The 45,954-nt window shown below is 72.4% G+C and carries 41 protein-coding genes, 3 tRNA genes and 1 pseudogene; 21 read left to right on the top strand and 24 right to left on the bottom strand.

Annotation, left to right across the window (positions count from 1 at the left end; translation table 11 throughout):
- Positions 1-521: 521 nt before the first annotated feature.
- The 3 genes from ETD83_RS10065 to ETD83_RS10055 all read right to left on the bottom strand — a co-directional run bounded on the left by ETD83_RS10065 (position 522) and on the right by ETD83_RS10055 (position 1,542).
- On the bottom strand, positions 522-845 hold the full coding sequence (locus ETD83_RS10065) for a hypothetical protein (RefSeq protein WP_138644794.1): 324 nt from the start codon (positions 843-845) through the stop codon (positions 522-524).
- Complete coding sequence (locus ETD83_RS10060; RefSeq protein WP_138644793.1) at positions 842-1,114, bottom strand: hypothetical protein; 273 nt, start codon at positions 1,112-1,114, stop codon at positions 842-844. Before ETD83_RS10060 ends, ETD83_RS10065 begins: the two co-directional genes overlap by 4 nt.
- Before the next feature lie 62 nt (positions 1,115-1,176).
- Positions 1,177-1,542 (bottom strand): hypothetical protein, encoded by a 366-nt coding sequence (locus tag ETD83_RS10055; protein ID WP_138644792.1) that lies wholly within the window; start codon positions 1,540-1,542, stop codon positions 1,177-1,179.
- Between the two features lie 314 nt (positions 1,543-1,856).
- Between ETD83_RS10055 and ETD83_RS10050 the strand changes: the two genes are divergently transcribed.
- The 6 genes from ETD83_RS10050 to ETD83_RS10025 all read left to right on the top strand — a co-directional run bounded on the left by ETD83_RS10050 (position 1,857) and on the right by ETD83_RS10025 (position 9,604).
- Positions 1,857-2,744 (top strand): helix-turn-helix domain-containing protein, encoded by an 888-nt coding sequence (locus ETD83_RS10050; protein WP_138644791.1) that lies wholly within the window; start codon positions 1,857-1,859, stop codon positions 2,742-2,744.
- On the top strand, positions 2,741-3,004 hold the full coding sequence (locus ETD83_RS10045) for a DUF397 domain-containing protein (RefSeq protein WP_138644790.1): 264 nt from the start codon (positions 2,741-2,743) through the stop codon (positions 3,002-3,004). The genes ETD83_RS10050 and ETD83_RS10045 overlap by 4 nt, the downstream gene beginning before the upstream one ends.
- A gap of 109 nt (positions 3,005-3,113) precedes the next feature.
- On the top strand, positions 3,114-4,829 hold the full coding sequence (locus ETD83_RS10040) for an acyclic terpene utilization AtuA family protein (protein ID WP_138644789.1): 1,716 nt from the start codon (positions 3,114-3,116) through the stop codon (positions 4,827-4,829).
- Positions 4,826-6,424, top strand: coding sequence for an acyl-CoA carboxylase subunit beta (locus ETD83_RS10035; protein WP_171064115.1), 1,599 nt, complete (start codon positions 4,826-4,828; stop codon positions 6,422-6,424). Before ETD83_RS10040 ends, ETD83_RS10035 begins: the two co-directional genes overlap by 4 nt.
- A 25-nt stretch (positions 6,425-6,449) precedes the next feature.
- On the top strand, positions 6,450-8,453 hold the full coding sequence (locus ETD83_RS10030; RefSeq protein ID WP_138644788.1) for an ATP-binding protein: 2,004 nt from the start codon (positions 6,450-6,452) through the stop codon (positions 8,451-8,453).
- Complete coding sequence (locus ETD83_RS10025; protein ID WP_138644787.1) at positions 8,450-9,604, top strand: acyl-CoA dehydrogenase family protein; 1,155 nt, start codon at positions 8,450-8,452, stop codon at positions 9,602-9,604. The genes ETD83_RS10030 and ETD83_RS10025 overlap by 4 nt, the downstream gene beginning before the upstream one ends.
- A 60-nt stretch (positions 9,605-9,664) precedes the next feature.
- Here the strand turns inward: ETD83_RS10025 and ETD83_RS10020 are convergent, their stop codons facing one another.
- The 6 genes from ETD83_RS10020 to ETD83_RS09995 form a co-directional block, all read right to left on the bottom strand.
- Positions 9,665-10,231: an AAA family ATPase gene (locus tag ETD83_RS10020; RefSeq protein ID WP_138644786.1), complete on the bottom strand. Its 567-nt coding sequence runs from the start codon at positions 10,229-10,231 to the stop codon at positions 9,665-9,667.
- On the bottom strand, positions 10,228-11,298 hold the full coding sequence (locus tag ETD83_RS10015) for an enolase C-terminal domain-like protein (protein WP_138644785.1): 1,071 nt from the start codon (positions 11,296-11,298) through the stop codon (positions 10,228-10,230). The genes ETD83_RS10020 and ETD83_RS10015 overlap by 4 nt, the downstream gene beginning before the upstream one ends.
- 30 nt (positions 11,299-11,328) lie before the next feature.
- Positions 11,329-11,769 (bottom strand): hypothetical protein, encoded by a 441-nt coding sequence (locus tag ETD83_RS10010; protein ID WP_230420804.1) that lies wholly within the window; start codon positions 11,767-11,769, stop codon positions 11,329-11,331.
- 76 nt (positions 11,770-11,845) lie between these two features.
- Complete coding sequence (locus ETD83_RS10005) at positions 11,846-13,288, bottom strand: LCP family protein (RefSeq protein ID WP_230420803.1); 1,443 nt, start codon at positions 13,286-13,288, stop codon at positions 11,846-11,848.
- A 147-nt stretch (positions 13,289-13,435) separates the two neighbouring features.
- Positions 13,436-14,965: an LCP family protein gene (locus ETD83_RS10000; protein ID WP_138644782.1), complete on the bottom strand. Its 1,530-nt coding sequence runs from the start codon at positions 14,963-14,965 to the stop codon at positions 13,436-13,438.
- 130 nt (positions 14,966-15,095) lie between these two features.
- On the bottom strand, positions 15,096-16,532 hold the full coding sequence (locus ETD83_RS09995; RefSeq protein WP_138644781.1) for a GuaB1 family IMP dehydrogenase-related protein: 1,437 nt from the start codon (positions 16,530-16,532) through the stop codon (positions 15,096-15,098).
- Between the two features lie 634 nt (positions 16,533-17,166).
- Here ETD83_RS09995 and ETD83_RS09990 point away from each other — a divergent pair.
- Positions 17,167-18,081, top strand: coding sequence for an Lrp/AsnC family transcriptional regulator (locus ETD83_RS09990; protein ID WP_138644780.1), 915 nt, complete (start codon positions 17,167-17,169; stop codon positions 18,079-18,081).
- 81 nt (positions 18,082-18,162) lie between these two features.
- On the opposite strand, the gene ETD83_RS09985 is transcribed toward ETD83_RS09990, so the two are convergent.
- The 5 genes from ETD83_RS09985 to ETD83_RS09965 form a co-directional block, all read right to left on the bottom strand.
- Positions 18,163-19,758, bottom strand: coding sequence for a Na+/H+ antiporter (locus tag ETD83_RS09985; RefSeq protein WP_138644779.1), 1,596 nt, complete (start codon positions 19,756-19,758; stop codon positions 18,163-18,165).
- Between the two features lie 79 nt (positions 19,759-19,837).
- Positions 19,838-20,710: a LysR family transcriptional regulator gene (locus ETD83_RS09980; protein WP_138644778.1), complete on the bottom strand. Its 873-nt coding sequence runs from the start codon at positions 20,708-20,710 to the stop codon at positions 19,838-19,840.
- Between the two features lie 83 nt (positions 20,711-20,793).
- Complete coding sequence (locus tag ETD83_RS09975; protein WP_138644777.1) at positions 20,794-22,350, bottom strand: MFS transporter; 1,557 nt, start codon at positions 22,348-22,350, stop codon at positions 20,794-20,796.
- Entirely contained in the window at positions 22,350-22,613 is a 264-nt protein-coding gene (locus ETD83_RS09970) for a ubiquitin carboxyl-terminal hydrolase 14 (RefSeq protein WP_138644776.1), read from the bottom strand. Before ETD83_RS09970 ends, ETD83_RS09975 begins: the two co-directional genes overlap by 1 nt.
- A gap of 32 nt (positions 22,614-22,645) precedes the next feature.
- On the bottom strand, positions 22,646-23,680 hold the full coding sequence (locus tag ETD83_RS09965) for a GDP-mannose 4,6-dehydratase (protein WP_138644801.1): 1,035 nt from the start codon (positions 23,678-23,680) through the stop codon (positions 22,646-22,648).
- Positions 23,681-23,900: 220 nt separating this feature from the next.
- Between ETD83_RS09965 and folP the strand changes: the two genes are divergently transcribed.
- The gene (folP, locus tag ETD83_RS09960) at positions 23,901-24,737 is read left to right on the top strand and encodes a dihydropteroate synthase (protein WP_138644775.1); all 837 of its coding nucleotides are present in this window, start codon (positions 23,901-23,903) and stop codon (positions 24,735-24,737) included.
- Positions 24,738-24,940: 203 nt separating this feature from the next.
- On the opposite strand, the gene ETD83_RS09955 is transcribed toward folP, so the two are convergent.
- Both ETD83_RS09955 and ETD83_RS09950 read right to left on the bottom strand, forming a co-directional pair.
- The gene (locus ETD83_RS09955; RefSeq protein WP_138644774.1) at positions 24,941-25,498 is read right to left on the bottom strand and encodes a CGNR zinc finger domain-containing protein; all 558 of its coding nucleotides are present in this window, start codon (positions 25,496-25,498) and stop codon (positions 24,941-24,943) included.
- A gap of 264 nt (positions 25,499-25,762) precedes the next feature.
- Positions 25,763-26,335, bottom strand: coding sequence for a hypothetical protein (locus tag ETD83_RS09950; RefSeq protein WP_138644773.1), 573 nt, complete (start codon positions 26,333-26,335; stop codon positions 25,763-25,765).
- Positions 26,336-26,633: 298 nt separating this feature from the next.
- Between ETD83_RS09950 and ETD83_RS42345 the strand changes: the two genes are divergently transcribed.
- From ETD83_RS42345 to ETD83_RS09940, 3 genes are all read left to right on the top strand, one after another.
- Positions 26,634-26,705 (top strand) — tRNA-Trp (locus ETD83_RS42345).
- 15 nt (positions 26,706-26,720) lie between these two features.
- Positions 26,721-26,791 (top strand) — tRNA-Ala (locus ETD83_RS09945).
- Between the two features lie 57 nt (positions 26,792-26,848).
- A tRNA-Ser gene (locus ETD83_RS09940) sits at positions 26,849-26,933 on the top strand.
- Positions 26,934-26,954: 21 nt separating this feature from the next.
- On the opposite strand, the gene ETD83_RS09935 is transcribed toward ETD83_RS09940, so the two are convergent.
- The gene (locus tag ETD83_RS09935) at positions 26,955-28,292 is read right to left on the bottom strand and encodes a pyridoxal phosphate-dependent aminotransferase (protein ID WP_138644772.1); all 1,338 of its coding nucleotides are present in this window, start codon (positions 28,290-28,292) and stop codon (positions 26,955-26,957) included.
- Between the two features lie 139 nt (positions 28,293-28,431).
- Here ETD83_RS09935 and ETD83_RS09930 point away from each other — a divergent pair, with 139 nt between their 5' ends.
- The 5 genes from ETD83_RS09930 to ETD83_RS09910 all read left to right on the top strand — a co-directional run bounded on the left by ETD83_RS09930 (position 28,432) and on the right by ETD83_RS09910 (position 34,528).
- Entirely contained in the window at positions 28,432-29,361 is a 930-nt protein-coding gene (locus tag ETD83_RS09930; RefSeq protein ID WP_138644771.1) for a LysR family transcriptional regulator, read from the top strand.
- A gap of 232 nt (positions 29,362-29,593) precedes the next feature.
- Complete coding sequence (locus ETD83_RS09925) at positions 29,594-30,352, top strand: VC0807 family protein (RefSeq protein ID WP_230420801.1); 759 nt, start codon at positions 29,594-29,596, stop codon at positions 30,350-30,352.
- A 168-nt stretch (positions 30,353-30,520) separates the two neighbouring features.
- A complete protein-coding gene (locus ETD83_RS09920; RefSeq protein WP_230420800.1) occupies positions 30,521-31,693 on the top strand; it encodes a L,D-transpeptidase in 1,173 nt (390 codons plus the stop codon).
- A gap of 217 nt (positions 31,694-31,910) precedes the next feature.
- Entirely contained in the window at positions 31,911-33,104 is a 1,194-nt protein-coding gene (locus tag ETD83_RS09915) for a L,D-transpeptidase (protein WP_138644770.1), read from the top strand.
- 62 nt (positions 33,105-33,166) lie between these two features.
- Positions 33,167-34,528 (top strand): glycosyltransferase family 4 protein, encoded by a 1,362-nt coding sequence (locus tag ETD83_RS09910; protein WP_230420799.1) that lies wholly within the window; start codon positions 33,167-33,169, stop codon positions 34,526-34,528.
- 12 nt (positions 34,529-34,540) lie between these two features.
- Here the strand turns inward: ETD83_RS09910 and ETD83_RS09905 are convergent, their stop codons facing one another.
- From ETD83_RS09905 to ETD83_RS09895, 3 genes are read right to left on the bottom strand one after another with little or no spacing between them, the layout of a single operon-like run.
- On the bottom strand, positions 34,541-35,050 hold the full coding sequence (locus ETD83_RS09905) for a mycothiol transferase (protein ID WP_138644769.1): 510 nt from the start codon (positions 35,048-35,050) through the stop codon (positions 34,541-34,543).
- Between the two features lie 10 nt (positions 35,051-35,060).
- The gene (locus ETD83_RS09900) at positions 35,061-36,374 is read right to left on the bottom strand and encodes a sensor histidine kinase (RefSeq protein ID WP_230420798.1); all 1,314 of its coding nucleotides are present in this window, start codon (positions 36,372-36,374) and stop codon (positions 35,061-35,063) included.
- On the bottom strand, positions 36,371-37,027 hold the full coding sequence (locus tag ETD83_RS09895; RefSeq protein WP_171064114.1) for a response regulator transcription factor: 657 nt from the start codon (positions 37,025-37,027) through the stop codon (positions 36,371-36,373). The genes ETD83_RS09900 and ETD83_RS09895 overlap by 4 nt, the downstream gene beginning before the upstream one ends.
- Before the next feature lie 178 nt (positions 37,028-37,205).
- Between ETD83_RS09895 and ETD83_RS09890 the strand changes: the two genes are divergently transcribed.
- From ETD83_RS09890 to ETD83_RS09875, 4 genes are read left to right on the top strand one after another with little or no spacing between them, the layout of a single operon-like run.
- Complete coding sequence (locus ETD83_RS09890; RefSeq protein WP_138644768.1) at positions 37,206-37,754, top strand: hypothetical protein; 549 nt, start codon at positions 37,206-37,208, stop codon at positions 37,752-37,754.
- Positions 37,754-38,800 (top strand): peptidoglycan-binding protein, encoded by a 1,047-nt coding sequence (locus ETD83_RS09885; protein WP_138644767.1) that lies wholly within the window; start codon positions 37,754-37,756, stop codon positions 38,798-38,800. Before ETD83_RS09890 ends, ETD83_RS09885 begins: the two co-directional genes overlap by 1 nt.
- Positions 38,797-39,537 (top strand): ABC transporter ATP-binding protein, encoded by a 741-nt coding sequence (locus ETD83_RS09880; RefSeq protein WP_138644766.1) that lies wholly within the window; start codon positions 38,797-38,799, stop codon positions 39,535-39,537. Before ETD83_RS09885 ends, ETD83_RS09880 begins: the two co-directional genes overlap by 4 nt.
- Positions 39,534-40,766: an ABC transporter permease gene (locus ETD83_RS09875; protein ID WP_138644765.1), complete on the top strand. Its 1,233-nt coding sequence runs from the start codon at positions 39,534-39,536 to the stop codon at positions 40,764-40,766. The genes ETD83_RS09880 and ETD83_RS09875 overlap by 4 nt, the downstream gene beginning before the upstream one ends.
- On the opposite strand, the pseudogene ETD83_RS09870 reads toward ETD83_RS09875, so the two are convergent.
- A pseudogene (locus tag ETD83_RS09870) lies at positions 40,720-41,603 on the bottom strand (hypothetical protein). The gene ETD83_RS09875 and the pseudogene ETD83_RS09870 overlap by 47 nt on opposite strands.
- Positions 41,600-42,205 (bottom strand): FGGY-family carbohydrate kinase, encoded by a 606-nt coding sequence (locus ETD83_RS09865; protein WP_230420797.1) that lies wholly within the window; start codon positions 42,203-42,205, stop codon positions 41,600-41,602. Before ETD83_RS09865 ends, ETD83_RS09870 begins: the two are co-directional and overlap by 4 nt.
- 75 nt (positions 42,206-42,280) lie before the next feature.
- Between ETD83_RS09865 and dinB the strand changes: the two genes are divergently transcribed.
- Positions 42,281-43,456 carry a DNA polymerase IV gene (gene dinB, locus ETD83_RS09860; protein WP_230420796.1) on the top strand — a complete coding sequence of 392 codons (1,176 nt, stop codon included), beginning with the start codon at positions 42,281-42,283 and terminating at the stop codon, positions 43,454-43,456.
- 18 nt (positions 43,457-43,474) lie between these two features.
- On the opposite strand, the gene hpaD is transcribed toward dinB, so the two are convergent.
- Positions 43,475-44,491 (bottom strand): 3,4-dihydroxyphenylacetate 2,3-dioxygenase, encoded by a 1,017-nt coding sequence (gene hpaD, locus ETD83_RS09855; RefSeq protein ID WP_138644762.1) that lies wholly within the window; start codon positions 44,489-44,491, stop codon positions 43,475-43,477.
- Positions 44,488-45,954, bottom strand: a 1,467-nt coding sequence (hpaE, locus tag ETD83_RS09850; protein ID WP_230420795.1) for a 5-carboxymethyl-2-hydroxymuconate semialdehyde dehydrogenase, incomplete at its 5' end; no start/stop codon positions are given. The genes hpaE and hpaD, both read right to left, overlap by 4 nt.

The raw sequence follows: 45,954 nt of genomic DNA, 5'->3' as shown, positions 1-45,954 counted from the left end.
GTGGGGGACCGAGGGGGTGGTGGGTCTGGATGTCGATAGAGGTCCGGAGGCGGAGGGTTCGAGGTCTTCTTCTTGATGGGCGACGTGGACGGGCTGGGCTCGCTTGGGGCAGTCGTTGGTGTCGGCGGCACCGAAGGGGTGCGGGAGGGCTCTGGAGGTTGGTCGGACGGTATGAACCTGGCGCCCGCGACAATGATGGCCGCGACGATACCGGCGATGGCGGTGATGACGGCTGCCCGGATTTGGGTATCGTCCCGGTTTCTGCGCCGACCTAAAGGCCGGGAGAAACTTTGCTTGGGTTCGCCTGCGCGTCCGGTGTGCTTTCTTCTATGAACAGCCACGCCTCGACAGTGTAGTAAGGCGATCTCGAGCGGCGCCGGGTTTCTTTGAAAATACCTATTGCCGTGCGGTGTCCCCTTGGTGAGTCCGATCCAACAATTGACCGTAATCGTCTTAACCGGTCAATTGATGTAAATGGTTGGCCATGAGCTGCTTCGTCCGCTGAACGGTGGTGGGTGCGGCTACCGGACGATCCGCTGCAGCGCCGACTTCATCCGCATCAAGGCGTAGCCGGGCGCCCGGCTCTCCTGCGACAGCGGTTGCGTGCGGATCTCCCTGCCCGCGCCGGGGAGGTCGTGGCATGGCCGGAGCGGGTCGCCGGTAGACGTGATGAACCACGGCACGCCGCCCACTCCGTCCTTGATCCGGACGGTCGTCCCGGGCCGCGCCGAGTCCGGCGGGACCGCATGCAACAGGTCCGGGTCCTCAAGGCGGGCCGACCAGCCGGTGGCGGCGAGTTCGGAGGCAAGGGCGTGGAGGGCGTCGAGGCGCTGGGCGGGGTTCACGCGTCCCGCCACACGACGGCGCCGGTGGCCTCGTCCAGCCACGCCTCGGCGACGACGTTCAGCCGGACGTACCGGACGCGCCCGAGCGGGTCGAGCGCGACCCGCCGGATCGTCCCGCGCCCGCCGGGGCCGCTGCCGCGAAGCACCTGGTGCACGTGCCGCATCGCGGTGTTGCGGTCGTCCGTGACTCCGCTCCATCCCCGGTCCCCGGCCCGGGCGTCCCACGTGAACATCCTGCGGGCCGCCGGGCGCCGGGCCTGCCCGCTCATGACCCAGCTGACTCCACGGTGGGCGGCAACGCCTCCCAGCGGGCCCGCGATCATCGGCTCCGTCATATCGCCGCCCTCTCCATGGTCATCTTGATCTGGCGTGCGGCCGCGTCCAGCTCGTTCGCGGGGCAGATCGGCGCGCCGGTGCGGACGTTGTAGAACCACCATTGCCCGTCGCGGTAGTGGCACCCGACCGTGGCCGCCCGGCCGGAGGTCCGGTGCGGGATCACGTTGAGGACCGGGTAGCCGTCGATCGAGGTGAAGGCCGTCAGCAGGCCCGTGACCGGGACCAACCTCTCGGAGAGTCGGACCAGGAAGGTGATCCGCTCCCGCTGCGGCATCGGCGTCCCCGGACGGCGTGCGACATCCGGTTCCGGCGGGGGCGGCGGCAGGACGCGGCCCCCGGACCGCCGCTCGTGCGCTCCCATCGATCACGCTCCGAAGGTCCGGCGGGTGGAATGGGCGGCGATTCTCATGATCCTCCTCCGACGTTTGTATTCGGACATTTTTCATCTCTGGGGCTAATTGGGCAGCGGAAGATGATCGAATTCTTTGTTCGAGGGACAAATGTTCGAAGTCATCCCCGCGGCGAGGTCGAGTAGAGCATCATGGGGAAGAGATCTGCAAGGCTTCAGCCGGATTATCCACTGAAATCTTCGCAGGTCAGAGCACCATTGCAGATCGAAGTGCCCGATCCTTTCACTTCGAGTGAAAGACAGCCCCGGATTGAGGTGGTGACGAAATGCCGGCGACCCCGACCGGCTCGACCGTTCCGCGCAGGCAACTCGGCAGACATTTGCGCCGACTGCGGACAGATGCGCGCATGACGGTGATAGGGGCCGCGAAAGCGCTCGAATGGTCTGAGACGAAGGTGTGGCGCATCGAGACCGGGCAGACGTCGCTGCGGTCCCACGACGTGGAGCTCATGTGCCACGTGTACGGAGCGCCCCGCGACCTGAAGGTGGCCCTGATGGGCCTCGCCAAGGAGACCAAGCAGAAGGGATGGTGGCACGCCTACGGTGACGTGATCCCGGATACCTTCGACCTCTTCATCGGTCTGGAGGAGGCGGCCGAGACGCTAGAGGAGTACTCGCCCGAACTGGTTCCGGGCCTGCTCCAGACGCCGGACTACTACCGCGCCCTGCTCGACAGGAACAGGCCGGGACTCCAGGACGAGGAGGTCGAACTCAAGGCCCAGCTACGAGTCAAGCGCCAGATTCTTATCACCCGAACCGTCGCGCCACCTACGCTGCGGGCCGTCCTCAACGAAGCCGTCGTCCGCCGCGTGGTGGGCGGAGCGGAGGTCATGGTGCCGCAGTTGCACCGGCTGGCCGAACTCAACGAGCTCCCCCATGTCGCCCTCCGCGTCCTGCCCTTCTCCGCCGGAGCGCACCAGGGATTCGACACCGGACCGTTCATCCTGATGCGGTTCCTGACGACCGGGGACGGGCGCGGCCACGAGCCGCCCACGGTGTACGTGCAGGGGTTCACCGGGGCGCTGTACCTTGACAAAGCCAACGAAATCGACCGCTACGCCGACGCGTTCGCAGCGGTCTGGGACGACGCTCTGCCGGAGGACGAGAGCTCGTCGCTGTTCCGGCGGGCAGCGAGGGAGATGGACGGACGATGAGCGCTGGATTCACGGCTGCGACCTGGCGCAAGAGCAGCCGCAGCAACTCCGACCAGGCATGCGTGGAGGTCGCGCAGGGCGTGGTCTGGCGCAAGAGCAGCCGTAGCAATTCCGATCGGGACTGTGTGGAGGTCGCGCAGGTGTCGGTCGCCGTCGGCATCCGGGACAGCAAGGCCCCGGAGAGCGGCCACCTCACCCTCGACCGCGCCGCCTTCGGTGCCCTGCTGGCCGAGGCCAAGGCGGGCGCCCTCGATCTCTGACCCCCATCGACGACCCCGGCGGTCTTCCGCCGGGGTCGTCCTGCGTCTGCGACCCAAGAACAATCATGCGTGATTGATTTTCTGATTCCGGGCTGGCAAGGTTCGGGCCATGAGCCAACCGCTGCGGGTCGGCAACGCCTCGGGCTTCTATGGCGACCGCTTCTCCGCGATGCGGGAGATGCTGGAGGGCGGTCCGCTGGACGTCCTCACCGGCGACTATCTCGCCGAGCTGACGATGCTGATCCTGGGGCGCGGCAAGCTGAAGGATCCGGAGGCCGGGTACGCGACGACATTCCTGCGGCAGATGGAGGAGTGCCTCGGGCTCGCCGTGGACCGGGGCGTCCGCATCGTCGCCAATGCCGGAGGGCTCAACCCGCGCGGGCTCGCCGAACAGCTGCGCGCCCTTGCGGAACGGCTCGGCCTTGAGGTACGGGTCGCTCACGTGGAAGGCGATGACCTGCTGCCGCGGGCTGAGGAACTGGGCTTCCGGCATGAGCGATATGGAGCGCCGCTGACCGCGAACGCTTACCTGGGCGCCTGGGGGATAGCCGAGTGTCTGCGGGACGGTGCCAATGTGGTGGTGACCGGGCGCGTCACGGACGCCTCGCTGGTAGTGGGGCCGGCGGCCGCGCACTTCGGGTGGGCGCGGGATGCATGGGACGCGCTGGCCGGTGCGACCGTCGCCGGGCACGTCCTCGAATGCGGGGCGCAGGCCACGGGCGGCAACTACGCCTTCTTTGAAGAGATCTACAACGTAAAGGCGCCGGGCTATCCGGTCACCGAGATCCACGCTGACGGCTCCAGCGTCGTCACCAAGCACGAGGGCACAGGCGGTGCGGTGACCGTCGACACCGTCACGGCTCAACTGCTGTACGAGATCGGGGGGCCGTCCTATGCCGGGCCGGACGTGACGACGCGCTTCGACACGATCGAGCTGGCACAGGACGGGCCTGACCGGGTGCGGATCAGCGGCGTCCGGGGGCTTGCGCCGCCGCCGTCCACCAAGGTGTGCCTCAACCACCTCGGCGGACACCGCAACGAGATGACGTTCGTCCTCACCGGTCTAGGCATCGAGGCGAAGGCGGAACTCGTCAAGGCGCAGATGGAGGCCGCGTTCGATGGCACCCCGCCCGCGCGCGTCGAGTGGACGCTCATCGGGACCGCCAAGCCTGATCCCGCGACGCAGGGGGCGGCGACCGCGCTGCTCCGGTGCGCGGTCCTTGACCGTGACCCGGAGAAGGTCGGCCGGGCGTTCAGCAGTGCGGCGGTGGAACTGGCCCTCGCGGGCTACCCCGGCTTCACGATGACGTCCCCGCCTGACAAGGCGAGCCCTTACGGCGTCTACACGCCGGCGTTCGTTCCGAACGAGGCAGTCGAACATGTCGCCGTGACCCACGACGGCCGCCGCATCCCCATCCCACCTCCACCGACAACGATGGATTCCTCGACCGGGGACGGCGTGGCCGGGACGAGTGAACAAGTGGATAACACGCCCACGATTCGTGTTCCGTTGGGGCGCGTGGCTGGGGCGCGGAGTGGGGACAAAGGTGGGGACGCCAATGTCGGTGTGTGGGCTCGGACGGACGAACAATGGCGCTGGCTGGAGTCCTTTCTCAGCGTTGAAAGGTTCCGGGAACTGCTTCCTGAAACACGGGAGCATGTCGTTCGGCGGTATGTGCTGCCCAATCTGCGTGCGGTGAATTTCGTTGTTGAGGGGCTGCTGCAGGAAGGTGTGTCCGCCTCGACTCGGTTCGATCCGCAGGGGAAGGCATTGGGGGAGTGGCTGCGGTCACGTCTCGTCGACATTCCGGAGGCTGTCCTTTGACGCTGAAGAGCACCCTTGACACGCGCGGGCCGGAATACCGGGAACGGCGCCGCGCCATGCTGGAAAAGCTGGCTGCCCTCGATGCCGAGCACGCGAAAGCGTTGGAGGGAGGGGGCGAGAAGTACGTCGCGCGGCACCGCAGGCGCGGGAAGATGCTTGCGCGGGAGCGCATCGAGCTGCTGCTCGACCCCGACTCGCCGTTCCTGGAGTTGAGCCCGCTCGCCGCGTGGGGCAGCGACTTTCCCGTCGGCGCGAGCGTCGTCACCGGGATCGGCGTGGTCGAGGGTGTCGAGTGCATGATCGTGGCTAACGATCCGACGGTGCGGGGCGGGTCGAGCAACCCGTGGACGGTGAAGAAGAGCTTCCGGGCGTCCGACATAGCGCTGGAGAACCGGCTGCCCGTCCTCAACCTCGTGGAGTCGGGCGGTGCCGATCTGCCTACCCAGAAGGAGATCTTCATTCCGGGCGGGCGGATGTTCCGCGACCTCACGCGATTGTCGGCGGCCGGAATCCCGACGATCGCGCTGGTGTTCGGGAATTCCACGGCGGGCGGCGCGTACGTTCCGGGAATGTGCGACTACGTCGTCATGGTCAAGGAGCGCGCGAAAGTGTTTCTGGGCGGCCCGCCGCTGGTGAAGATGGCTACCGGAGAGGAGGCCGATGACGAGGAACTCGGGGGCGCGGAAATGCATGCGCGGACGTCCGGCCTCGCCGATTACATGGCCGTGGACGAGGCCGACGCGCTCCGGCTGGGACGGCACATCGTCAAGAACCTCAACCATCGCAAACTCGGCCCGCCGCCCGGACCCGGCCCGGTCGAGGAGCCGCTGTACGACGCGGACGAGCTCGCCGGGATCGTCCCCGAAGACCTGAAGGTGCCGTTCGACCCGCGCGAGGTCATCGCCCGGATCGCGGACGGGTCCCGGTTCGACGAGTTCAAGCCGCTGTACGGGACGAGCCTCGTCACCGGCTGGACGCGCGTCCACGGCTACCCGATCGGGGTCCTGGCCAACGCGCAGGGTGTGCTGTTCAGCGAGGAGGCGCAGAAGGCGGCGCAGTTCATCCAGCTCGCCAACCAGCGCGACACGCCGCTGCTGTTCCTGCACAACACCACCGGATACATGGTCGGCAAGGAGTACGAGCAGGCCGGGATCATCAAGCACGGCGCGCTGATGATCAACGCGGTGGCGAACAGCACCGTCCCGCACATCTCGATCGTGATGGGAGCGTCGTACGGGGCGGGCAACTACGGGATGTGCGGCCGGGCGTACGACCCCCGGTTCCTGTTCACGTGGCCGTCGGCGAAGTCGGCGGTGATGGGGCCGCAGCAGCTCGCGGGAGTTCTGTCGATCGTGGCGCGGCAGGCCGCCGAAGCGCGCGGGCATGCCTACGACGACGAGCAGGACCGCGCGATGCGGGAGATGGTCGAGGCGCAGATCGAGGCGGAGTCGCTGCCGTTCTTCCTGTCGGGACGGCTGTATGACGACGGCGTCATCGACCCGCGCGACACCCGCACCGTGCTCGGGCTGTGCCTGTCGGCCGTCCACAACGCGCCCGTGCGCGGGGCCGACGGCTTCGGCGTCTTCCGGATGTGAGCGACGTGAGCGATGTGAGCGAGAAATGATCAAGAGTGTGCTGGTCGCGAACCGGGGCGAGATCGCGCGCCGCGTCCTGCGGGCCTGCCGGAGCCTCGGCATCGGGACGGTCGCCGTCCACTCCGACCCGGACGCGGGCGCGCCGCACGTCCGGGAGGCGGACGTGGCGGGACGGCTCCCCGGCGCGTCCCCGGCGGAGACGTACCTGTCGTCCGAGCGGCTCCTGGCCGTGGCGAAGAGCGCCGGGGCCGACGCCGTCCACCCGGGCTACGGGTTCCTGTCGGAGAACGCCGACTTCGCGCGGGCGGTCGGCGACGCGGGCCTGACCTGGATCGGTCCGCCTCCGGCGGCGATCGCCGCGATGGGCTCCAAGATCGAGGCGAAGAAGCTGATGGCCGCCGCGGACGTTCCCGTCCTGCCGCAGCTCGATCCGGCCGAGGTGGGCGACGCCGACTTCCCGCTGCTCGTGAAGGCGTCGGCGGGCGGGGGTGGGCGCGGCATGCGGATCGTGCGCGCGCCCGGTGAGCTGGACGATGCCGTCGCCGGGGCGCGCCGCGAGGCGGAGTCGGCGTTCGGCGACCCGACCGTGTTCTGCGAGCCGCTGCTGGAGGGTGCCCGGCACATCGAGGTGCAGATCCTCGCCGACGCCCACGGGACGGTCTGGGCGCTCGGCGAACGCGAATGCTCGATCCAGCGCCGCCACCAGAAGATCGTCGAGGAGGCGCCGTCCCCGGCGGTCGGGCCCGGGCTGCGCGCCGAACTGTGCGATGCGGCGGCGAACGCGGCCCGCGCGATCGGGTACGTCGGCGCGGGCACGGTCGAGTTCATGCTTGCGCGCGACAGCCGGTTCTTCTTCCTGGAGGTCAACACGCGCCTGCAGGTCGAGCATCCGGTCACCGAATGCGTGTACGGGGTGGACCTCGTCCGGCTGCAGATAGAGATCGCCGAAGGCGCCCGACTCCCCGAAGGCGCGCCGGAGCCGCGCGGGCACGCCATCGAGGTGCGCCTCTACGCCGAAGATCCGGCGCGCGGCTGGCGTCCGGCCGGCGGCACCCTGCACACCTTCGAGGTGCCGGACGTGGACGTCGAGTTCGCCGTCCCCGCGTTCCCCGGACCGGGGCTGCGGCTCGACAGCGGCGTGGAGAGCGGCGGCGAGGTCGGCGTCCACTACGACCCGATGCTCGCCAAGGTGATCGCGTGGGCGCCGACCCGCTCCGCCGCGGCCCGGCGGCTGGCGGCTGGGCTGCGCGGCGCCCGCTTCCACGGCCTGACGACCAACCGCGACCTGCTCGTCCGGATTCTGGAGGAACCCGGATTCTTGGACGGCGACACCGACACCGGCTACCTCGACCGCATCGGCCTGGACCGCCTTGCCGCGCCGCTCGCCGGAGAGGCCGCCGTCCGGATGTCCGCGCTGGCCGCCGCGCTCGCGCAGGCCGCAGGGAGCCGGTCCACGGCCGGGGTCCTCGGCGGGCTGCCGTCCGGGTGGCGCAACCTCCGGTCGCAGCCCCAGCGCAGGACGTTCGAGGGCCCCTCCGGACCGGTCGTCGTCGACTACTACCTGCACAGGAACGGGCTGGTCTCCGAACTGTGCCCCGGCACGTCGCTGGTGAGCGCCACGCCGGGGACGGTCGTGCTGGAGCACGACGGCCTGCGCGAGACGTTCGCGGTGACCATCACGGGGGACGCGGTGCACGTCGACTCCCGCCTCGGCGCGGTGGCGCTCCGCCCGGTCCCGCGCTTCGCCGACCCGAGCGGCCGGCTCGCCCCCGGCTCCCTTCTCGCCCCCATGCCCGGGACGGTCGTCCGCGTCGAGACCGAACCCGGCGCGGACGTCGCGGACGGGCAGACCCTCGTCGTCCTGGAGGCGATGAAGATGGAGCACCGCATCGCCGCACCGTCCGCCGGGACGGTCGCGGAACTCAACGTCGCGGCGGGACAGCAGGTCGAATCCGGCGCCGTCCTCGCCGTCATCGAGCCCGCGACCGAGGCCGTAGGCCAGGGCGCTACCGAAGGGAACGCGGAATGAGCTTCGTTGAGAGCGAGGAGCGGCGGGCGCTGCGGGCGGCCGTCGCCGAACTGGGCGCGAAGTACGGCCCGTCGTACTACGTGGAGAAGGCCAAGACCGGCCAGAAGACCGAGGAGCTGTGGGCCGAGGCCGGGCGGCTCGGCTACCTCGGCGTGAACGTCCCGGAGGAGTACGGCGGCGGAGGCGGCGGCATCGGCGACCTCGCCGCCGTGTGCGAGGAGCTGTCCGCCGCGGGCTGCCCGCTGCTGCTCATGGTCGTGTCCCCGGCGATCTGCGCCACGATCATCGCGCGCTCCGGCACCGCCGACCAGAAGAAGCAATGGCTCCCGAGGTTCGCGGACGGCTCCGTCACCATGGCGTTCGCGATCACCGAGCCCGACGCCGGATCCAACTCCCACCGCATCACGACCACCGCCCGCCGCGACGGCGACGGATGGGTGCTGAGCGGGCAGAAGACGTTCATCTCCGGGGTGGACGAGGCGGACGCCGTCCTGTTCGTCGCCCGCACGCACGACCAGAAGGGGAACCTGCGGCCGTCGCTGTTCATCGTCCCCACCGACGCGCCGGGCTTCACCTGGACGCCGATCGGCATGGAGATCGTGTCGCCGGAGAAGCAGTTCATCTGCCACCTCGACGACGTCCGGCTGCCCTACGAGGCGCTCGTCGGCGACGAGGACGGCGGGCTCCTGCAGCTGTTCGCCGGGCTGAACCCCGAGCGGATCATGGCCGCCGCCATGGGCGCCGGGATCGGCCGCCTCGCCCTCGGCAAGGCCGTCGCCTACGCCAACCAGCGGCAGGTCTTCCGGACGCCGATCGGTGCGCACCAGGGCCTCGCGCACCCGCTCGCCGCCGCCAAGATCGAGCTGGAGCTGGCGCGGCTGATGGCGCAGAAGGCCGCCTGGCTCTACGACGCGGGCGACGACGCGGGCGCGGGCGAGGCCGCGAACATGGCGAAGTACGCCACCGCGGAGGCCGCGGTCCACTGCGTCGACCAGGCCATCCAGACCCACGGCGGCAACGGCCTCACGACGGAGTACGGCGTCGGGATGCTGGCCGGTGTCGTCCGGCTGATGCGGATCGCGCCGGTCAGCCGCGAGATGATCCTCAACTTCGTCGCGCAGCACTCCCTGGGGCTCCCCAAGTCCTATTGATCGGCGGGCGGCGGGCGTCTCAGTCTCCTGCCCGTCCGGCGGGAGCGGCGGGTGAGCGGGTCAGGCGAGGAGATCGTCCAGCTGGGCGGCCAGTGACCTTGCGGCCGTCAGGCGGTTGTCCACGGCGGCGTGCGGGACGGGAGGCGGCTCGTCCGGGCGCATCCGGGCGGTGAACGCGTCGAACGCGGCCAGCTTGCCGGCGTCGCGGGGCGAGCCGCGCCGCTCCAGCCGGTGGCGCAGCGTCGCGGCGTCCGTCCTGACCCAGACGAGGTGCACGGGCGGGCCGCCGAGGGCGCGGGTCCACTCCGCCCAGCGGGACGGCGAGCGGATCTGGCCGGTGAACGGGCCGCTCAGCAGCACCGGGCAGCCGTGCGCGCGGACCTCCCGGGCCGCCGCCGTCATCCCCGCGTACTCGTGCCGCTTGACGTGCTCGTCGTACCAGGGGCCCTCGCGCTCGCCCGGGTCACGGCCGGACGCCGCGAGCACCGCCTCGACGAACGGCCCGTAGAGCGTGTCCTTGTCCAGCAGCGCGGGGACGGGACGCAGCCGCGCGAGCAGCAGTTCCGCCACGGTCGTCTTCCCGCAGCCGGGCGGGCCCGCCACCACCCACACCGGGGCGGGCGTCACGCCGACAGGCGCATCCGGCGGGTCGCCAGCCGCTCGATGCGCTCCTCGTCGAGGTCGTGGCCGAGGCCCGGCTGGGTGAGCGGCACGCCGACGACGCCGCCGGACGAGCGGACGGGCGGCGTCACGAACACCGGCCCGCCCGCCGGGTCGGACACGTCGCTCGGCAACGTGCAGCCCGGCAGCGAGGCGAGCGCGACGGCCGCCGCCTGGCCGATGCCGAACGCGCCCGACCCGCTGCACCACACGTCCCACCCGGCCGCGTACGCCAGGTCGTGGGCGCTGCGGGCGGCGGTCAGCCCGCCGAGCCGGTCGAGGCGCAGGTGCAGCGCGCGGCCCGCGTCCAGCGACAGCGCCGCGTCGAGGGTCTCCAGGTCGCCCACGGCGGGCGCGACGGCGGTGCCGACGCGGAGCTGGAGCCGGGCGTGGGCGGCCAGGTCCCCGGCGGCGAACGGACGCTCCACCGCCGCCAGGCCGTAGGAGTCCAGACCTTCCAGGACCTCCAGGTGCTCGGGCGACTCGGTGTAGGCGTGGCCCGCGTCGGCGACGAGCGCGAGCGCCGGGTACGCCTGCCGGATCGTCCGGACGGGCTCGATGTCCCAGCCGGGACGGATGTCCAGCGTGACGCGGGTATGGCCCGCTCCAACGGCCTGGTTGACGCGGCCCGCGATCGTGTCCAGGGTCGCCTCCGGGGAGATCCGCGCGCCGGTCACGATGGACGTGCGGGTGCCGCCGAGCGCGTGCGCGAGCGGCAGGCCCCGCGTCCGGCACCACAGGTCCCAGCAGGCGGTGTCGATCGCGGCGGCCGCCTCGCGGGCGCCGAGGTCGGCGGCGGCGGAGACGTCCTCCGGACGCTCCCAGTCGAGCCCGATGAGAGCCGGGCCCATGCGCTCCTCGATGTCGGCCCAGGCGCCGCCCGGGCCGCCGCCCGGCGACTCCGGCCCGGCCGGGACGGCCATCTCGCCCCACCCGACCGCGTCACCGCAGGTCAGGCGGACGAGGATGCTCTCAGGCCGCCGTCCGCGCGGCATCGCCACGCGGAAGGCGTCGCAGCCATGGATCTGGGGCACCCGCACCCGCCTTTCGAGGAGTCGTCCTCCTCAATTCTCCCCCCGCCGCCGACCGCGCAGGTACGGGCGCAGCGGGCGCCGATCGTAGCCGCCGTCCTCCAGGCCCGCGAGGCGCTCGAAGGGGTTGTAGGACGCCCAGTCCCCGCACAGCAGCATCGAAACGCCCGCGCACACCCCGTACAGCGGGATCATGACGAGGCCCAGGCACCAGGCGTACTGCGTCGAATGGCGTCCCTCGTGCCACAGCAGCCGTTCCCCGCCCGCCGGGCCGGACGCGCCCTCCAGGCGGGACACGTCGCCGCGCACGAGGACGACGTTGCCGACCGTGAACGCGCGCGCGATCGGGAAAGGCGGCCGGTACCCGCCCACCAGCAGAAGCCCGTCCGGGCCCCGGCGGACGCGGGGGGACCCGCGCGCGGCGGTCGCGGCCAGCAGCAGCCCGAGACCCGTCGAGAGGTTGACCGCGTTCACGACCTGACGAACCCTGTGCGCCCTTTTCACCTCCCCAGTGTCCACCGCCGGCGCAGGGACCCGGCGGGGAGAGGAGTCACGAAGGGCAGCTGGAATCGAGGGACACCGGCTTGCTGGGGACCTTCGGCGTCCCGTTGCCGCCGTCCTGCGGGTCGTCCGTCTCGGACGGCGACACGCCCGGCGACGCGCTCGCGGACGTCGTCGGATGGCTGCTCACCTGGCGCGGGTCGCTGTTGATGGCCTCGGACGTCAGCTTGCGGATCCGGTCGAAGTCGGGGCTTCCCGTGTAGATCAGCGGCGGCACGAACTGCAGGCTGTTGATCTTCGCGCCGTTCTTGACCTTGTTGGAGAGCTTCATCAGGGCGGGCAGCAGCTCCTGCGGGATGTCGGTCGACAGGGTCCGCTTGGCGGCGGCGGCGAGCTTGTCGAAGCTGGTCAGGACGGTGTGCGGATCGGCCTGCTCGGCGATCGCGCGCATCAGGCACTTCTGCCTGCCCATCCGCACGTAGTCGCTGCTGTTGGTGCGGGACCGTCCGTACCAGAGGGCCTCCTTGCCCGACAGCGTGCGGTAGCCGGGCTCCAGGACGGCGCCCTCCAGCCCGTAAGGGATCGGCTGGTCGACCTTCATCCTGACGCCGCCCATCGCGTCGACGATGTCGGCGAAGCCGAACATGTCGACGAGGATGTAGTAGTCGACGCGGAGGCCGAGGACACCGGCGATCGTCGCCTTCAGCAGCTCCGGGCCGCGGTGGTTCTTGGCGACGCCGGGCACCAGGTCCGGGTGCTCCTCGGCGTACTGGTACACCTCGTTCAGCAGGCCCGGCGTCCCCCCGCCGTCACCGGTGAAGCCGTACGGGAAGCGGTCGCGGGCCGGGCCCGGCGGGAACGGGACGTTCTCCAGGTTCCGGGGCAGGCTCAGCAGGACCGTGTCGCCGGTCTTGGTGTTCACGCTGGCCACCGTCATGCTGTCGGTGCGCACGCCGGTGCGGTTCTCGGCGGCGTCGCCGCCGATCAGCAGGATGTTGACGCGCGGCTGCCCGTCGAAGGGGTCGTCGGCGTCGACGTGCCTGCCGTTCTCGCTGCCGGTGCGGAAGATGCTGGTCAGCGCGTCCCTGGCGACATAGCTCTTGTGCGCCGACCAGGCCGCCGGGACGGCGACGGCGAGGCACATCACGGCCACCGCGCCCGCGCCCAGCGAACGGGCGCCGCCCGTCATGCTGACGGGCCGCAGCACCAGGTAGGACCAGACCACCACGAACATCCACAGCAGGCCGAGCGCGACGAGCGCGGCGGTCAGCCGCTGCAGCATGTCCGGCTGGACGGCGAGCGTCGGCAGATCGGAGCGGTAGACCGTGGCGGCGCCCGCGAAGGCGCCGGCGACCGCGAGGTACAGGGCCAGCAGCACGCCGCCGGCGACGCGTCGTCCCGCGACGAAGTGGGCCACGCCCCAGACCAGGGCGGACGCGAGCGTCAACGCCAGCGCGCGCGGAAGCCCCTCGCCGCCGGACGTATGGTCCACGTCCCCCGCCGAGGCACGCCGACTCGCCGATTGCCCCATGTACGCTCCGATTCCCACCCACGCTGGAATAAGCCCTAGCTCACATTAAGGACGCTCGGAACCGGGCAAAGGTTGCGTAGGAGACGGCCTCGGACGCGTGATGGGGCGTCAGGCGCAGCTGTTGCTCAGAATGTGCAGCCCGTCCGCGCTCCGGGCGCCGGAGGAGGAGTCCCGGACGGCACGCGCCGCCATCCTCCTGATCTCGGCATAGTCCGGACGCCAGGTCGAGACGACCGGCGGGACGAACTGCAGGCTGGTGATCTCGGCGTTCCTGATCTTGGCGGCGAGGCCGACGAGCTGCGGGAGCAGCCGCCGCGGCAGGTCGGTGCTGACGGAGAACTTGAAGACCTGGGTGAGGCGCTGGAAGCTGCGCAGCACGGTCAGCGGCCCGGCCTGGCGGGCCAGCGCCCACATCAGGCATTTCTGGCGGCTCATGCGGGAGTAGTCGCTGCTGCCGGTCCGGGACCGTCCGTACCAGAGGGCCTCCCGTCCGCTGAGCCTGCGGCAGCCCGGCTTCAGCACCCCGGACGGCACCTGCTGCCTGGGGACGGGCACGGCGTCGGTCACGCAGACCTGGACGCCGCCGACCGCGTCCACGATCTGCCGGAAGCTTCGCATGTCCACCATCGCGTAGTACGGGACGGGTTGGCCGAGAATGTGGGCGACCGTCCGTTTCAGCAGTTCGGCGCCGGGATTGCGGACGCGCCCGCCGCCCGCCAGCACACCGGGGTTCCGGGTGCCGGTCTCATACACCTCGTTCAGCAGCTCCTTGGGCGGGAAGGGGACCCGCTTCGTGCCCGACCACACCGGCACGTGCTGCAGGTTGCGCGGCAGGCTCATCAGCAGCGTGTCGCCCGTCGCGGTGTCGATGCTGGCCAGTGTCATGCTGTCGGTGCGGACGCCGGGGCGGCCCACATCGGCGTCGCCGCCCATGAGCAGCACGTTGAGGCGCGGCGTGCCCGCCCAGGGGTCCGCGGCGCCCGCCGCCGGGGCGCTCGCCGCCCCGGCCGCCCCCGCGCCCTCGGCGAACAGGCTGTCGACCAGGTCACGTTGTAGGTAGCCGTAGTGGGCGACTGTCAGCGGCGGGACGATGACGAGCAAGCACAGCACTGAGACGGAGGTGCCTCCGGCCAGGCGCCACAGCGGCGACAGGCCGTCGGGGACCAGGATCGCGTAGGAATGGACGATCAGTGCGGTCCACAGCCCCGCCAGCACGACCGCGGCGACCGCCACCGCCAGCAGCCACCCGGGCCGCACCGACAGCTCCAGGAACAGGGACCGGCCCTCGCCGACCGCGGCCGCGGTGCCCGTGAGCAGCAGCGCCTGCGCGAACAGCAGCGTCCCGCCGAGCCGGACCCGCCCGGCCCGCAGGTGCGCGATGCCCGGTATGGCCGGGGACACCGCGGCGATCAGCAGCGCCTGGACCAGCCCCCGCAGCGCCGCGTCCCGCCCTTGCCGTTCGTCGCGCCCGTGCCGTTCGTCGCGCCCGTGCTGTTCATCCGGCTTGGGCTGCGCGTCCTGCTCATGCTGAGCGTCGGGCTCGGGCCGGACGTCCCGCCCGCCGTCGTTCTCGCCCGCAGGCCGCGGTGGGTCGTCCGGGAGCAGCCGCGTCCCGTCGCCGATCGGCCCGTCGACCATGCTCCGCCCCCTTTCAGGGACGAAGACCCCCTTCTCCGCCCCCTCTCCCACAAGCGTGCAGGTCAGAGCGCGGAAAGATCAGCGGCGAAGGCGGCGTGTCGCGAATGCCACGCTGATCATGGAGAAGACTTCACCAACTGCTGGACAGCGGCATGCCTTCGACGAAGCCGGACGAGCCCTGGATCCCGACGGTCGCCCGCTCGTGGAACTCCTCCAGCGTCCGGGCGCCCGCGTAGGTGCAGGAACTGCGCAGCCCCGCCACGATCGAGTCGATCAGGTCCTCCACGCCGGGGCGCCGCGGGTCCAGGAACATCCGCGACGTGGAGATGCCCTCCTCGAACAGCGCCTTGCGGGCCCGGTCGAACGGCGAGTCGTCGGCGGTGCGCACCCGCACGGCCCGCGCGGACGCCATCCCGAAGCTCTCCTTGTACGGCCGGCCGTCCGCGGTGCGCTGCAGGTCGCCCGGCGACTCGTAGGTGCCGGCGAACCAGGAGCCGACCATCACGTTCGCCGCGCCGGCGGCGAGCGCCAGGGCCACGTCGCGGGGGTGCCGGACGCCGCCGTCCGCCCACACGTGCCGGCCGAGCCGGCGGGCCTCGGCGGCGCACTCAAGGACGGCGGAGAACTGCGGCCGCCCGACCCCGGTCATCATCCGGGTCGTGCACATCGCGCCCGGGCCCACGCCGACCTTGACGATGTCGGCGCCCGCCTCGATCAGGTCGCGGGTGCCCTCGGCGGTCACCACGTTGCCGGCCACGACCGGGACGGCGGGGTCCAGCGCCCGGACGGCCGCGAGCGCACTGATCATCTTGTCCTGGTGGCCGTGCGCGGTGTCGACGACGATCAGGTCGGCGCCCGCCTCCAGCAGCGCCTTCGCCTTGCCCGCGACGTCGCCGTTCACGCCGACGGCCGCGCCGATGCGGAGCCGCCCGGCGCCGTCCACGGCGGGCTTGTACAGCGTGGCGCGCAGCGCGCCGGTGCGGGTGAGGACGCCCGCGAGCCGTCCGGACGCGTCGACGACCGGCGCGAGGCGGTGCCCGCGCTCGTGCAGCCGGTCGAACGCCTCGCGCGGGTCGACGCCGTCCGGCACCGTGACCAGGTCGCGGGACATGATGTCGCGCAGCTGCGCGAACCGGTCGACGCCCTGGCAGTCGGCCTCGGTGACGACGCCGACGGGACGGTCGTCCTCGACGACGATCACGGCGTTGTGGGCGCGCTTGGGCAGCAGCGCGAGCGCGTCGCCGGCCGTGCTGGACGGGCCGAGCCGGATCGCGGTGTCGACGACCAGGTCGCGTGCCTTGACCCAGCCGATCACCTCCGCGACCACGTCGACCGGGATGTCCTGCGGGAGCACCGCGATCGCGCCGCGCCGCGCGACGGTCTCGGCCATCCGGCGGCCGGAGACGGCCGTCATGTTGGCCACCACGAGCGGGATGGTGGTCCCGGTCCCGTCCACGGTGGACAGGTCGACCTCCAGGCGGGACCCGACCGACGAGCGGCGCGGGACCATGAAGACGTCGTTATAGGCGAGATCGTGAGCGGAACGCTCACCGTTCAGCAGGCGCACGGCTGTACTACACACCAATCGCGGGTCAGGGTGGCTGGGCCACCGTACATTGTCGGCCATACCCGGCAGTGCCCCGGGCAAGCCGTTCGCGGCCCGCCGCGGGCCCCTCCGGCCGAAGCGAACTTCGCGACGTGGTGAAAACGGTGCAACGTGAGGCTTGGCTCTCTGTAAAGTTACCTCTTGACGTAACTGCGCCCTCGATGCACTTTTCTTACATGTGCCTCACGCGGACGGCTGAACCGCCGTTAGGGGCGTGACAGCAGAACACCGGGAGAAGCGCATGCAGGTCACGCACGTGGACCCGGTCAGCCGCGCTCGTCCGCGCCGCGGGCCGGCCTGGTCGTGCGGCGATCACGGCAGTGATCATCGGAGTGATCCTTGCCACCGCGCGCGGCCTCCGCCGCACTCCGCCGCGCCCGGTGCGCGTTGTGAGCCGGCCGCGTTGTGCTTTCGGACGGGATTATCCGGCGCCGGAAACGTCGCCGCGCACAACCCGCCGCAGACGCTTCGACGGCCGCCGGGCGCGGTGAACACGAGCAAGATCAATATTTGACGTCATACCGTCCTGAAATGGAATGATCTTGCAGTTGTCGACAAACCGATTCATCTCCATCACATGTCGAGGAGGACAGCCGTGCTGGATGCGGTCGACGCCGTGCTCGTCCGCGAGCTCCAGCGGGATGGCAGGGCGACGTTCCAGGCGCTCGCCGACCGCGTCGGGCTTTCCCGCACGGCCGTGCGGGCACGGGTGCAGCACCTTCTCGAAACGCAGGTCGTCCGCGTCGTCGGCATCGTGCACGCCGCCGTCGTCGGCGCCGAGGCGATCGGGCACCTCTCGGTCACCGTGGACGGCTCGGCGCGGAAGGTGGCCGCTGCCGTCGCCGAGCGGCCCGCCGTCAGCTTCGCCGCCCTGACCGCCGGCCCGTACGACCTGGTCGCCCAGGTGCGCACCCGCGACGACGCCGCGCTCGCCGCCGAGGTGGACCACATCAGGTCCGTCACCGGCGTCCGGGCGGCGGAGGTGTTCCGGTCGGTGGCCACCGTGCGCGACACGCACGCGGTGGTGCGCGAGCTCGGCGAGGTCACCCTCGACGGCATCGACTGGCGGCTCCTGCAGGAGCTGCAGCGCGACGGGCGCGCCCCTTACACCCGTCTCGCGCACATCATCGGCCTGTCGCAGGCCGCCACCCGGGCCCGGGTGGTCAGGCTGATGCGCTCGGGCGTCATCCAGGTCACCGGCCTGGCCGACCCGCTGGCCCTCGGTGCGGCCGAGCTCGGCGGGTTCGGGCTGGTGGTCACCGGCGGGCTGCGGAAGGCGGCCGACGCGGTCGCCGCGCAGGACGGCATCCGCTACCTGGCGACCGGCTTCGGTCGCTACGACATCGTCGGGCAGGCCGAGGCGGCCTCGCGCAGCGAACTGGTCGCCGTGCTGGACGCCATCCGCGCCGTGCCCGGGGTGACGGTCCGGGAGTCCTGGCACCACCTGGACGTGGTCAAGGAGTCCTACACCGTCGAGCTGCCCGACCAGCCCCTCAACGGGTCGGCCTGACACCGCCGCCTCACCCGGCCGCCCCGGCTACGGCGTCCAGTCGTGGCCGGGGACACAGGCCTGCCCCGCGCCCGCGCGGGTCTACTCGCGGTTGAGGGCTGCCTCCTCCAGGTCCAGCTCGTGCATGACGCGGGTCAGCACCTCGTCGTCGATGCGGCGCTCGTCCCGCATCTGGACGAACACCCGCCGCTCCGCCGCGAGCATCTCCCGGCGCAGCCGCCGGTACATCGCCGTCGGCACCTCCTCGCCCGCCGGGCCCGTCCCGCCGCCGAGCCGCTCCCAGGCGCGCAGCTGCCGGTGCTCGGCGAGCTGCCGGAGCCGCTCCACGACCTCGGCGTCCAGCTCCTGCTCGGCGTCCAGCTCGTCCAGGCGCTCCAGCGCCGCCCGCGCGGCGGCGTGCTGCGCGCCCGCCTCCGCGACGGTGTCGGCGTAGCGTTCGCGGCCGCCGCCGACGCCGAGCGCGCGGATCAGCGCCGGGAACGTCAGCCCCTGCACCAGCAGCGTCCCGAGGACGGTCGTGAACGTCAGGAACAGGATCAGGTCGCGTCCGGGGAACGGCTCGTCCGCCGAGGTGGTGAACGGGATCGCGAACGCGGCGGCCAGCGACACCACGCCGCGCATGCCCGCCCACGACGCGATCGTCCGGCCGCGCCAGCCCGGGTCCTCGCGCTCGCGCTGCCGCTTCGACAGCAGCCGCGGGACGTACGAGGCCGGGAACACCCACACGAAGCGCGCGACGACCGTGACCGTGAAGATCGCCAGCGCCCACCAGGCCAGCTCCGGCGCGCTGCGCCCCGACAGCCCGTCGATCACCGGTGGCAGCTGCAGGCCGATCAGCAGGAACACCACGGTCTCCAGGACGAAGACCATGACCTTCCAGAACGAGTGCCCGATCAGCCGGGTCACCGCCGCCGACTCGGTGGCCCGGTGCCCCAGGTACAGCCCGCTGACCACCACCGCGATGACCCCGGACGCGTGCACGCTCTCGGCGATCAGGTACGCGGCGAACGGCGTCACGACCGCGACGCCGTTCTCCACCAGCGGATCGTTCAGCCGCGTCCGCAGCCAGTGCAGCGGCGGCCCGAGCAGCAGCCCGACGGCCGCCCCGACGGCGGCGGCGAACAGGAAGCGCCACACGCCGTCCAGCAGCGTGAAGCCCGCGCCGGTCGCCGCGATCAGCGCGACGCGGAACGCCGTCAGCGCCGTCGCGTCGTTGAACAGGCTCTCGCCGACCAGGATCGTCACCGTCCGGCGCGGCAGCCCGAGGCGCTGCGCGATGCTCACCGCCGCGACCGCGTCCGGCGGCGCCACGATCGCGCCGAGCACGAACGCCGCCGGCAGCGGCAGGCCGGGGACCAGCAGGTACGCCGCGTAGCCCACCGTGAAAGTGGTGAACAGCACCAGCCCGACCGACAGGAACCCGATCGACCAGGCGTTCTCGCGCAGGCCCACGAAGGAGCTCTTCCAGGCCGCGGCGAACAGCAGCGGCGGCAGGAACACATACAGCGCGATCTCCGGGTCGAGCTCGAACTCCGGCACCCCCGGCACGAACGAGACGGCCAGTCCCGCGATCACCAGCACCAGCGGCGCCGAGAGCCCGGCCCGCCGCGCTCCCGCGGCCACGACCAGGGCGGTTACCGGAACGGCCAGCAGCCAGAGTGCGTGCGTCGTCTCCACCCGCCAGATGATCGCACGCGGCCCGCATCCGCATCCCCTCTGGGGGGACGACCCCCCAGACCCCCCGGAAGTGCGACGGTCAGTGGGAGTCCCGGGCCGTGTCCTTGGCAAAGGTGAGGAAGTCGCGGGCGGCGGGCGGCAGCTTGCGGTGCGCGTGCACGATCCCGGTCATGCGGGTGATCGGCGGCATGAACGACCGGACGGTGACGCCGTCGGTGTCGTCGAGCTGGTTGCGGTACCACAGCAGCGAGCCCATCCCGGCGCGGACCCAGCCGATCCAGGCGCCGCGCTCGTCGGACTCCACCGCGGCGACCGGGGTGGCGCCGACCCGCCGCAGCACGGTGTCGATCTCGGCGCGGCGGGCGCTGCCGCGGGCGGGCAGCACGAGCCGCATCCCGTCCAGCGCGTGCACCGGCACCGGCTCGCGCATCTTCAGCGCCGGCGGCGAGATCAGCACGACCTCCCGCTGCTCGAACGGGTGCGCGGTCATGTCGCCGGGTACGGGCAGGTCGGTCAGCGCGAGGTCGGCGCGGCCCGCGCGCAGCGCCGCCGCGACGCGGTCGCGGTCCTCGCAGCGGATCACCCGGACCCGGACGGCGGGCTGGTCGCGGGCGAAGCGGGGGAGGAGCCGCCCGGTCAGCTCCGGCTCCAGCGTGGAGGTGACGGCGATGCGCAGGTCGGCGCCGCGCCCGTTCGACCGGGTCACCGCGAGGCCCTCGATCGCGTCGACGGCGTCCAGGGCGACCCTGGCCTGCCGGACCACCTGCTCACCGACGGGCGTGAGGACGACACCGCGCCCGGAGCGGGCGAACAGCTCGACGCCGAGCTCGCGCTCCAGCTCGCGGACGGCCCGCGAGAGCGCGGGCTGGGCCACGTAGAGAGCCTGGGCCGCCGACGTCATCGTGCCGTGGTCGGCGGTCGCCACGACATAGCGCAGCTGCCGCAGATTCATGCACCGACCGTATGCCAATGAACCCATTCGGTCTTGGACATAGCCGGAATCGGACCGAGATTGAACCCGCCCCGACCTGGTGATCAAGGCGGCGGGCCCCCGGCGGCCTTGGCCGGGGCGGGCTCCGGCTCCGGCTGCAGTTGCGGCGCGCCGACCCCGCAGTGGCTCCTGCACTCCGGCTCGACCACCTCGCCGGACGGGGCGCGCAGCGCGTCGTCGTCGACCGTCAGGAAGCTCAGCACCGCGCCGGCGACGAGCATCGCGGCGCACACCGTCATCGCGATCCGGAACCCGTGCGAGAACTGGGCCGGGTCGTCGTAGGCGTCGCCGGTCAGCCCGGCCAGCGGCGGGATCGCCGCCACCGTCAGCAGCCCCGCGGCCCGCGCCACCGCGTTGTTGACGCCGCTGGCCACGCCCGCGTGGTTGACGTCCGCGGTGGCGAGGACGGTCGCGGTGAGCGGCGCGACCACCGCCGCCAGGCCCAGCCCGAACACGATCACGGCGGGCAGGACGTCCCGCACGTAGGACGAGTCCGCGTCGATCCGGCCGACGAGCAGCATCCCGGCCGCCGCGACCACCAGCCCGGCCGTCATCGGCAGCCGCGGGCCGATCTTCTGCGCGAGCGCGCCCGCCCGCGCCGACAGCAGCAGCATCAGCACCGTCACCGGCAGCAGCGCCGTGCCCGCCGCGATCGGCGAGAAGCCGCCGACGACCTGGAGGTTCAGCACGAACAGGAAGAACATCACGCCCATGCCGCCGTACATGATGAACGTGATGACGTTGATGGCGGTGAACTGCCGGGAGGCGAACACGTCCAGCGGCAGCATCGGGCGCGGCGCCTCCCGCCCCGCCCGGGCGGCCCGTCCGGCGCGTCCCCTGCCGCGGATTCTCTCGACCATCACGAACGCGACGGCCGCGGCGGCGCCGGACGCGGCGGTGGCCACGATGACCACCGGGGAGGCGTTGCCGCCCGGCGCCTCGGTCAGCGCGTACGTCGTCCCGGCCAGCGCGAGTGCCGCCAGCGCCGCGCCGAGCACGTCGAAGCGCCCGCGCGCCTCCGGGTCGACGCTCTCCGGGACGTGCCGGACCGCGACCAGCACCACCACGGCGGTCAGCGGCACGTTCAGCAGGAACACCCACCGCCAGCCCGCCGCCTCCACCAGCCAGCCGCCCGCGAACGGCCCGATCGCGCCCGCCACGCCGCCGAGCCCCGACCAGGCCCCGACCGCGCGGGGCCGGTCGTCGGCGGCGAACGACGCCTGGATGATCGCCAGCGAGCCCGGGGTGAGCAGCGCCCCGCCCACGCCCTGCAGCGCCCGCGACACGATCAGCATCTCGATGTTCATCGCCAGGCCGCACAGCACCGACGCGACCGCGAACCACACGACGCCGACGAGGAAGATCCGCCGCCGCCCGTACCGGTCGCCGAGGGAGCCGCCGAGCAGGATGAACCCGGCGAGCGTCAGTGTGTAGGCGTTCACCGTCCACTGCAGCCCGGCCATGTCGGCGTCCAGGTCGCGGGCCAGCCTCGGCAGCGCCACGTTCACGACCGTGGCGTCCAGCATCGCCACACTCGACCCGAGCACCGTCGCGAGCAGGATCCAGCGGCCCGGCCCGGTGCCCAGCCGGACGTCCGGCATCAGACGATCAGTTCATCGACAAAGCACCAGCGCCAGTCCTCGCCCGGCTCGAACGACCGGACGATCGGGTGCCCCTCCTTCTCGAAGTGCGCGGTCGCGTGCCTCATCGGGGACGAGTCGCAGCAGCCCACGTGCCCGCAGCCCAGGCACAGCCGCAGGTGGACCCACCTGGTGCCCTCGGCCAGGCATTCCTCGCACCCCTGCGGAGTGGTCGGCGACGGGTCCTGCGCCGGAATGCTCCGCACATGTTCGCAAGTGGCCATATCTGAATCGTGCCACGGCCCCGGTAACAGGATCACCAATGGTCGGGGCTGAACGGCTCGTCCTCGGGGCGCACCGACTCCGACAGCAGCCGCAGGTCCGACTCGACCATCATCGTGACGAGCTCCTCGAACGTCACCTTCGGCTCCCAGCCGAGCTGCTCGCGGGCCTTCTTCGGGTCGGCGCACAGCAGGTCGACCTCCGCCGGGCGCGTGTACTTCGCGTCCAGGACGACGTGGTCCTCCCAGTTCAGGCCCGCCGTGCGGAACGCGAACTCCACCAGTTCCCGCACCGACTGGGTCTGGCCCGTCCCGATGACGAAGTCCTCCGGGGCGTCCTGGGCCAGCATCAGCCGCATCGCGCGGGCGTAGTCGCCCGCGAAACCCCAGTCGCGGCGGGCGTCCAGGTTCCCCAGGCGCAGCTCGGAGGCCAGGCCCAGCCTGATGCGGGCCGCGCCGAGCGACACCTTCCGGGTGACGAACTCCGCCCCCCGGCGCGGCGACTCGTGGTTGAACAGGATCCCGCTGACCGCGAACATCCCGTACGACTCGCGGTAGTTCTGCGTGGTGTAGTGCCCGAAGCTCTTCGCCACCCCGTACGGGCTGCGCGGGTGGAACGGCGTCGCCTCGTTCTGCGGCGTCTCCCGGACCATCCCGAACATCTCCGACGACGACGCCTGGTAGAAGCGGATCTGCTCGCGTCCCGGCGTCCGGGACGGGCTGATGCCCGACACCACGCGGATCGCCTCCAGCATCCGCTGCACGCCCACGGCGGTCACCTCGGTGGTGAGCTCGGGCTGCTGCCACGACATCGGCACGTAGGAGATCGCGCCCAGGTTGTAGACCTCGTCCGGCTGCACGCGCTCGACCGCCGAGATCAGGCTGCCCTGGTCGAGCAGGTCGCCGGTGGTGATCTGCACGTCGCCGATGTGCTTGCGCAGCCGCGACACATGGGGGTTCGCCTGCCCCCGCACCAGGCCCCAGACCTCGTATCCCAGCGCGAGCAGATGCTCGGCCAGATACGAGCCGTCCTGTCCGGTGATGCCGGTGATGAGTGCTCGCCTGGACAGCGGATCCTCCATGGATTAGGTCCGATGCCGCCCACCACGGGCGGACCCGCGACGAGCGTGACATATGAGGTTAGCGACCCGGCCGCGCCACTGACGAGAGAGGGCTGCCTTGAACCGAACTCACTTCTGGTCGCCCCCGTCCTCCAGCCCCCGCCCACCACCGTCCAAGCGACGAGCTCCGCTCGACCGTCCCGCTCCGATGTGCCACGGTGAGACCATCATGAGCCCTCCAGAGACGCCGCTACGACTGAACGGGCGCGAACTCGGCCCGCACGCGATCATGGCCGTGGTGAACCGCACGCCCGACTCGTTCTTCGACAAGGGCGCCACCTACGGCTTCGACGCGGCGCTCGCCGCCGTCGACCGCGCGGTCGCGGACGGCGCCGACATCGTCGACATCGGCGGCGTCAAGGCCGGCCCCGGCGAGGACGTCGGCGTCGCCGAGGAGCTGCGCCGCGTCGTCGGGCTCGTCGCGGCCGTCCGCGAGCGGCATCCCGGCGTCGTGATCAGCGTCGACACCTGGCGGGCCGAGGTCGGCGAGGCCGTCGCGCGGGCGGGCGCCGACCTGCTGAACGACACCTGGGGCGGCCCCGACCGGCGGCTGGCCGAGGTCGCCGCCGACCACGGCATCGGCCTCGTCTGCGCGCACGCCGGCGCGCTCGCGCCCCGCACCCGCCCGCACCGCATCGCCTACGACGACGTCGTGACCGACGTCATCGCCCACGTCACGGCCGAGGCGAAGCGCGCGGCGGCCCTGGGCGTCCGCCGGGACGCGATCCTCATCGACCCCGCGCACGACTTCGGCAAGAACACCCGCCAGTCACTGGAGATCACCCGCCGGCTCGGCGAGCTGACCGCCACCGGATGGCCGGTCCTGGTCGCGGTGTCCAACAAGGACTTCATCGGGGAGACCCTCGGCCGCCCCGTCGACAAGCGCGGCGTCGGCACCATGGCCGTCCTGGGCGTCTCCGCCCTGCTCGGCGCCCGGGTGTTCCGCGTCCACGACGTCAAGGCCGCCCGCCAGGCCCTCGCCGCTGTAACCGCCCTGACCCCCTGACCGCACCTCGGCGCCTCAACCCCTCGCCGCGACCACGCAACGACCTCAACGCTTGCGATCGCGACCGAAGGCAGGGTTCGAGCCTGCGAGAAACCTGATCGCGCAGCGAGCCGCCAGGCGAGACGAAGCGATGCAGCGATCGCGCCGCGTTTCTCGACGATGGAGGGCCCCCAGGGCCCGAAGGAGGAGAGAAATGCAAAAAGCTAGAGCGCGGATTCGCGCTGGCGGGCGCGGTAGGCGGCGACGTGCATGCGGTTGCCGCAGGTCCGGCTGTCGCAGTAGCGGCGGCAGCGGTTGCGCGACAGGTCCACCAGAACGCGCGAGCAGTCCGGCGCCTCGCAGGTGCGCAGCCGGTCCAGCTCGCCCGCCGCCACCACGTAGGCCAGCGCCATCCCGCAGTCGGCGGCCAGGTGCTCGCCGAGCGGCGCGCCCGGCGCGAAGTAGTGCACGTGCCAGCTGTAGCCGTCGTGGTCGGTCAGGTGCGGGGTGGTGCGGACCTCGCCGACGATCTCGTTGATCTTCTGGACGGCGGCCGGGACGTCCTCCGCGCGGAACACGGCGTGGAACCGCTCGCGCAGGTCCAGGACGCGGGCGAGGTCGACGCCGCCCAGCTCGCCGATGTCGCTGAAGTCGTTGCGGTCCACGAACGCGTGCAGGCCGGGCAGCCCGGCGAGATCCTCGGCCCCGGACGCCGCCGGGCCGGTGTTGATCAGGTCGACGACGACGGCGAGCGCGTGCTCGGTGTCATGGGTGAAGATCACGATGGCTCCAGTCTCGGGGACCCGGGGCGGTCGTGTGCCCGGCCCGCCCTTGCAGGGACCCGTGCTGCCGGGGCCGGGACGCGGCCCGTGGTGCACAACCATATGACGAGAATCCGGCACGTCCATGCGCACCCCGTGATGCGGCGCGTACAGTTCCGCATTCCGGACAGGGTCACAACAGGAGAAGAGGACAGGCCCTGACGCCTGGAGACCGTGCCGAGAGTCAGGAGGTCGCGCGGACGGCCGGGAGGTCCTGGAGGGCGGTCAGCGCTCGTAGTTCGGGTCGGCGACGACCGGGTAGTACGCGTCGGTGTGCTGGATGCGCATCGTGACGGCCGTCCCCTCAAGGGTGTAGTCCGCCTTCACCTGCCGGAACATCGAGTCGCTCGCCCACGGGTTGTAGAGCCGGCCCACGGTCGCGCCGTACCGCAGGTGGACGACGTCGTACCCGCCCGACGGCATCGACTCCAGCGCCAGGCCGTCGGCGAGGGACACCGAGAACCGGAACTCCGAGGGGGCGTCCGGGCCGTGGATCACCGTCAGCAGCCGCACGCCGCCGGCGGTCGTCTGCGCGACGATGTCGGTGTCGACGTCCACGCCCACGAACACCCGCAGGCTTGGGCGCAGCACCTGCGCGACGGTGTCGGCCGCGGCCACGTCGATGCCGAGGTGGATGCGCTGCCCGTCCTTGGTCGGCACCCACACGCCGTCGCGGGCGCGCTGGCCCCAGGCGACTTCCGGGTTCTCCATCTCCTGGGGCTCGTTCTTGCCCCGCGCGACGAGAATCCTGGAGGCGGCGCTCATCGCCGCGGCAGCGCCATCCCGTGCATGCCTCATGGCGGGCCCCCTCGCCTTCTTCATCACTCGCGTGACTTCGTGCCTGTTTCGGGTTTACCACGGGCAGGACGGACTGGACGTCCCTTGGCCTGCCTTCGGTCGATTCGCAACGTTCGCCCCGTGCGTCGTTGGACCTTACACCACCCTTATACGCGCCGGACGTCCCGGGTGGCGCCCATCCGCGCACGATCACGGGGTGATGACGGTGCGCATCCGAGCCTTTACGGAGAAAATACTTTGTGCCCGTCCGGGGGACCTCCGCATCATTGAACACATCGAACGAATGCGAAAGGCACGAAGGGGCGAGCCACCGGTTAGGCGGCCGGTCTCCAAAACCGGCGGAAAGTGGGTTCGACTCCTACCGCCCCTGCTGAGCGCGGACGACGGGCTTGTGGTGTAACGGAAGCACACCTCCCTTGCAAGGAGGCGATCAGGGTTCGACTCCCTGCTGGTCCACTGACGCGCCGGACGCCGCGGGCCGTCTCGCGGTAGACGGCCCGCGGCGTGTCCCTGGGAGGGTTGGCCGAACGGTAAGGCAGCAGTTTCGAAAACTGACGTCGAGGTGACACTCGAAGGGGTTCGACTCCCTTACCCTCCGCAATTACCTCGCAATTCGGGCTCAGGCGGGGACGGGCTCTCCCGCGGTGACCGTCGCGGAGAGGTCGGCCAGCACGTCGCTCAGGCGGTTCAGGGCGTCCGCGATCCACGGCAGGGCCGCCGGGGCGGGCGAGGCCAGGGCCGCGAGGCGCTGCTCGTCGTCGTCGCCGTAGAGCTGGCTCGGCGCCACCCGCATCCGCAGGGCCGACGGGGCGTCCCCGAACGAACTGCCTGGCAGAACGCCGACTCCGTAACGTTCCAATAGCAGGTCTGTGAGGTCGGCGGCCGTCCGGACGCCGTGGGCCGCGCACAGCTCGTCCCGGACCGGGCCGAAGTCCGGGTAGACGTAGAACGCCGCCTCCGGACGCGTGACCAGGGCCCCCGCAGCGGCGAACCGGTCCGCGACCGCCCCCGTGATCGCGGCGTGCAGCCGCCTGCTGCGGTCGACGTGCTCCACCAGCTCGGGCGGCTCGGCGAACGCGTACGCGGCGGCGTGCTGCATCGGCGCGGGCGCGCTGGACCACATCTCGCTCGCCACCCCCAGCAGGCTGTCGCGCAGCGCGCGGCCGAACGGGCCGTCCGGCAGCCGCGCCACGCCGAGCCGCCAGCCGCCCGCCGCCAGGTTCTTGCTCAGCGCGGTCGTCACGACGGTCCGCTCCGGGGCGTACCGGGCCGGGCTCGGCACCTGCCGTCCGGGCTCGTGCACCAGGTCGCGGTAGATCTCGTCCGAGATGATCGCCAGGCCGTGCTCGCGCGCCACCGCGCACAGCCGCCGGACGGTCTGCTCGGACGCGATCGTCCCCGTCGGGTTGTCGGGAAGCGTCACCACGACGGCCCGCACCTCGCGCCCCCGCGCGCGGGCCCGCACCACGGCGTCGGCCAGCAGCGCCGGGCTCGGCACGCCGCCCTCGCCGCGCGGCGTGGCGACGCGGATCGGCTCGGCGCCCACCAGCGACGCCTGGGCGGCGTAGCTCACCCAGCTCGGCGACGCCACGACGACGTCGCCGCCCAGCGAGGTCAGCAGCGCGTACAGCAGCGGCTTGCTGCCGGGACCGGCGACGATCGTGGACGGGTCGGTGGGCAGCCCGCGCCGGGACCAGTACCCGGCGGCGGCGGCGCGCAGCGCGGCCGATCCGGCGACCGGCCCGTATCCGCCCCGTCCCGCGGCCCCGCCGAGCTCGCGGGTCAGGGCCGGGTGGATCGGTATCCCGGCCTCCCCGAAGCCGAGCGGCAGGACCCGGACGCCCTCCCTGCGCTTGCGGGCGATCGCCTCGTTCACCGCGAGCGTCGCCGACAGGGCGACGGGACGCGGCGCGAACGGTAGCGGCCGGACGGGTTCGGACTCTTCCTGGGCAGGCATGAACGCTCCAAAGGGCATGCGAGATAACGGTGGGTGAGAGCGGAATCCCCTGTGCGACCCGGCCGGGCTCGATTCATACTTTCCCGCTTTTAGCATCATCACAAGCGAGTCTCATCGATGCCGACCGTAAGATGGGCTGATGCTTGAGCTTCGCCGCCTGCGGCTTCTCGCGGAGTTCGGCCGCCGCGGCAGCATCGCCGCGACCGCCGCCGCCCTCGGCTACACCCCGTCCGCCGTCTCCCAGCAGCTGGCCGCGCTCGAACGCGAGGCCGGCGGGGTGCCGCTGCTGGACCGCACCGCCCGCAGCGCCGAGCTGACCGACGCCGGGCGCCGCCTCGCCGACCGCGCCGAGGAGATCCTCAGCCTCGTGGAGACCGCCGAGGCGGAGCTGTCGGCGCACTCCGACACGCCCATGGGCCGGGTCGTGGTCACCGCGTTCCCCACCGCCGCCGTCGCGTTCGCGCCCGCGCTGGCGCAGAGCCTCGGCGAGCACCCCGACCTGACGTTCGTGCTGCGGCAGACCCGGCCCGGCGACGGCATCCGGCAGGTGCAGAACGGCGAGGTCGACATCGCGCTCATCGACGACTGGACGGGCAAGGTCCCCGAGCAGGCGCCCGCCGCGCTGGAGTTCTTCCACCTGCGCCGCGACCCGCTGGTGCTGGTCGTCCCGGCCACGCACCCCATGTCGGAGCCCGGGCGGCCGGTCGACCTGCAGCAGCTCAGGGACGAGCCGTGGATGGCCGCGCCGGCCGGGGAGCCGTCGCGGCAGGCCCTGGAGCGGCTGATGGACACCGTCGGCGGGGCCCGTCCCGTCCCGTGGGAGTTCGAGGGCCTGCACACGATCCTGAGCCTGGTGGCCCGCGGCATCGGCATCACCGCGGTGCCCGCGCTGGCGCTCGCCGCCGGCGACCAGGGCGTGGCCGTGCGGCGCATCCCCGAATGCACCCTGGCCCGCGAGGTCTACGCCGTGACCAGGGCCGCGAGCGTGCGCCGGCCGTCGGTGGCGGTGACGCTCAGGGCCATCTACGCCGCGGCTCGCGACGTCCAGCCCGCCCCGCCGGAGGGGTGAGCGGGCCACCCGCTACTGTCGGAAGAGAGGCCCGGGTCACACCGGTTCAACTCTGGCCGCTTCCGGCCGCCACCCGCACCAGAGGCACCGCGAATCCGAACCAATGGGGGAACGAGGGCACGCGGACCGGATCATTCGAAAACGGACAGACGCGTGCCGATCATCACGTACGGTGGGGCGAATCGTGACCACAACCGACTCCATGGACACCGATCGGGGAGCACAGCGCTCGATGGATCGACCGGCGAGAACGCCCGCCGAGCCCTCCCGGGCGGCGGAGAACCCCACGCCGACGGCCCAGGCCGGGGAGGCGCGGGGCGGCGCGCATGCGGCCTTCGAGGGGCACCCCGCCTCCGAAGGGCACCACGTCTTCGAACTGCCGCGGGTGACGGCGCTGCTCATGCACGCGCTCCCGCGCTTCGTCGAAGGGGTCATCGCCCCCGTCGCGGTCTTCTACGCCGCGCTGACGCTGCTCGGGCTGAACGGCGCGCTCGTCGCCGCCGTCGCCTGGGTGTACGGCGGCATCGCCTACCGGTTCGTGCGCGGCCATCCGGTGTCGGGGATGCTGCTGCTGGCCGCCGTCGGCGTGACCGTCCGCGCGGCCACCGCGGCCGCGACGCACAGCGCCGTCATCTACTTCCTGCAGCCGACGCTCGGCACGCTGATCATCAGCCTGTCGTTCCTCGCCTCGGTCCCGCTCGGACGGCCCTTGGCCATGAAGCTGGCCAGGGACATGGCGCCGATCCCCGAGGCGTTCCTCAAGCACGCCAGGGTGCACCAGTTCTTCCTGCGCATCTCGCTGCTGTGGTCGATGGTCCTGTTCGCGAACGTGGCCGTCAGCCTGTGGATGCTGTTCAACGAGTCGATCGGCATGTACCTGTGGTTCCGCACCGGCATCGTCGCGGGGCTGGGCGCGATCGGCGTCGCCGTCTCGGTGTGGGGCTTCAAGCGCGTCGTCCGCCGCGTCAACCGCGAGCCCGCCGCCGCCTGACCGGATCCGCCCGATCGGTTCCACTTTGACCGGATCCAACTGATCCATACCTGCTGAGCAGCGATTCTCCCACCCGGCGGCCCGAACTTCCGGCCCCTTTCCGGCGTCTCCCTTCTCAGAAACATTCACCAACTTGAGGTGAAATCACGGGGTTTGGGGGAGTTTGTTGTGATCCACGGTGGGCGGGGCATGCGGGTGGCGCTGACGGGCGGCGCGGGCGCGGTGGCGCTGCTCGCGTCCGGCTGCATGGCCGGCGAGGAGGGAAAGCTGGCCTCGGGGGACTCGGCCGACGCCGTGACGATCACGCCGGCCAACGGGACCGCGCAGGTCAAGCCGGACGGGACGATCGAGGTCAAGGCCGCGGACGGCAAGCTGCAGAAGGTCACCGTCCAGGGCGGGGGCGCCACGATCACCGGGGCGTTCGGCGGCGGCCACAAGACGTGGCGGTCCAACCGGACGATGACGCCCGGCACGTCCTACACCGTCACCGCGCAGGCGAGCGACGACGGCAAGACCCGCACCGCGACCAGCGCGTTCACCACCCTGAAGGCGGAGCGGACACTCTCGATCACCGACGTCACCCCGAACCTCAAGGGCGAGAAGGTCGGCGTCGGCATGCCGATCATGGTCAGGTTCGACCGCCCGGTGACCGACAAGGCCGCCGTGGAGCGGGCGCTGCGCGTCACGCCGGACAAGCCGGTCGAGGGCGCGTGGCACTGGGTCGCCGCCGACCAGGTCATCTACCGGACGAAGACGTACTGGCAGCCGCACCAGACCGTCCGGTTCCACGCGAGCCTCGCCGGGGTGAACGCGGGCGGCGGCGTCTACGGGGCCGAGGACGAGCAGGCCACCCTCACCATCGGCGCCGCGCAGATCACCAAGGGCGACATCGGCGACCACCACATGACGGTGACCCGCGACGGCAAGAAGCTGCGCACCGTCCCGTTCAGCGCCGGCAACGGGCAGACGCGGGAGTTCACCACCACCAGCGGCGTCCACCTGCTGATGGAGAAGGGCAACCCCGTCACGATGACGTCTCCGGGCCGCCAGGAGGGCGACCCCGGCTACTACAAGACGGTCGTCAACTACGCGGTCCGCTTCTCCAACAGCGGCGAGTACGTGCACTCGGCGCCGTGGTCGGTCGGCTCGCAGGGCTCGGCGAACGTCAGCCACGGCTGCCTGAACGTCAGCCCCGCCAACGCCAAGTGGTACTACGACACCATGCAGCGCGGCGACGTCATCGAGCTGACCGGCACCGACCGCGAGGTCGAGCCGATGAACGGCTGGAGCTTCTGGCAGCTGCCGTTCGACAAGTGGGCGCAGGGGAGCGCCCTGCGATGAGGCCGTCCCGGCCGGCGCCCCGGGCGCCGGCCAGAAAGATCGCCGGGCCCGCCCGGCCGGCCCGCGGCGTGCAACGCTTTGATCTCGGAGGCCTGCCAAAACCCCGGGTCATGACATGATCCTCTGTTTTTGTCGTTATTGTCTCCCTGGTAGACGGCGGGTTCGGGAGGTCGCAGTGCAGCGGAGGATTTCCGCAGGGGTTCGGGCTGGTGCGGGGATGGCGGGGGTCGTGCTGCTGCTGACGACGGCGTGCAGCGGGGGAGAGAAGGAGGACGGCGTCACCGTCGGCGAGAAGGCCGACGCGGGCGTGCCGCAGGTGACGATCAACCCGGGCGACGGCAACAAGAAGGCCGAGCCGGAGGACGGCGTCGTGGTCACCGCCGCGGGCGGCACCCTCGAACAGGTCACGGTGACGCTCAAGGGCAAGCCGGTCGACGGCGAAATGGCGGCCGACAAGGCCAGCTGGAAGTCGCGCACGCTCCGTCCCGGCTCCAAATACCAGGTCACGGCCGTCGCCAGGAGCCCGCAGGGCAAGACGGCCACGGTCAACGCCGCCTTCGCCACGCTCAAGGCGGCGAAGGAGCTCGACATCCTCGACGTCACCCCGGCCAAGAACGAGAAGGTCGGCGTCGGCATGCCGATCCAGGTCGTCTTCAACCGCCCGGTCGACGACAAGAAGGCCGTGGAGCGGGTCCTGGACGTCAAGTCGACCAAGCCCGCCACCGGCGCCTGGAACTGGGCGAACGACACCACGGTGATCTTCCGGACGAAGAACGGCGAGTACTGGCAGCCCAACCAGAACGTCACGTTCTCGGCGAAGCTGTCCGGCGTGAGGGCGGGCAAGAAGACCTACGGCGTGGACGACTTCACCCGCAAGTTCCGCATCGGCGACTCGCACATCGTCACCATCAGCACCAAGAAGAAGCGTGCGGTCGTCAAGCGGAACGGCAAGACGGTCCGTACCTGGCCCGTCAGCACGGGCAAGGGCGGCCGCGTCGTCAACGGCGTCGACACCTACCTCACCACCAGCGGCATCCACCTCACCATGGGCAAGGAGAATCCGGCGATCATGACGTCGGAGTGGATGGGCGTCGACCCGAAGGACAAGAAGAACGGCGGCTACCGCGAGGTCATCCCGCACGCGGTGCGGATCTCCAACAGCGGCGAGTACATCCACTCGATGGCCGCCACCGTCTGGGCGCAGGGCCGGCAGAACGTCAGCCACGGCTGCGTCAACTCCCCGCCCAAGGACGCCCAGTGGTTCTACAACTGGTCCTACCGCGGCGACCCGGTGATCATCACCGGCAGCAAGCGCGGCCTCGACCCGTGGAACGGCTGGAGCTACTACCAGATGTCGTGGAGCAAGTGGGTCAAGGGCGGCGCCCTCGACCGTCCCGTGACCACCGGGTGACGTTGAGCGGGACCGCCTAGGGGAACAAGCCGGGCAAAGCCGTCGTTCGTGATGGGGGCCCGGTGAACGCTCCGCTGAACGATCCAGGGCGCCGTCCGCCGAGACTGAGACGCCGCCTCCGCCGCGCGGCGCATCGCGTCATGCGCCGCGCGGCGCTCTCGGCCCTGCGCCCGCTGAGCTGGAGGCGCTGGACGCGCGCGGCACCCGGTGAGCGGCTCCGCGTGCGCGTCCTGCTCCAGAACGCGCACGGGACGGGCGGGACGATCCGCACCGTGCTCAACCTGTGCGGGCACCTGACCCGCGACCACGACATCGAGATCGTCAGCGCGCTGCGGCGGAGCAGGCGGCCGTTCTTCGCGATCCCGCTCGGCGCGACCGTGACGTACGCGGACGACCGCTTCGCGCCCAAGGGCGGGACGGCCCGGCTCCTGTCCCGGCTGCCGAGCGTCCTGACGCCGGTGGACGAGGCGTCCTTCCGCCTCATGAGCATGTGGACGGACGTGTGCCTCCTGCGCGCCCTCTACCGTTCGCCGGCCGACGTCGTCATCGGCACGAGGCCGTCCCTGAACCTGCTCGCGGCCGAGCTCGCGCCCCGCGCCGCCGTGACGATCGGGCAGGACCACATGAGCCTGGACTCCTACAAGCCCGCCCTCCACCGGCAGGTCGTCCGCAGGTACCGGCGGCTGACCGCCGTCACCGTGCTGACCGAGGCCGCCCGCGCCGGGTACGAGCAGGCCCTCGCCGGATCCGGCGTCCGCGTCGTGCGGATCCCGAACGCCGCGCCGCCGCTGCCCGGGCGCCCGTCCCGGCGCGCGGACAAGGTCGTGCTGGCCGCCGGGCGGCTCGTCGCCAACAAGGGCTTCGACACGCTCATCCGCGCGTTCGCGCCGATCGCCGCCGAGCACCCCGACTGGACCCTGCGGATCTTCGGCCGCGGCGTGCGCCGCGACCGGCTCGGCGCGCTGATCACCGAGCTCGGCCTCGCCGGGCGGGTCGAGCTGCGCCCCGTCACCCGCGACCTGCACGGCGAGATGGCCCGCGCGTCGATCTACGCGCTGTCGTCCCGCCGGGAGGGCATGCCGATGGTGATCATCGAGGCGATGGGGATGGGGCTGGCGGTCGTGTCGTTCGACTGCCCGCACGGCCCGGCCGAGCTGATCTCCCACGGCCGCGACGGGCTGCTCGTCCCGAACGGCGACGCGGACGCCCTCACCGCCGCGCTCCGCGCGCTGATCGAGGACCGCGGCCTCCGCGACCGGCTCGGCGAGCAGGCGGCCCTGTCCGCGCGCGCCCACGACCTTGAGCACATCGGGCCGCGGTGGTCGCGGCTCCTGTCCGGCCTCCACCCGTCCGCCGGGGCGTCGCGGGACGCCGGGCCGGTCGCGGACGGCACCGATCTGAGCGTCTCCGGCCGCGACCGCTGACGGCCCGCCGCCTTACGCGCGCTGGAGGATGCCCCGGACGAACGCCGCCTGGCCCGCGTGCTCCAGGCAGTCGGAGATCACGCTGACCAGCCGCACGCCCAGCGTGACCGGCGGGTCCCACGAGCGGTCGACGACGCGTTCCAGGTCGCCGTCGGTCACCGAGGCCACGTAGTCGACCGTGGCGGCGTGCACGGCGTCGTGATAGCCGATCAGCAGGTCCGGCGACTCGACCCGGACCGCCGCGACCTCGTCGGAGCTGTGGCCGTAGCCGGTGTCGGACGGGTCGAGCGGCAGGCCGAACAGGTCGGCCCAGCCGGCGTCCGTCCACGCCTGGGCGGTGCCGGCGACGTCGGAGACGTGGTCGTCCTGGACGCGGGTGAGGTGCCAGATGAGCCACGCGATCGAGTTGGCGTCGGCGTCGACGCGGTAGGCGAGCTGGTCCGGGGTGAGCCCGCCGGCCGTCTGGCGGACCTGTTGCCGGATCCGGTCGAACGCGTCGGTGAGCAGGAGCGCACTGGTCATTGATCAGACGCTACCCGGGTCCGGCCTCCGAATTCACGGGTGGCGCGGCGAGTCCCGGCGCGGCGAATTCTGGTGCGGCGAGTCCTGGCGCGGCGTCCGGGACGGCGTCCGGCGCGCGGGCCGGGAGGCGCACGGTGACGTCGAGGCCGCCGCCGGGGCGCGGCACGGCCGCCACCGTCCCGCCGTGGACGCCCGCCGTGGCGCGGACGATCGACAGGCCCAGCCCGGACCCGCGGTCCGACCGCAGCCGGTCGTTGCCGAGCCGCCGGAACGGCTCGAAGATCGTCTCGACCTCGTAGGCGGGCACGACGGGCCCGGTGTTGGACACGACGACCTCCGCCCAGCCGTCCCGGCTCCGCGTCGTGACGGACAGCTCGCCGCCGTCGCGGTTGTGCCGGACCGCGTTCTCCACCAGGTTCTGCACCAGCCGCTCGACGAGCACGGGATCGCCGGAGGTGACGGCCGGGCCGAGGGAGCGGCGGGCGGCCAGCCCCCGCGCCCGCGCCTCCGGGGCGGCCCCGTCCAGGACGTGGCCCGCGACGTCCGCCAGGTCGAGCGGGCCGGCGTCGACCGCGACGCCCTCGGTGCCCGCGAGGGTGAGGAGCCCGTCGATGAGCCGCTCGTGCCGCCCGTTCACGACCAGCAGCGACTCGCCGAGCCGCTTGACGTCGCCGGTCGCGTCGGAGCGGCGGACGGCCACGTCGATGAGCGTCCGGTTGATGGCGAGCGGGGTGCGCAGCTCGTGCGAGGCGTTCGCGACGAACCGCCGCTGGCCGTCGAACGCCCGCGCCAGCCGGCCGAGCATCGTGTCGAACGCGTCGGCCAGCTCCTTGACGTCGTCGCGGGGCCCCTCGTACCCGATCCGCTCGGTGAGGTCGTGGCTGCGCGCCACCCGCCCGGCCGTCTCGGTGATCTTGTGGACGGGCCGCAGCGCCCGGTCCGCGAGCAGCCAGCCGAACCCGATCCCGGCCGCGCCCACCAGCCCCAGGGCGATGCCGCCCTGGGTCAGCAGCGCGCTGAGCGTCTTCCGCTGGTAGTCGTCGCGGACCTTGACCATCGCCACCTCGACGCTCCGGTCCGAGTACTGCGCGTTCTCCTCCGGCGGCGGGAACGGCGCCTTCTCGGCGCCGTTGAACACCCGGGCCCCCTTCGGGACGGCCTGGTTGTCCAGGTTGTTCTTCACCAGGAAGTAGGTCAGGCCCAGCAGGAGGACGCCGGCGCCCAGGAACAGGCCCGTGTACAGCAGCGTGAGCCGCATCCTGATCGTGGGCCGCAGCCGCTCGGTGAACATGGTGCGCCTCGGGCGCTCCGCGGACGTCGTCATGGGATCCGGTACCCCACTCCCGGGACGGTCTCGATGACCGGGGGATCGCCGAGCTTGCGGCGCAGCTTCATCAGCGTCACCCGGACCGTGTTGGTGAACGGGTCGGTGTGCTCGTCCCACACCTTCTCCAGCAGCAGCTCCGCCGACACGATCGCCCCGTCCGCCCGCAGCAGCTCGGCGAGCAGCCCGAACTCCTTGCGCGCCAGGTGCACGTACCGGCCGTCCCGGACGACCTCCCGGCGGGACGGGTCGAGCCGGATCCCGGCGCGCTCCAGCGTCGGCGGGGCCGCCGGGCGGGCCCGGCGGCCGAGCGCCTGGACCCGCGCCACCAGCTCCTCGAACGCGAACGGCTTGGTCAGGTAGTCGTCGGCGCCGAGCCGCAGCCCGGCGACCCGCGCCGGGACGGCGACGGCGGCGGTGAGCATCAGCACCCGGACGAGCGCGCCCGACTCGACCACCGCGCGGCACACGTCGTCGCCGTGCACGACGGGCAGGTCGCGGTCGAGGATGAGCACGTCGTAGTCGTTCACCCCGAGACGCTCCAGCGCGGCGTCGCCGTCGTAGACCACGTCCACGGCCAGGGCCTCGGACCTGAGCCCGTCGGCGATCGAATCCGCGAGCATCCGCTCGTCCTCGGCGATCAGCACCCGCACCCCTGCCGCCCCCTGCCGTCCTCCGCGGCGCGTCCGGCGCGCCCTGCCGCCCCAGCATCGGGCAGCGGGCGTAACGCCGGCATAACGCGAACCGGTTACGCCGGGGTTATCGGTCCCCGGCTGGACTTGCGATCGCCGCCGGCGCACCGTCCGGCGGAGACGACAGGGAGACCGACCGATGCGACGACGGACATACGCGGCGCTGGCCCTCGTCCCGGTTCTCGCCCTCGGCCTGCAGGGCTGCGGGAGCGAGAGCACGGGATCCGGCGGCAACGCCAAGGCCGTGAGCGACCAGCAGAAGATGCGCGACTTCGCCAAGTGCATGCGCGACAACGGGGTCGACATGGACGACCCGGGCGGGGAGGGCGAGGTCACGATCCGGCACAGCGAGCCGCCCGGAAAGGCCAAGGGCGCCGGCCCGAAGGTGGACAACGAGGTCGACGCGGCGCAGAAGAAGTGCCGGCATCTGATGCCGAACGGCGGCCGGCCGGAGAAGCCCAAGCCGGAGGAGATCGCCAGGCTGCGCGCGTACGCGAAATGCATGCGCGACAACGGCATCAGCGCCTTCCCCGACCCGAAACCCGACGGCGAGATGCTGATCAAGGCCAGGGAGGGCACCGAGATGGACCCGCAGAGCCCGAAGTTCAAGAACGCGCGGAAGGCCTGCGCCAAGTTCCAGCCGGAGGGCGGCCCGAAGGACCCGGCCCCGGCCAAGGGCGAGGACTGATGGCGGGCAGGCGCGCCGCCGTCCTCGGCGCGGCGGGCGTCGTCGTGGCGGGCGGCGCGGGCCTCGCGACCGCCGGCCTGGGCGGCGGCACCGGCGAACCGGCCGCCGCGCACAGCTCCCTGCCGCCCGCGACCGCGCCGATCGAGCGGACGACGCTGGTCGAGACCCAGGACGTGGACGGCACGCTCGGCTACGGGGCCACCCGTGCGGCGGTCGGCGCCGGAGGCGGCACGCTCACCTGGCTGGCCGGCGCCGGGTCGGTGATCTCCCGGGGCCGTCCGGTCTACCGGGTGGACAACAAGCCCGTGCCGCTGCTGTACGGCAGACTCCCGCTGTACCGGACGCTCTCCACCGGCACCGAGGGCGACGACGTCGAGCAGCTCGAAAAGAACCTCCGGGCCCTCGGGTACACCGGCTTCACCGTCGACGAGTCCTACGGCGCCGCGACCGCCGCCGCCGTGAAGCACTGGCAGGACGCCCTCGGCGTCGCGGAGACCGGCCGGGTGGAACCGGGGTCGGCCGTCATCGCGCCCGGCCGGATCCGGGTGGCCGAGCGCAAGGCCGACGTGGGCGACCGGGTCGGCGGGGCGGTCCTCACCTACACCGGGACCACCCGCGTCGTGAGCGTCGACCTGGACGTGCGGTACCAGCGGCTCGCCCGCAAGGGCGCCGGGGTGGAGATCGAACTGCCGTCCGGCGACACCACGAAGGGGAAGATCACGTCGGTCGGGAAGGTGGCCGAGGAGGGCGGCGCGGAGGAGCCGACGACGATCGAGGTCACGATCGCGATCGGCGGGCAGGGGGAGCTCGGCTCCTACGACAAGGCGCCCGTCGAGGTGCGGCTCACCGCGAACCGGCACGGCGGCGTCCTCGCCGTCCCGGTCGGCGCGCTCCTCGCGCGGGGCGAGGGCGGGTACGCGGTCCAGGTCGTCCAGGACGGGCGCGTCCGCACGGTGCCCGTGGAGACGGGCGTGTTCACCGAAGGGCGGGTCGAGGTCTCGGGGGCCGGCCTGGCCGAGGGCATGAAGGTGGGGATCCCCAAATGAGCGGAGCGGACCGGGGGGTGCGGGGGGCCGCCCGCGCGCAGGGAGCGCTGAGCGCGGTGGTGGAGCTGCGGGACGTCACCAAGACCTACCCGGGCGGGGTGACCGCGCTGGACGGCGTGTCGCTGACGGTCGGGGCGGGCGACCTCGTCGCGATCGTCGGGCCGTCCGGGTCGGGCAAGTCGACGATGCTGCACCTGCTCGGCACCCTGGACCGGCCGAGCGCCGGCACAGTCCTCGTCGAGGGCACCGACGTGTCCCGGCTGACGGACCGGCGGCTGTCGGCGCTGCGCGCCCGGCGGATCGGGTTCGTGTTCCAGCAGTTCCACCTGACCGCCGGGGTCGGCGCGCTGGACAACGTCGCGGACGGGCTGCTGTACGGGGGAGCGCCCGCCGCCGAGCGCCGCCGCCGCGCCCGCCGCGCGCTGGAGCGCGTCGGGCTCGGGCACCGCCTCGGGCACCGCCCGCACCAGCTGTCGGGCGGGGAGAGGCAGCGGGTCGCGATCGCCCGCGCGGTGGTGGGGGAGCCGGCGCTGCTGCTGGCCGACGAGCCGACCGGCGCGCTCGACTCGGCCTCGGGCGCGGGGGTCCTCGACCTGCTGCGCGAGCTGTCCGGCGGCGGGACGACCGTCGTACTGATCACCCACGACCGGGACATCGCCGCGCTGCTGCCCCGCCAGGTGCGGATGCGCGACGGCCGGATCGTCCACGACGACGCGATGGCGGAGGCCGCACGGTGAGGCACAAGAACACGGCGAACCGCGCAGGCAGGGCGAACCACACGGACGCGCCGGCGCGGCTCGGCCCGGCGGACGCGCTGCGCGTCGGCGCCGCCGGGCTGCGGACCCGCCCGCTGCGGGTGTTCCTGTCCGCGCTGGGCATCGCGATCGGCATCGCCGCGATGATCGGCGTGGTCGGGATCTCGACGTCCAGCCGCGCCGAGCTCCAGGCGACCCTCGACCGGCTCGGCACCAACCTGCTCACCGTCGGGCCGGGCAAGGACTTCTTCGGCGAGGACGCCAAGCTGCCGAAGGAGTCGGTCGGGATGGTGGGACGGATGCCGGACGTCGAGTCCGCGTCCGCCACGGCGGAGCTCGACGACGTCCACGCCTACCGCAACGACCGCATCCCGGAGGGGGAGAGCGGGGGCATCGGCGTCCGCGCGGCCCGCCTCGACCTGCCCCGGACGGCCGGGCTCACCATGGCCGCCGGAACCTGGCTCAACGCCGGCACGGCCAGGTACCCGGCCGTCGTCCTCGGCGCCGAGACGGCGCAGCGGCTCGGCGTCGCGACGCCGAACGTCCAGGTGTGGCTCGGCTCGCAGTGGTTCACCGTCGTCGGGATCATGAACCCGAACCGGCTCGCGCCGGAGCTGGACTCCGCGGCCCTCGTCGGCTGGGACGCCGCCGCCTCCCGGCTCGGCTTCGACGGCCACCCGACCACCGTCTACACCCGGGCCCGCAAGGACGCGGTCGAGAAGGTGCAGGGCCTGCTCGCCGCGACCGCGAACCCGCAGGCCCCGAACGAGGTGCAGGTCAGCCGCCCCTCGGACGCCCTCGCCGCGCAGGACGCCACCGACCGGGCGTTCACCGGCCTGCTCCTCGGCCTCGGCGGCGTCGCGCTGCTGGTCGGGGGCGTCGGCGTCGCCAACACGATGGTGATCTCGGTCCTGGAGCGCCGCGCGGAGATCGGCCTGCGGCGCTCGCTCGGCGCGACCCGCGGCCAGATCAGGCTGCAGTTCCTCACCGAGTCGCAGCTCCTCGCCGCGCTCGGCGGCGTGGGCGGCGTCGCGCTCGGCATCGCCGTCACCGCGATCTTCGCCGTGACGCAGGACTGGCCGACCGTCGTCCCCGCCTGGGCGATGGCGGGCGGGATCCTCGCCACCCTGCTCATCGGCGGCGTCGCCGGCCTCTACCCGGCCATCAGGGCCGCCCGGCTCCCCCCGACCGAGGCGCTCGCGGCCCCCTGACGCCGTAGAGGTGTTCGAGGGCGAGCTGGTCGAGGTGCTCGAAGGCGGTGCGGCGGACGGAGAGCGCCTCGATGTCGGGGGAGGCGTGGCGGACGCCGCGCCAGTCCTCGCCGTCCGCGAGGGTGGGGCGGGCCAGCTCGTCCAGCTTGGCCTGGGCCAGGGCGTCGTGGACGGCGGGGTCGGCGCGGAACGCGCGGACCTTCTCGCGCAGGATCAGCCAGTTGCGCATGCACGCCGCCGCCGACTCCCACACGCCCTCGTCGTCCTCGGTGCGCGGAGGCTTGAAGTCGAAGTGGATCGGGCCGTCGTAGTCGCTGTGCTCGATGAGGTCGACGACCCAGAACGCGCCGCGCGCGTTCCCGGCGCCGAACCGGAGGTCCTGGTCGTAGCGGGGGCCGTGCTGCCCGTTCAGGTCGATGTGGAACAGCTTGCCCTGCCACAGCGCCTGCGCCAGCCCGTGCGCGTAGTTCAGCCCGGCCATCTCCTCGTGCCCGACCGCCGGACGTCGCGGTCGTTGGCGGTGAACGCGCCGTCCTTGAAGACCGGGTGGGAGAACAGGTTCGTGGTGGCGGTGGTGACGACGAGTCCGGTCTCGTCCAGCGCCTTGCGGAACGCGTCGATGCCCGCCTGCCGTTCGGCGGGCGCGGCGTCGAACGGGAACACGTCGTTGTCGTGGAAGTTCACCCCGTAGGCGCCGATCTCGGCGAGCTTGCGGACGGCGCGGTCCGCGGGCATCGGGGGGCGGGTGCCGGGGCCGAACACGTCGGAGCCCTGCCAGCCGACCGTCCAGACGCCGAACGAGAACCTGTCCTCGGGTACGGGTGTGTAGTCGCTCATGGTGTCCTCCCTCCGATCCGCGGGGCGGAGTCGCGCAGCGCGGCGTACCGTTCGCGGATCTCCGCGGCGTCCGCGCCGTCGCCGGTGTGCTCGGTCGCGGGCGGGGCGGGCCAGGCGGGCGGCCGGGGCGTCCCGGCGAGCGCCCACGCGGCCTGGCGGGCGGCGCCGAGCGCGACGTACTCGGCGGGCTCGGGGACGGTCACCGGCGTCCCGAGGATCGCCGGGGCCAGCGCCCGGACGGCGGCGGAGCGGGCGCCGCCGCCGATCAGCAGCGTCCGGCGCGGCCGCACGCCGCCCCGCGCGGCGAGATGGCCGACGGCGTCGGCGAGCGAGCACAGCAGCGCCTCCACCGCCGTCCGCGCCACGTTCTCCCGGGTCGCGTTGGACGTCGTCAGCCCCGCGAGGACACCGGTCGCGTCCGGACGGTCGGGCGTGCGTTCACCGTCGAGGTAGGGCAGGAGCGTCACGCCGCCAGCGCCCGGCTCGGCGGCGAGCGCGAGCGCGGACAGCTCGTCCAGCGCGGCGCGGCACAGGACGGCCTTCGTCGACTGCGTCGAGGAGTCGACGCCCGCGACCAGGGGGACTCGGCCATCCGCCTTCACCTTCCGTCGAAACCCGAGACTAATTCATCGGTGCCCGGCGTCGCCGCCACGAGCCGTGTATGCGAACATATGTTCGTGTCCGGTGGTGCCACGATCCTGCATGCCGACCTGGACGCGTTCTACGCGTCGGTCGAGCAGCGCGACGATCCCGGGCTGCGGGGGCGGCCGGTGATCGTCGGCGGCGGCGTGGTGCTGGCGGCCAGCTACGAGGCCAGGGCCTACGGGGTGCGGACGGCGATGGGCGGCGGGCAGGCGCGGCGGCTCTGCCCGCGCGCGGTCGTCGTCCCGCCGCGGATGAGCGCCTACAGCGCGGCGAGCAAGGCCGTGTTCGCGGTCTTCCGCGCCACGACGCCGCTGGTGGAGGGCCTGTCGATCGACGAGGCGTTCCTCGACGTGGACGGGCTGCGCCGCTCCCCGGTGGACGTCGCCGTCCGGCTGCGGCGGGAGGTCGCCGAGGAGATCGGGCTGCCGATCACGGTGGGGGTGGCCCGCACCAAGTTCCTCGCCAAGGTCGCCAGCGGCGTCGCCAAGCCCGACGGGCTCCTGGTGGTGCCGCCGGACGGCGAGCTGGAGTTCCTGCGCCCGCTGCCGGTGCGGCGGCTATGGGGCGTCGGGCGGGCGACGGCCGAGAAGCTCGCGCGCTTCGGCGTCACGACGGTCGGGGAAGTGGCGGACATGCCGGAGTCCACGCTGGTGTCGCTGCTCGGCCCCGGCGCCGGCCGCCACCTGCACGCCCTGGCCCGGAACCGCGACCCGCGCCCGGTGCGCACCGGGGTACGGCGCCGCTCGATGGGCTCGCAGCGCGCGCTGGGCCGCCGCCGGCGCTCGCCCGAGGAGCTGGACGCCATCCTCGTCGGCATCGTCGACCGGCTCGGCGGGCGGCTCCGCAAGGCCCGCCGGGTCTGCCGGACGGTCACGCTCCGCCTGCGCTTCGAGGACTTCGCCCGCGCCACGCGCTCGCGCACGCTCCCGCAGGCCACCGCCGACACGCCGCGGGTCCTGGAGACGGCCAGGGGGCTCCTCGCGGCCGCCACGCCGATGATCGAGACCCGGGGGCTGACCCTGATCGGCGTCTCGCTCGGCAACCTCCACGACGCCCGGGCGGTGCAGCTGGCCCTGCCGTTCGACCAGGCCATGGCCGTGGACGGGGCGGTCGACGGGGTCCGGGAGCGGTTCGGGTCGGCCGCGATCACCCGCGGGGTCCTGCTGGGCCGCGACCAGGGGATGTCCGTCCCGCTGCTGCCGGACTGAGACCCGCGGACCGGCCGCTCAGGACGGCTCGATGATCCCGAGGCCGTCGGCGCCGACCTGGACGGCCGACTCGTCCAGCACCGACTCCGAGATCGGCTGGATGCGCCCGTCGAGGTCGAGGACCGGGCTGGCCTCCTTGTACCAGGACTCGATGACCGCGTTGCCCCAGAAGTCGCGGCGGCGGTCGTCGTGCACGTTCCACCGGTACGTCTCGTGGTCGGGGTCGCCGGTGTAATAGTCGGACGTGTAGATCTCCACCCGGTGCCCGTCGGGGTCGCGGAGGTAGACGTAGAAGGCGTTGGACACGCCGTGCCGACCGGGGCCCCGCTCGATGTGGTGCTCCTTGCGCAGCGACCCGAAGATGTCGGCGGTGCGCAGGACCTGGTGGGACTCGTGCGTCGCCACCCCGAGGTGGTGCAGGCGCGGCCCGGCGCCGCCGGTGAACGCGACGTCGTGGACGGTCTGCTTCCGGTACATCCACGCCGCGTACAACTCGTGCTCGTCGCCCTCGATCGTCTCCGAGCAGCCGAAACCGAGCGAGGTGTAGTGGTCGTAGGCGGCGGGGATGTCGGGCGTGCAGATGTTGAAGTGGTCGAGCCGCGCGATCTGCGCGCCGCGGTGCAGGTCGTAGCGCTGGATGAGGCGCTCGCCGCGGGCGATGTCGTGGAAGAACTCCACGGTGAAGCCGAGCGGGTCGACGGCGCGCACCGCGTCGCCCACGCCATGCGCGCCCTCACCCGCCGGGACGCGCCGGACGGGACGGCCGAGGCCGGTGAAGAACTTCTCGGCGCGGTCGACGTCCTCGGGCGTCCGGACCCGGTAGGCGAGGTGGTCGAGGGCCGCGACCGGGCCCGCGCGCAGCACCAGCGAATGGTGGGTCAGCTCGTCGGTGCCGCGCAGGTAGAGGGCGCCGGCCTCCTCGTGCTGGACGTGCAGGCCGAGCATGTCGACCCAGAACCACCGGGCCGCGGCCAGGTCGGTGACGGCCAGCTGCGCGTAGGCGGAGCGGACGACGTCGGGGGGAGCAGGGCTCATCGGTTCTCCTGAACGCCGAAGCGGGGCGTGTGCACCTCGCCGAGCATCACATGAACGATCTTGGACTCGGAGAAGAAGTCGATGCTGTGCGCGCCGCCCTCGCGGCCGACCCCCGAGTCCTTCATACCGCCGAAGGGAGTGCGCAGGTCACGGACGTTGTGCGAGTTGACCCAGACCATACCCGAGGCGACGCCGTGGGCGATCCGGTGCCCGCGGCGCAGGTCGCTCGTCCACACGTAGGCGGCGAGGCCGTACCGGGTGGCGTTGGCGAGCTCGATCGCCTCCTCCTCGTCGTCGAACGGCGCGAGCGCCACCACCGGGCCGAAGATCTCCTCCTGGAAGATCCGGGCGTCGCGGGGGACGTCGGTGAACACGGCGGGCTGCAGGTAGTTGCCCTCGGGCAGGTGCGCGGGACGTCCGCCGCCCGCCACCAGCTTGGCCTCCCGCTGCCCGATCTCCACGTACTCCAGGACGCGCGCGTAGTGCTCGGGGTGCACGAGCGCGCCGACCTCGGTGCCGGGGTCGGACGGCAGCCCGACCCTGACCCGCTCGGCCCGCTCGGCGATCCGCCGGGAGAACTCCTCGTAGACCGGCCGCTCCACCAGCACGCGGGACCCGGCCGTGCAGCGCTCGCCGTTCAGCGAGAACACGCCGAACACGACCGAGTCGAGCGCCGCGTCGAGGTCGGCGTCGGCGAACACCACGACGGGCGACTTGCCGCCCAGCTCCATGGACAGCGCCTTCAGGCCGTCGGCGGAGCACCGCATGATGTGCCGGCCGGTGTCGGTGGAGCCGGTGAACGACAGCACCGGCACGTCCGGGTGGTCGACCAGGGCCTGGCCCGCGACCTCGCCGATGCCGTGCACGATGTTGACCACCCCGGCGGGCACCCCGGCCTCGGCGAAGATCTCCGGCCACAGGCCCGCGGACAGCGGCGTCCACTCGGCGGGCTTCAGCACCAGCGTGCAGCCGGCCGCGAGCGCCGGGGCGAGCTTCCAGCTCTCCAGCATGAACGGCGTGTTCCACGGGGTGATCAGCCCGGCGACGCCGGCGGGCGTCCGGACCACGTAGTTGAGCTGCTGGTCGCCGACCCGGTACGCCTCCTCGCCGAGCGCGACGATCACGTCGGCGAAGTAGCGGAAGTTCTCGGCGGCGCGGCGGGCCTGGCCGCGCGCCTGCGTGATCGGCAGCCCGGAGTCGAACGACTCGAACGCGGAGAGCCGGTCCTCGCGCGCCTCCACGGCGTCGGCGATCCGGTTGAGGATCGTGGCGCGCTCGCGGTTGCCGATGCCGGACCAGGCGGGGAACGCCGCGCGGGCCGCGGCGACGGCGCGGTCGATGTCGGCGGGCCCGCCCGCGGCGGCGGTGGCGTAGGGGGCGTTGGAGACGGGGTCGACGACGTCGAAGAGCGCGCCGTCGGCGCTGTCGGCGAACTCGCCGCCGATCCAGTGCCGGATGCGCTC

The sequence above is a fragment of the Actinomadura soli genome, assembly GCF_005889715.1.
GTDB lineage: Bacteria > Actinomycetota > Actinomycetes > Streptosporangiales > Streptosporangiaceae > Spirillospora > Spirillospora soli.
This window is presented reverse-complemented; position numbering and strand designations above follow the sequence as displayed.

What these genes read in the sequence shown, in the direction of transcription:
- folP (WP_138644775.1), top strand. Translation starts at nt 23,901, where the DNA reads ATGAGCCCTCCAGAGACGCCGCTACGACTGAACGGGCGCGAACTCGGC.
- ETD83_RS10040 (WP_138644789.1), top strand. Translation starts at nt 3,114, where the DNA reads ATGAGCCAACCGCTGCGGGTCGGCAACGCCTCGGGCTTCTATGGCGAC.
- ETD83_RS10000 (WP_138644782.1), bottom strand. Translation starts at nt 14,965, where the DNA reads ATGGTCGACGGGCCGATCGGCGACGGGACGCGGCTGCTCCCGGACGAC.
- ETD83_RS10060 (WP_138644793.1), bottom strand. Translation starts at nt 1,114, where the DNA reads ATGAGCGGGCAGGCCCGGCGCCCGGCGGCCCGCAGGATGTTCACGTGG.
- ETD83_RS10045 (WP_138644790.1), top strand. Translation starts at nt 2,741, where the DNA reads ATGAGCGCTGGATTCACGGCTGCGACCTGGCGCAAGAGCAGCCGCAGC.
- ETD83_RS10050 (WP_138644791.1), top strand. Translation starts at nt 1,857, where the DNA reads ATGCCGGCGACCCCGACCGGCTCGACCGTTCCGCGCAGGCAACTCGGC.
- ETD83_RS09905 (WP_138644769.1), bottom strand. Translation starts at nt 35,050, where the DNA reads ATGACCAGTGCGCTCCTGCTCACCGACGCGTTCGACCGGATCCGGCAA.
- ETD83_RS10030 (WP_138644788.1), top strand. Translation starts at nt 6,450, where the DNA reads ATGATCAAGAGTGTGCTGGTCGCGAACCGGGGCGAGATCGCGCGCCGC.
- ETD83_RS09930 (WP_138644771.1), top strand. Translation starts at nt 28,432, where the DNA reads ATGCTTGAGCTTCGCCGCCTGCGGCTTCTCGCGGAGTTCGGCCGCCGC.
- ETD83_RS09880 (WP_138644766.1), top strand. Translation starts at nt 38,797, where the DNA reads ATGAGCGGAGCGGACCGGGGGGTGCGGGGGGCCGCCCGCGCGCAGGGA.
- ETD83_RS09975 (WP_138644777.1), bottom strand. Translation starts at nt 22,350, where the DNA reads ATGCCGGACGTCCGGCTGGGCACCGGGCCGGGCCGCTGGATCCTGCTC.
- ETD83_RS09885 (WP_138644767.1), top strand. Translation starts at nt 37,754, where the DNA reads ATGGCGGGCAGGCGCGCCGCCGTCCTCGGCGCGGCGGGCGTCGTCGTG.
- ETD83_RS10055 (WP_138644792.1), bottom strand. Translation starts at nt 1,542, where the DNA reads ATGGGAGCGCACGAGCGGCGGTCCGGGGGCCGCGTCCTGCCGCCGCCC.
- ETD83_RS09980 (WP_138644778.1), bottom strand. Translation starts at nt 20,710, where the DNA reads ATGAATCTGCGGCAGCTGCGCTATGTCGTGGCGACCGCCGACCACGGC.
- ETD83_RS09935 (WP_138644772.1), bottom strand. Translation starts at nt 28,292, where the DNA reads ATGCCTGCCCAGGAAGAGTCCGAACCCGTCCGGCCGCTACCGTTCGCG.
- ETD83_RS09970 (WP_138644776.1), bottom strand. Translation starts at nt 22,613, where the DNA reads ATGGCCACTTGCGAACATGTGCGGAGCATTCCGGCGCAGGACCCGTCG.
- ETD83_RS09950 (WP_138644773.1), bottom strand. Translation starts at nt 26,335, where the DNA reads ATGAGGCATGCACGGGATGGCGCTGCCGCGGCGATGAGCGCCGCCTCC.
- ETD83_RS09915 (WP_138644770.1), top strand. Translation starts at nt 31,911, where the DNA reads ATGGCGGGGGTCGTGCTGCTGCTGACGACGGCGTGCAGCGGGGGAGAG.
- ETD83_RS09890 (WP_138644768.1), top strand. Translation starts at nt 37,206, where the DNA reads ATGCGACGACGGACATACGCGGCGCTGGCCCTCGTCCCGGTTCTCGCC.
- ETD83_RS10025 (WP_138644787.1), top strand. Translation starts at nt 8,450, where the DNA reads ATGAGCTTCGTTGAGAGCGAGGAGCGGCGGGCGCTGCGGGCGGCCGTC.
- hpaD (WP_138644762.1), bottom strand. Translation starts at nt 44,491, where the DNA reads ATGAGCCCTGCTCCCCCCGACGTCGTCCGCTCCGCCTACGCGCAGCTG.
- ETD83_RS09925 (WP_230420801.1), top strand. Translation starts at nt 29,594, where the DNA reads ATGGATCGACCGGCGAGAACGCCCGCCGAGCCCTCCCGGGCGGCGGAG.
- ETD83_RS09900 (WP_230420798.1), bottom strand. Translation starts at nt 36,374, where the DNA reads ATGACGACGTCCGCGGAGCGCCCGAGGCGCACCATGTTCACCGAGCGG.